The sequence below is a fragment of the Bacillus sp. MC1252 genome (assembly GCF_056838025.1).
The window spans coordinates 862,439-920,109 of the sequence record NZ_CM166369.1; the positions used below are offsets into that span (position 1 = coordinate 862,439).

General features: G+C 41.8%; 51 protein-coding genes, 17 tRNA genes, 3 rRNA genes and 3 pseudogenes (2 of these 74 running past the window's edge). 60 read left to right on the top strand and 14 right to left on the bottom strand.

The annotated features are described in order from the left end of the window. Nucleotides 1-344, top strand: partial view of an A/G-specific adenine glycosylase gene (gene mutY, locus ACYH0L_RS04210; RefSeq protein WP_099727598.1) — the end only. 757 nt of this gene lie to the left of the window's left edge; 344 of the gene's 1,101 nt are visible here — the last part of the coding sequence; its start codon lies off the left edge, out of view; the stop codon is at nt 342-344. Here mutY and ACYH0L_RS04215 read toward each other — a convergent pair. Then, entirely contained in the window at nt 331-555 is a 225-nt protein-coding gene (locus tag ACYH0L_RS04215; RefSeq protein WP_044139672.1) for a hypothetical protein, read from the bottom strand. The two genes, mutY and ACYH0L_RS04215, sit on opposite strands and share 14 nt — an antisense overlap. 81 nt (nt 556-636) lie before the next feature. On the opposite strand from ACYH0L_RS04215, the gene fabL reads away from it, so the two are divergent. The 10 genes and pseudogenes from fabL to ACYH0L_RS04265 all read left to right on the top strand — a co-directional run bounded on the left by fabL (nt 637) and on the right by ACYH0L_RS04265 (nt 10,180). Further along, complete coding sequence (gene fabL / locus ACYH0L_RS04220; RefSeq protein ID WP_024425211.1) at nt 637-1,389, top strand: enoyl-[acyl-carrier-protein] reductase FabL; 753 nt, start codon at nt 637-639, stop codon at nt 1,387-1,389. Nucleotides 1,390-1,464: 75 nt separating this feature from the next. Continuing rightward, nucleotides 1,465-1,611 (top strand): annotated as a pseudogene (locus ACYH0L_RS04225) (gamma-type small acid-soluble spore protein); the annotation flags it as partial. A 175-nt stretch (nt 1,612-1,786) separates the two neighbouring features. Further along, nucleotides 1,787-2,047, top strand: a complete 261-nt coding sequence (locus ACYH0L_RS04230; protein WP_099727596.1) for a YgaB family protein — start codon at nt 1,787-1,789, stop codon at nt 2,045-2,047. 147 nt (nt 2,048-2,194) lie between these two features. After that, entirely contained in the window at nt 2,195-2,725 is a 531-nt protein-coding gene (ntdP, locus tag ACYH0L_RS04235; RefSeq protein ID WP_012009337.1) for a nucleoside tri-diphosphate phosphatase, read from the top strand. Nucleotides 2,726-2,819: 94 nt separating this feature from the next. Then, nucleotides 2,820-4,562, top strand: a complete 1,743-nt coding sequence (locus ACYH0L_RS04240) for an ABC transporter ATP-binding protein (RefSeq protein WP_099727595.1) — start codon at nt 2,820-2,822, stop codon at nt 4,560-4,562. Nucleotides 4,563-4,674: 112 nt separating this feature from the next. Continuing rightward, nucleotides 4,675-5,697, top strand: coding sequence for an ABC transporter ATP-binding protein (locus tag ACYH0L_RS04245; RefSeq protein WP_482354393.1), 1,023 nt, complete (start codon nt 4,675-4,677; stop codon nt 5,695-5,697). Further along, the gene (locus ACYH0L_RS04250; RefSeq protein ID WP_482354394.1) at nt 5,666-6,640 is read left to right on the top strand and encodes an ABC transporter ATP-binding protein; all 975 of its coding nucleotides are present in this window, start codon (nt 5,666-5,668) and stop codon (nt 6,638-6,640) included. The genes ACYH0L_RS04245 and ACYH0L_RS04250 overlap by 32 nt, the downstream gene beginning before the upstream one ends. After that, nucleotides 6,615-8,201, top strand: coding sequence for an ABC transporter substrate-binding protein (locus tag ACYH0L_RS04255; protein WP_256499423.1), 1,587 nt, complete (start codon nt 6,615-6,617; stop codon nt 8,199-8,201). Before ACYH0L_RS04250 ends, ACYH0L_RS04255 begins: the two co-directional genes overlap by 26 nt. A gap of 62 nt (nt 8,202-8,263) precedes the next feature. Continuing rightward, on the top strand, nt 8,264-9,265 hold the full coding sequence (locus ACYH0L_RS04260) for an ABC transporter permease (RefSeq protein WP_482354395.1): 1,002 nt from the start codon (nt 8,264-8,266) through the stop codon (nt 9,263-9,265). A gap of 18 nt (nt 9,266-9,283) precedes the next feature. Continuing rightward, nucleotides 9,284-10,180: an ABC transporter permease gene (locus tag ACYH0L_RS04265; RefSeq protein WP_099727590.1), complete on the top strand. Its 897-nt coding sequence runs from the start codon at nt 9,284-9,286 to the stop codon at nt 10,178-10,180. 199 nt (nt 10,181-10,379) lie between these two features. Here ACYH0L_RS04265 and ACYH0L_RS04270 read toward each other — a convergent pair whose 3' ends face one another. Together ACYH0L_RS04270 and ACYH0L_RS04275 are read right to left on the bottom strand one after the other, a co-directional pair. Continuing rightward, nucleotides 10,380-11,453: an FUSC family protein gene (locus tag ACYH0L_RS04270; RefSeq protein ID WP_099727589.1), complete on the bottom strand. Its 1,074-nt coding sequence runs from the start codon at nt 11,451-11,453 to the stop codon at nt 10,380-10,382. A 247-nt stretch (nt 11,454-11,700) separates the two neighbouring features. Continuing rightward, entirely contained in the window at nt 11,701-12,996 is a 1,296-nt protein-coding gene (locus ACYH0L_RS04275; RefSeq protein WP_230031585.1) for a glutamate-1-semialdehyde 2,1-aminomutase, read from the bottom strand. Between the two features lie 129 nt (nt 12,997-13,125). Between ACYH0L_RS04275 and bcp the strand changes: the two genes are divergently transcribed. Further along, a complete protein-coding gene (bcp, locus tag ACYH0L_RS04280; protein WP_099727587.1) occupies nt 13,126-13,593 on the top strand; it encodes a thioredoxin-dependent thiol peroxidase in 468 nt (155 codons plus the stop codon). Between the two features lie 157 nt (nt 13,594-13,750). Then, nucleotides 13,751-14,188 carry a peroxide-responsive transcriptional repressor PerR gene (gene perR, locus ACYH0L_RS04285; protein WP_012009347.1) on the top strand — a complete coding sequence of 146 codons (438 nt, stop codon included), beginning with the start codon at nt 13,751-13,753 and terminating at the stop codon, nt 14,186-14,188. Nucleotides 14,189-14,223: 35 nt separating this feature from the next. On the opposite strand, the gene ACYH0L_RS04290 is transcribed toward perR, so the two are convergent. Next, on the bottom strand, nt 14,224-14,571 hold the full coding sequence (locus ACYH0L_RS04290) for a YgzB family protein (protein WP_034323008.1): 348 nt from the start codon (nt 14,569-14,571) through the stop codon (nt 14,224-14,226). 189 nt (nt 14,572-14,760) lie between these two features. Here ACYH0L_RS04290 and ACYH0L_RS04295 point away from each other — a divergent pair, with 189 nt between their 5' ends. The 21 genes and pseudogenes from ACYH0L_RS04295 to ACYH0L_RS04395 all read left to right on the top strand — a co-directional run bounded on the left by ACYH0L_RS04295 (nt 14,761) and on the right by ACYH0L_RS04395 (nt 23,202). Then, complete coding sequence (locus ACYH0L_RS04295) at nt 14,761-15,639, top strand: nucleotidyltransferase-like protein (RefSeq protein WP_099727586.1); 879 nt, start codon at nt 14,761-14,763, stop codon at nt 15,637-15,639. Between the two features lie 315 nt (nt 15,640-15,954). Beyond that, nucleotides 15,955-17,503 (top strand): 16S ribosomal RNA (locus tag ACYH0L_RS04300). Nucleotides 17,504-17,685: 182 nt separating this feature from the next. Next, a 23S ribosomal RNA gene (locus ACYH0L_RS04305) occupies nt 17,686-20,616 on the top strand. 109 nt (nt 20,617-20,725) lie between these two features. Continuing rightward, nucleotides 20,726-20,841, top strand: a 5S ribosomal RNA gene (rrf, locus tag ACYH0L_RS04310). The 16S, 23S and 5S rRNA genes sit together here with 16 tRNA genes alongside, the layout of an rRNA operon. Before the next feature lie 9 nt (nt 20,842-20,850). Then, nucleotides 20,851-20,925: transfer RNA gene (locus tag ACYH0L_RS04315), tRNA-Asn, on the top strand. A gap of 4 nt (nt 20,926-20,929) precedes the next feature. Then, a tRNA-Ser gene (locus tag ACYH0L_RS04320) sits at nt 20,930-21,020 on the top strand. A gap of 19 nt (nt 21,021-21,039) precedes the next feature. Further along, nucleotides 21,040-21,114, top strand: a tRNA-Glu gene (locus tag ACYH0L_RS04325). Nucleotides 21,115-21,145: 31 nt separating this feature from the next. Continuing rightward, nucleotides 21,146-21,221, top strand: a tRNA-Val gene (locus ACYH0L_RS04330). A 15-nt stretch (nt 21,222-21,236) separates the two neighbouring features. After that, a tRNA-Met gene (locus tag ACYH0L_RS04335) sits at nt 21,237-21,313 on the top strand. A gap of 48 nt (nt 21,314-21,361) precedes the next feature. Continuing rightward, nucleotides 21,362-21,438: transfer RNA gene (locus ACYH0L_RS04340), tRNA-Asp, on the top strand. Between the two features lie 19 nt (nt 21,439-21,457). Next, nucleotides 21,458-21,533 (top strand) — tRNA-Phe (locus ACYH0L_RS04345). 6 nt (nt 21,534-21,539) lie between these two features. After that, a tRNA-Thr gene (locus ACYH0L_RS04350) sits at nt 21,540-21,612 on the top strand. 27 nt (nt 21,613-21,639) lie between these two features. Further along, a tRNA-Tyr gene (locus ACYH0L_RS04355) sits at nt 21,640-21,724 on the top strand. Between the two features lie 13 nt (nt 21,725-21,737). Next, nucleotides 21,738-21,811 (top strand) — tRNA-Trp (locus tag ACYH0L_RS04360). Between the two features lie 29 nt (nt 21,812-21,840). Further along, nucleotides 21,841-21,916, top strand: a tRNA-His gene (locus ACYH0L_RS04365). Between the two features lie 9 nt (nt 21,917-21,925). Next, a tRNA-Gln gene (locus tag ACYH0L_RS04370) sits at nt 21,926-21,997 on the top strand. A 7-nt stretch (nt 21,998-22,004) separates the two neighbouring features. Further along, nucleotides 22,005-22,079 (top strand) — tRNA-Gly (locus ACYH0L_RS04375). 5 nt (nt 22,080-22,084) lie between these two features. Continuing rightward, a tRNA-Cys gene (locus ACYH0L_RS04380) sits at nt 22,085-22,155 on the top strand. Nucleotides 22,156-22,169: 14 nt separating this feature from the next. Continuing rightward, nucleotides 22,170-22,258: transfer RNA gene (locus ACYH0L_RS04385), tRNA-Leu, on the top strand. Nucleotides 22,259-22,295: 37 nt separating this feature from the next. Continuing rightward, nucleotides 22,296-22,377: transfer RNA gene (locus tag ACYH0L_RS04390), tRNA-Leu, on the top strand. Nucleotides 22,378-22,574: 197 nt separating this feature from the next. Then, nucleotides 22,575-23,202: pseudogene (locus ACYH0L_RS04395) on the top strand (hypothetical protein). Nucleotides 23,203-23,302: 100 nt separating this feature from the next. Here ACYH0L_RS04395 and ACYH0L_RS04400 read toward each other — a convergent pair. Together ACYH0L_RS04400 and ACYH0L_RS04405 are read right to left on the bottom strand one after the other, a co-directional pair. After that, entirely contained in the window at nt 23,303-23,851 is a 549-nt protein-coding gene (locus ACYH0L_RS04400; RefSeq protein WP_099728248.1) for a histidine phosphatase family protein, read from the bottom strand. Nucleotides 23,852-23,917: 66 nt separating this feature from the next. Continuing rightward, nucleotides 23,918-24,109: a hypothetical protein gene (locus ACYH0L_RS04405; protein WP_099728247.1), complete on the bottom strand. Its 192-nt coding sequence runs from the start codon at nt 24,107-24,109 to the stop codon at nt 23,918-23,920. A gap of 209 nt (nt 24,110-24,318) precedes the next feature. Between ACYH0L_RS04405 and ACYH0L_RS04410 the strand changes: the two genes are divergently transcribed. The 3 genes from ACYH0L_RS04410 to ACYH0L_RS04420 all read left to right on the top strand — a co-directional run bounded on the left by ACYH0L_RS04410 (nt 24,319) and on the right by ACYH0L_RS04420 (nt 27,137). After that, nucleotides 24,319-25,020: a response regulator transcription factor gene (locus ACYH0L_RS04410; protein ID WP_230031002.1), complete on the top strand. Its 702-nt coding sequence runs from the start codon at nt 24,319-24,321 to the stop codon at nt 25,018-25,020. Next, nucleotides 25,013-26,128, top strand: coding sequence for a sensor histidine kinase (locus tag ACYH0L_RS04415; RefSeq protein ID WP_482354396.1), 1,116 nt, complete (start codon nt 25,013-25,015; stop codon nt 26,126-26,128). Before ACYH0L_RS04410 ends, ACYH0L_RS04415 begins: the two co-directional genes overlap by 8 nt. A 103-nt stretch (nt 26,129-26,231) precedes the next feature. After that, nucleotides 26,232-27,137, top strand: coding sequence for a D-alanyl-D-alanine carboxypeptidase family protein (locus tag ACYH0L_RS04420; protein ID WP_099728245.1), 906 nt, complete (start codon nt 26,232-26,234; stop codon nt 27,135-27,137). A gap of 85 nt (nt 27,138-27,222) precedes the next feature. On the opposite strand, the gene ACYH0L_RS04425 is transcribed toward ACYH0L_RS04420, so the two are convergent. Continuing rightward, on the bottom strand, nt 27,223-27,492 hold the full coding sequence (locus ACYH0L_RS04425; protein WP_327925540.1) for a hypothetical protein: 270 nt from the start codon (nt 27,490-27,492) through the stop codon (nt 27,223-27,225). A gap of 74 nt (nt 27,493-27,566) precedes the next feature. Continuing rightward, a complete protein-coding gene (locus ACYH0L_RS04430; protein ID WP_482354397.1) occupies nt 27,567-28,370 on the bottom strand; it encodes a DUF2262 domain-containing protein in 804 nt (267 codons plus the stop codon). 546 nt (nt 28,371-28,916) lie between these two features. On the opposite strand from ACYH0L_RS04430, the gene ltaS reads away from it, so the two are divergent. Together ltaS and lepB are read left to right on the top strand one after the other, a co-directional pair. After that, complete coding sequence (gene ltaS, locus ACYH0L_RS04435; protein WP_230030998.1) at nt 28,917-30,857, top strand: lipoteichoic acid synthase; 1,941 nt, start codon at nt 28,917-28,919, stop codon at nt 30,855-30,857. A 156-nt stretch (nt 30,858-31,013) separates the two neighbouring features. After that, nucleotides 31,014-31,580 carry a signal peptidase I gene (gene lepB, locus ACYH0L_RS04440; RefSeq protein ID WP_099728244.1) on the top strand — a complete coding sequence of 189 codons (567 nt, stop codon included), beginning with the start codon at nt 31,014-31,016 and terminating at the stop codon, nt 31,578-31,580. A 246-nt stretch (nt 31,581-31,826) separates the two neighbouring features. Here lepB and ACYH0L_RS04445 read toward each other — a convergent pair whose 3' ends face one another. Then, nucleotides 31,827-33,119 carry a homocysteine synthase gene (locus tag ACYH0L_RS04445; RefSeq protein ID WP_367308154.1) on the bottom strand — a complete coding sequence of 431 codons (1,293 nt, stop codon included), beginning with the start codon at nt 33,117-33,119 and terminating at the stop codon, nt 31,827-31,829. 1,103 nt (nt 33,120-34,222) lie between these two features. Between ACYH0L_RS04445 and ACYH0L_RS04450 the strand changes: the two genes are divergently transcribed. From ACYH0L_RS04450 to ACYH0L_RS04480, 7 genes are all read left to right on the top strand, one after another. After that, a complete protein-coding gene (locus ACYH0L_RS04450; protein WP_003211695.1) occupies nt 34,223-34,435 on the top strand; it encodes a hypothetical protein in 213 nt (70 codons plus the stop codon). A 116-nt stretch (nt 34,436-34,551) separates the two neighbouring features. Continuing rightward, a complete protein-coding gene (locus ACYH0L_RS04455; RefSeq protein ID WP_482354398.1) occupies nt 34,552-35,298 on the top strand; it encodes an ABC transporter ATP-binding protein in 747 nt (248 codons plus the stop codon). Further along, nucleotides 35,276-36,742: a hypothetical protein gene (locus tag ACYH0L_RS04460; RefSeq protein ID WP_249705389.1), complete on the top strand. Its 1,467-nt coding sequence runs from the start codon at nt 35,276-35,278 to the stop codon at nt 36,740-36,742. Before ACYH0L_RS04455 ends, ACYH0L_RS04460 begins: the two co-directional genes overlap by 23 nt. After that, nucleotides 36,726-37,631, top strand: coding sequence for a PqqD family protein (locus ACYH0L_RS04465; protein ID WP_099728239.1), 906 nt, complete (start codon nt 36,726-36,728; stop codon nt 37,629-37,631). The genes ACYH0L_RS04460 and ACYH0L_RS04465 overlap by 17 nt, the downstream gene beginning before the upstream one ends. Next, nucleotides 37,628-37,909, top strand: a complete 282-nt coding sequence (locus tag ACYH0L_RS04470; protein WP_099728238.1) for a hypothetical protein — start codon at nt 37,628-37,630, stop codon at nt 37,907-37,909. Before ACYH0L_RS04465 ends, ACYH0L_RS04470 begins: the two co-directional genes overlap by 4 nt. A gap of 80 nt (nt 37,910-37,989) precedes the next feature. Continuing rightward, on the top strand, nt 37,990-38,646 hold the full coding sequence (locus ACYH0L_RS04475; RefSeq protein WP_482354399.1) for a hypothetical protein: 657 nt from the start codon (nt 37,990-37,992) through the stop codon (nt 38,644-38,646). A gap of 127 nt (nt 38,647-38,773) precedes the next feature. Next, a tRNA-Gly gene (locus ACYH0L_RS04480) sits at nt 38,774-38,847 on the top strand. Nucleotides 38,848-38,944: 97 nt separating this feature from the next. On the opposite strand, the gene ACYH0L_RS04485 is transcribed toward ACYH0L_RS04480, so the two are convergent. Further along, on the bottom strand, nt 38,945-39,541 hold the full coding sequence (locus ACYH0L_RS04485; protein ID WP_249705391.1) for a hypothetical protein: 597 nt from the start codon (nt 39,539-39,541) through the stop codon (nt 38,945-38,947). An 83-nt stretch (nt 39,542-39,624) separates the two neighbouring features. Between ACYH0L_RS04485 and queG the strand changes: the two genes are divergently transcribed. The 10 genes and pseudogenes from queG (at nt 39,625) to ACYH0L_RS04535 (ending at nt 50,256) form a co-directional block, all read left to right on the top strand. Then, nucleotides 39,625-40,773, top strand: coding sequence for a tRNA epoxyqueuosine(34) reductase QueG (queG, locus tag ACYH0L_RS04490; protein WP_099728253.1), 1,149 nt, complete (start codon nt 39,625-39,627; stop codon nt 40,771-40,773). A 62-nt stretch (nt 40,774-40,835) separates the two neighbouring features. Beyond that, nucleotides 40,836-41,738 carry an amidase domain-containing protein gene (locus ACYH0L_RS04495; RefSeq protein WP_099728236.1) on the top strand — a complete coding sequence of 301 codons (903 nt, stop codon included), beginning with the start codon at nt 40,836-40,838 and terminating at the stop codon, nt 41,736-41,738. Nucleotides 41,739-41,781: 43 nt separating this feature from the next. Beyond that, on the top strand, nt 41,782-42,255 hold the full coding sequence (trmL, locus tag ACYH0L_RS04500) for a tRNA (uridine(34)/cytosine(34)/5-carboxymethylaminomethyluridine(34)-2'-O)-methyltransferase TrmL (protein ID WP_003211950.1): 474 nt from the start codon (nt 41,782-41,784) through the stop codon (nt 42,253-42,255). Nucleotides 42,256-42,404: 149 nt separating this feature from the next. Further along, nucleotides 42,405-43,110 (top strand): annotated as a pseudogene (locus ACYH0L_RS04505) (YrpD family protein). Nucleotides 43,111-43,487: 377 nt separating this feature from the next. Further along, complete coding sequence (locus tag ACYH0L_RS04510) at nt 43,488-45,383, top strand: PrkA family serine protein kinase (RefSeq protein ID WP_099728235.1); 1,896 nt, start codon at nt 43,488-43,490, stop codon at nt 45,381-45,383. A gap of 140 nt (nt 45,384-45,523) precedes the next feature. Next, nucleotides 45,524-46,687 (top strand): sporulation protein YhbH, encoded by a 1,164-nt coding sequence (gene yhbH, locus ACYH0L_RS04515; protein ID WP_099728234.1) that lies wholly within the window; start codon nt 45,524-45,526, stop codon nt 46,685-46,687. Between the two features lie 362 nt (nt 46,688-47,049). Next, complete coding sequence (locus tag ACYH0L_RS04520) at nt 47,050-47,682, top strand: biotin/lipoyl-containing protein (protein WP_099728233.1); 633 nt, start codon at nt 47,050-47,052, stop codon at nt 47,680-47,682. Between the two features lie 39 nt (nt 47,683-47,721). After that, nucleotides 47,722-49,341 (top strand): DHA2 family efflux MFS transporter permease subunit, encoded by a 1,620-nt coding sequence (locus ACYH0L_RS04525; RefSeq protein ID WP_099728232.1) that lies wholly within the window; start codon nt 47,722-47,724, stop codon nt 49,339-49,341. 17 nt (nt 49,342-49,358) lie between these two features. Then, nucleotides 49,359-49,883, top strand: coding sequence for an NAD(P)H-dependent oxidoreductase (locus ACYH0L_RS04530; protein ID WP_230030995.1), 525 nt, complete (start codon nt 49,359-49,361; stop codon nt 49,881-49,883). A 13-nt stretch (nt 49,884-49,896) separates the two neighbouring features. Next, nucleotides 49,897-50,256, top strand: coding sequence for a hypothetical protein (locus ACYH0L_RS04535; RefSeq protein ID WP_482354400.1), 360 nt, complete (start codon nt 49,897-49,899; stop codon nt 50,254-50,256). A 111-nt stretch (nt 50,257-50,367) separates the two neighbouring features. On the opposite strand, the gene cspB is transcribed toward ACYH0L_RS04535, so the two are convergent. Together cspB and ACYH0L_RS04545 are read right to left on the bottom strand one after the other, a co-directional pair. Further along, nucleotides 50,368-50,568 (bottom strand): cold shock-like protein CspB, encoded by a 201-nt coding sequence (gene cspB / locus ACYH0L_RS04540; RefSeq protein ID WP_003212277.1) that lies wholly within the window; start codon nt 50,566-50,568, stop codon nt 50,368-50,370. A gap of 211 nt (nt 50,569-50,779) precedes the next feature. Then, nucleotides 50,780-51,871 carry a GGDEF domain-containing protein gene (locus tag ACYH0L_RS04545; RefSeq protein ID WP_099728229.1) on the bottom strand — a complete coding sequence of 364 codons (1,092 nt, stop codon included), beginning with the start codon at nt 51,869-51,871 and terminating at the stop codon, nt 50,780-50,782. Between the two features lie 119 nt (nt 51,872-51,990). Here ACYH0L_RS04545 and ACYH0L_RS04550 point away from each other — a divergent pair, with 119 nt between their 5' ends. Continuing rightward, entirely contained in the window at nt 51,991-52,128 is a 138-nt protein-coding gene (locus ACYH0L_RS04550; RefSeq protein ID WP_249705394.1) for a hypothetical protein, read from the top strand. A gap of 226 nt (nt 52,129-52,354) precedes the next feature. Here the strand turns inward: ACYH0L_RS04550 and ACYH0L_RS04555 are convergent, their stop codons facing one another. Then, entirely contained in the window at nt 52,355-52,753 is a 399-nt protein-coding gene (locus ACYH0L_RS04555) for a spore coat protein (RefSeq protein ID WP_099728228.1), read from the bottom strand. Between the two features lie 153 nt (nt 52,754-52,906). Between ACYH0L_RS04555 and ACYH0L_RS04560 the strand changes: the two genes are divergently transcribed. After that, entirely contained in the window at nt 52,907-53,413 is a 507-nt protein-coding gene (locus ACYH0L_RS04560; protein ID WP_099728227.1) for a YhcN/YlaJ family sporulation lipoprotein, read from the top strand. A 156-nt stretch (nt 53,414-53,569) separates the two neighbouring features. Beyond that, the gene (locus tag ACYH0L_RS04565; protein ID WP_099728226.1) at nt 53,570-54,445 is read left to right on the top strand and encodes a hypothetical protein; all 876 of its coding nucleotides are present in this window, start codon (nt 53,570-53,572) and stop codon (nt 54,443-54,445) included. Nucleotides 54,446-54,470: 25 nt separating this feature from the next. Here ACYH0L_RS04565 and ACYH0L_RS04570 read toward each other — a convergent pair whose 3' ends face one another. Further along, nucleotides 54,471-55,115 carry a spore coat protein gene (locus ACYH0L_RS04570; RefSeq protein ID WP_256499428.1) on the bottom strand — a complete coding sequence of 215 codons (645 nt, stop codon included), beginning with the start codon at nt 55,113-55,115 and terminating at the stop codon, nt 54,471-54,473. 144 nt (nt 55,116-55,259) lie between these two features. Here ACYH0L_RS04570 and ACYH0L_RS04575 point away from each other — a divergent pair, with 144 nt between their 5' ends. Further along, a protein-coding gene (locus tag ACYH0L_RS04575; RefSeq protein WP_482354401.1) for a CheR family methyltransferase crosses the window boundary here: on the top strand, nt 55,260-57,671 show its 5' portion. 972 nt of this gene lie beyond the right edge of the window; only the first 2,412 of its 3,384 coding nucleotides appear in the window; the start codon lies at nt 55,260-55,262; the stop codon falls past the right edge of the window.

The window sequence follows — 57,671 nt, forward strand, 5'->3', positions numbered from 1 at the left end:
ACCTATATATTCATAAGCGGCCAAGTACAGGCCTCCTTGCGAATTTATGGGAATTCCCTAACTTGGAAACCGTGAAGGGAAGAAAAACGGAAAAAGAGCAGCTGCTTGAATTTCTAAAAGAAGAGGCAGGTGTACAAGCGGAGCTTGGTGATTTAGAAGGCACCATTCAGCACGTATTTACCCACCTCATCTGGAATATTTCTGTTTTCTTTGGACGTGTGACCTCTGTATCTGATGACACTGAGCTTAAAAAAGTCACAACAGAAGAGTTTGAGGCGTATGCTTTGCCGGTCTCACATCAAAAAATATGGAAGATGGCACTCGAGCAGCCTAGTCGTATTTAACCGTTGTACCGTGGGTATAATCGGCTTCATTCCGGTGCAGACCCCCGCGGTTTTCGATTTCAGAAATGATTTCTCGATACTTAGATTGCCCTTCTTCGTTTAAATAAGGTAAAATTTGTTGGAAAGCATGATGAAAGTAAGCAAGCTCAGTATCTTTCCATTGATCCTTGGACATCATGCCAAGCTGGCTTAAATCGCGTCCGACATACATGAATGTAACCTCCTAATAGGAACTTTCCTATTAGTGTGAAGCGAATGGACGAAAACTATTCAAATCAGGAGATGAACCATAATGAGTCAACGTAAATGTGCATTAATTACAGGCAGCAGCAGAGGTGTCGGTAAAGAAGTTGCCCTTCGCCTAGCTGAAAAAGGATATGACATTGTCATTAACTATGCAAGAAGCAAAAAAGCTGCGCTTGAAACAGCGGAAGAAATTGAAGCGATGGGCGTGAAAACATTGGTCGTGAAAGCCAATGTAGGCCAGCCTGAGAAAATCAAAGACATGTTTCAGCAAATCGATGAAACATTTGGCCGTTTAGATGTATTTGTCAACAATGCGGCATCTGGCGTACAGCGCCCAATCATGGACCTTGAAGAAAACCATTGGGACTGGACAATGAATATCAATGCGAAAGCCTTGTTATTCTGCGGACAAGAAGCGGCGAAATTAATGGAGAAAAACGGCGGCGGACATATCGTCAGCATTAGCTCACTAGGCTCCATCCGCTACCTTGAAAATTACACAGTGGTCGGTGTATCAAAAGCAGCACTAGAAGCTTTAACGCGTTACCTTTCTGTTGAGCTGTCACAAAAAAATATTGTCGTGAATGCCGTATCTGGCGGCGCGATCGACACAGATGCACTCAAGCACTTCCCGAACCGAGAAGAGCTTTTAGAAGACGCGAAGAAAAACACCCCTGCTGGCCGGATGGTGGAAATTAAAGACATGGTCGACAGCGTGGAGTTCCTTGTATCAGGCAAGGCAGACATGATTAGAGGACAGACGATTATTGTGGATGGCGGACGTTCTTTGCTTGTTTAAAAAAATCATGAATAGGATGTACACCTTCTGCACAAATTAATGTGCGTGGAGGTGATAATGATGGATAAACAACAAAACAAAACAAACGCACAACAAGTGAAAAAACAAAACCAAGCTGCTGCTCAAGGTCAATATGGTACTGAATTTGCTAGCGAGACTGACGCACAGCAAGTAAAAAAATACAACCAAAAAGCTGAGCAAAACAAACAACAAAACAGCTAATCACTGAAACAGAGGGAAGCACTTCATCTACGAATGAAGTGCTTTTCTTTTTGCCTGTCACCACCATCCGACAAAACCTGTAAAACCTCTACATAAACAGTCAAAGGACTTCTTCAACCTTTCAAGAAATGGTATAGATACAAAAAATGGATTTGAGTGAAAAGGGAGGAGTTAGATGTCTGATTTCGATCAGCTTGTAAGAAAGCAAATGCAGCTCATGGATCAGCTGCTCGATGTACAAGGGGAACTCGACATGTGCTTAGAAACAGAAAAACGATTGCTGCAAGATGAAAAAAAAGAAGAGCGGCATAGGCTTCATGACCAAATCAAACAGAAACGAGAAGAACTGCAAAAAGTCCAAACTTTATTTACAAAACAGACAGAACAGGTCATCAATTCATATAAGCAAATGGAGAAGAGTTCAACCGTGATGTAAGAGAGTGTGCCGTTCAATTGGGTTGAATGGCTTTTTCATTTCATTTTTTAACTATGTAACGGTATAATATAATAGAGACATGTTTAGTTGGGAAATTAGGTCTTTGGACTGTTAGGTTTGTTTGTTATAGAAAGTAGGGGAGAAAATATGGGCTATCCCAAGGAAGGAGAAACCATCCAAATTCAAAGCTATAAACATAATGGCTTGATCCACAGGATTTGGAATGAAACCACCATTCTGAAAGCAACGGAATTGTGTATCATTGGTGCAAACGACCGTACAATGGTGACTGAATCCGATGGCCGTACATGGATGACGAGAGAACCGGCTATTTGCTATTTTCATGCAAAACAATGGTTTAATGTAATTGGGATGCTTAGAGATGATGGGGTATATTATTACTGCAACATTAGCTCTCCTTTTGCGACAGACGAAGAGGCAATTAAGTATATTGATTACGATTTAGATGTCAAAGTCTTTCCAGACATGACGTACAATATTTTGGATGAAGATGAATATGCAGACCATAAGAGGCAGATGAATTATCCAAAAGAAATCGATAGTATCTTAAGAGAGCATCTGAATACATTACTGCATTGGATTCACCAGCGGAAAGGTCCGTTTGCTCCTGAATTTGTGGATATGTGGTATGAACGTTTTTTACATTATACAAAATAAGCAAGATCAGCAAAAACCTGTTTGGCTTTATAGGCTAACAGGTTTTTGACTGCGTACGGATAAGAGGCACTGATAGATTGGGAAGGAGATTTACATGGGGGTCATTAAACGCTACATGGCTTTTGTAACACCGTATAAAAAACAGATTGCATTGACGATGGTCATCGGAATGATCAAGTTCTCGATACCCTTAACCTTGCCTTTGCTCTTAAAGTATGTCATTGATGATGTCATCCAAGGCTCGGGGTCGGCTGAGGAAAAGACATCATCTCTACTCATCATGATGGGAATCATGCTCGTATTATTTTTAGTGATGAGGCCGCCTGTCGAATACTACAGACAATATTATGCACAGTGGACAGGCAGTAAGGTATTGTTTGATATTCGGGAAAAGCTGTTCTCGCACATTCAAAAGCTAAGCCTTCGTTATTATGCCAACACGAGAACAGGCGAAATCATTTCAAGGGTGATCAACGATGTGGAGCAAACGAAGGAATTTGTCATTACAGGCCTGATGAACATTTGGCTGGATTTGATGACCGTCCTTATTGTCATTGCCATTATGTGTACACTGGATATCAAGCTCACCATCGTATCTGTCATTATTTTTCCACTTTATGCGATAGCTGTGAAGTATTTTTATGGACGGCTTCGCAAGCTGACAAAAGAGCGGTCACAGGCGCTGGCGGAGGTGCAGGGGCATCTCCATGAACGAGTACAAGGAATGCCTGTTATTCGCAGCTTTGCGATTGAAGAGTATGAACAAGAGAATTTTCACGGTGAAAACAAGAATTTCTTAAACAAAGCGATCAATCACACGAATTGGAATGCCAAAACATTTGCAGTCGTCAATACCATCACTGACATTGCACCGCTACTCATCATTGCATTTGCTGGCTACACCGTGATTAATGGATCGCTTTCGATTGGGACAATGATTGCCTTTGTCGGCTACATTGACCGGATGTACAACCCGATTCGCCGTCTCATTAACTCATCGACGACTTTAACCCAGTCGGTTGCGTCTATGGATCGTATTTTTGAGTTTATCGATGAGCCCTATGAGGTAACAGATCGGCCAAATGCAAAAGAAGCCAACGATTTAAAAGGAGAGGTAGAATTTAAAAATGTGTCGTTTCGCTATGAACATACACAGGAAGAGATTTTACATAATATCTCCTTAAAAGTAGAAAAAGGACAAACGATTGCGCTTGTAGGAATGAGCGGTGGAGGAAAGTCAACGCTCGTCAGCTTAATTCCAAGATTTTATGATGTCACAAACGGGTCACTTGAAATTGACGGCATCGATATTAAAGAGTACAAAGCAAGAAGCCTCCGAAATCAAGTCGGAATGGTGCTGCAAGATACGTTCTTATTCAGCGACACGATTAAAGAAAACATTGCTGTTGGTGACCCGGAAGCGTCCTTTGAGAACATCGTATCGGCTGCCAAAGCGGCAAATGCCCATGATTTTATTATGTCTCTTCCTGAAGGGTATGACACGAAGGTAGGAGAACGAGGCGTGAAGCTGTCAGGCGGACAAAAACAACGGATTTCGATTGCGAGGGTATTTCTCAAAAATCCGCCGCTCCTCATTTTAGACGAAGCGACGTCTGCACTTGATTTAGAAAGTGAGCATTATATTCAAGAAGCGATGCAAAAGCTAGCGAAGGACCGCACAACCTTTATTGTCGCGCATCGCTTATCGACCATTACCCATGCCGATCAAATTGTCGTCATGGAACAAGGTGAGATTGTGGAAAAAGGAACACACGAAGAATTAATGAACCGAGACAGCCACTATCGCCATCTATTTACCATTCAAACATTAAATTAGTAGAAGCCTATCCGAATCTAGCGGATAGGCTTTTTTATGCTTGTCAAAAACATGACATATTTCCCAGCTTGTCTCAATACAATTTTAAAAAGTATGACGGGGTGGTGAACATGTGAAAGAACAAGAGGTGTTGCTAGATGTCAAACAGCTATCCATTGCGTTTCAGCAAAAAAAGCAGAGAGTGCCGATCGTCCATCACATATCGTTCTCGATTCAAAAAGGAGAAACCTTAGGCATTGTTGGCGAATCTGGCTGCGGGAAAAGTATCACATCGATGTCATTAATGGGGCTGAATCAGCAAACAGAAACAACGGGTGAGATTCAATTCGAAGGTCAAAACCTGCTGTCACTTTCGGAGAAACAGTGGCGAGAGGTGAGGGGAAATGACATTTCGATGATTTTCCAGGAGCCAATGACCTCTCTGAATCCATTAATGACCATTGGCAAGCAAATGACAGAAGCTCTTTTCACACATCAAGAAATCGGCCAAAAAGAAGCAAAAGCGAAGGCTGTTGATTTGCTTCAGACAGTTGGATTGAAACAAGCAGAATCGTTACTTAAAAAATACCCACATGAATTATCGGGCGGCATGCGCCAGCGTGTGATGATTGCGATGGCCATGCTTTGTCACCCAAAACTCATGATTGCAGATGAACCGACGACTGCACTTGATGTCACCATCCAAGCACAAATTCTTCGTTTGCTCAAAAAGTTAAACGAAGAGATGAACACCGCTATTTTATTTATTACCCACGATCTAGGCGTCGTGCGGCAAATATGCCAGCGTGTCATGATTATGTATGCCGGTCGAATCGTAGAAGAAGGAACCGTTGACCGTATTTTTCAAAAACCTCTGCATCCCTACACAAAAGGCCTTTTCGCCTCTGTTCCATCATTTAAAGAGAAAAAAGAAAAACTCATCTCTATTGCAGGCCATGTACCAAAGCCCGGGGCCATCCAGTCCGGCTGTCAATTTGCACCACGCTGTCCATATCAAATGCCGCAATGTCTAGAAAACGACCCAGCCTTACAATCCATTGAACACAATCATCGCGTGGCATGTTTTCTAATGGAAGGAGGAGAAGACACTGAGTCACCCACTCTTGCAAGTGAATCAGCTGACAAAACGTTATGAGACATCAGCTTTTTTTTCTAAAAATAAACACACGACCTTGGCGTTAAATCAAGTGTCCTTTCATTTGAAGGAAGGGGAAACGCTTGGCATTGTTGGCGAATCAGGCTGCGGAAAATCAACGCTTGGCAAAAGCTTAATGAGATTGACTGAACCGACTTCAGGCTCTATTCAACTGAAAGGGCAAGAAGTGACAATTCTGAAAGAACGAGACATGCGTTCCTTAAGAAAAGACATTCAAATGATCTTTCAGGATCCATACGCTTCCTTAAATCCACGAATGAAAATCAAAGATATTTTAGAGGAACCGCTCATCGTTCATCAACACGGGAAGAAAGCAGAAAGGCAAAAGCGGGTAAAGGAGATGCTGCACATTGTTGGGTTTGATCCGTCCTATGGAGACCGCTATGCGCATCAATTCAGCGGCGGACAGAGGCAGCGTATTGGGATCGCTAGAGCACTCATCACCCATCCAAGCCTTGTGATTGCCGATGAACCCGTTTCGGCGTTAGATGTATCCGTTCAAGCACAAATTCTGAATTTGATGCTCGAATTGCAAAAGACGCTTTCTCTTACGTATCTGTTTATTTCTCATGATCTCGGCGTTGTCAAGTATATGAGCGACCGAATTGCTGTGATGTATGCTGGCCGCATTGTGGAGATGGGTCCTGCGGAAGACGTATTTCACAAGCCGCTCCATCCCTACACTTCGCTGCTTCTGAAATCCATTCCACATATGGACGTGCTAGAGACGCATGATGTGGAAGCAGAAGAGTCGACTTTGGCGGAAGAAGGCGGGTGTCCTTTCTACAAAAGGTGTCCGAAAAGGTGGGCGCACTGCCTGCAAGCTGTTCCTACTTTGTATGAGGAGGAAACTGGCCACGCAGCTGCCTGCTATTTATATCAAAAGGAGGAACACAATGAAGAAGACATGGTTATTCAGTAGTTTCATTTTTGTGCTGGCACTTGCGCTATTTTTAGGAGGCTGTTCGTCTGCACCAACATCAGAAGAAAAGGCAACAAAAGACACCCTCGTATTCGGCAGAGGAGGAGACTCCACTTCACTTGATCCGATTACAACGACAGAAGGTGAAACCTTCAAGGTCACAGAGAATTTGTTTGAAAAGCTTCTGAATTACGGCGAGAAAGACACGACCATCCATCCTGGCTTAGCTACAGAATGGGATGTTGCAAAGGACGGGAAATCCTACACGTTCTACTTACGAGAAGGTGTGAAATTTCACGATGGCACAGACTTTAACGCAGAAGCAGTCAAATTCAACTTTGACCGCTGGATGAATGGCGATGCAGAAAAATTTCCTTACTACGGCATGTTTGGCGGCTATAAAAAAGATAAGGGACATGTCATTAAGGACATCATCGTCAAAGGTGAGCATGAGGTTGAATTTCAACTAAAGCGCCCGCAGGCAACGTTTCTGAAAAACATTGCCATGTCTCCATTCGGGATCGCAAGTCCTGCGGCTGTCGAAAAAAGCGGCAATTCATTTCGTGAAAATCCAGTTGGTACAGGACCATTTAAGTTTAAAGAGTGGAAGCAAAACGACCGCATTGTCTTAGAAAAGAACGAAGATTACTGGCAGAAGGATAAACCAAAGCTGAATCAAATCATCTTCCGCTCCATTCCAGAAAACTCTGCTCGTTTAAATGCGCTGAAAACAGGCGAAATCGATTTAATGGATGGCGTGAATCCGTCTGATTTAGATGGCATTAAAAAGGACAAAGCCCTCCAGCTCATTGAAAGACCATCGATGAATGTAGGCTATATCGGACTGACAGTGACGAGAAAGCCGCTTGATAACAAGCTGGTTCGTCAGGCGCTCAATTATGCGGTCGATAAAGAATCCATCATTGAGTCATTTTATGGCGGACTTGCTGAACCAGCGAAAAATCCGCTTCCTCCCTCTTTAGAAGGCTACAATGACGACATAGAGCCATATCCATATGACCCAGAAAAAGCGAAAGAGCTATTGAAAGAGGCAGGCTTCCCTGACGGCTTTCGCATCAAGCTTTGGGCAATGCCTGTTCCGCGTCCGTATATGCCTGATGGGATGAAGGTAGCAGAGGTCATTCAGTCAAACTTTGAAAAGGTCGGCGTCAAAGCAGAAATTGTGACATATGACTGGGCGACCTATTTAGATAAGGCAAGTAAAGGGGAAGCAGATGTGTTTTTGTTAGGCTGGACAGGAGACAATGGCGATCCTGATAACTTCATTTATACACTACTGGATGAAGACAGCATTGGCGGCAACAACTATACATTCTTTCAAAATGATAAAATGCATGACATTTTAATTGAAGCGCAAACAGACACAGATCAAAAGAAACGAAATGAACTGTATAAAAAAGCTCAAGAGATCATTCATGACGAAGCGCCTTGGATTCCATTGGTGCATTCAATTCCAATGCTCGCAGCAACTAGTGATTTAAAAGGATACCAGCCGCACCCAACTGGTTCAGAAGCTTTGACTGACGTGTATTTCGAATAAGCAAATAAGGGGGAGAATTTTATCCCCCTTATTCAAACAAATCAAAAGGCGGTGAAAGCTGTTTGTTTGCTTATTGTATGAAACGAGCAGGAATGCTCATCCCAGTACTGATCGGAATGACATTGGTCGTGTTTTCGATTATTCGGTTTATACCGGGGAATCCAGCACAGGTCATCTTAGGGCAGCGGGCAACAAAAGAAGCAGTAGAGCAATTAACCATCCAGCTTGGTTTGAATCAGCCGTGGTACGTTCAATACGGCCATTACATGCTGGGCCTTTTAAAAGGTGATTTAGGGACTTCCATTCGAACAGGAGCAGCTATTGCCCAGGAAATGAAGCCTTACTTATTTGCGACGTTAGAACTAACATTTTTTGCGATGGTGCTGGCGATTTTTATGGGAGTGAATGCTGGAATCATTAGTGCTTGGTTTAAGCATTCTTTCTTTGATTATGTCGCGATGTTTATTGCTCTCATTGGTGTGTCCATGCCGATTTTCTGGTTAGGCTTAATGGGGCAGTGGTTATTCTCGATCGAATTAGGCATTTTGCCGACAACGGGCCGAGAAAATGTGAGGAATCCAGTGGAGTCAATCACTTATATTCATACACTGGACACGCTTTTGCAAGGCCGGTTTGATCAATTCACTGATAGCATCAAGCATTTGGTTTTACCAAGTACAGCACTCGCAACAATCCCTGCTGCGATTATTGCGAGGATTACGAGGGCAAGTATGCTGGAAGTGCTCCATTCAGATTATATTCGAACAGCAAAAGCAAAAGGGGTACGTTCGTTTTTCATTATTTATCAGCATGGGCTGAAAAATGCGCTCATTCCGATTTTGACGATTATCGGTCTTCAGACAGGTCTCTTGCTTGGCGGGGCCATTTTAACAGAAACGATTTTTGCTTGGCCAGGAATTGGGCGGTATATATACGATGCGATCAGCTATCGTGATTATCCAGTCATTCAAACAGGTATTCTCGTTGTTGCGCTCATATTTGTCCTGATCAATTTCATCGTGGACATATTGTATGCAGTTATTGATCCAAGGATTAAATATTAGAGAAGGGAGAGTGACAACATGGAAGCGCAAAAGGAGCTTCAAGCACCTAAGCCAAAAAAAGAACGCTCTCAATCACTGATTCTTGAATCGATGAAGCAGTTTTTTCAGCACAAGCTTGCGGTCATTGGCAGTGTGATTGTCTTTTTATTTCTCATCCTAGCGATCTTCGCACCGCTCATTGCTCCTTATGGAATCAATGAACAATCACTCGGTGAGCGGTTTAGTGCACCTTCAGCTGCGCACTGGTTTGGTACAGATGATTTCGGCAGAGATATATTTTCAAGAGTTGTACATGGAGCGCGGATTTCCTTATGGGTTGGTTTCTTCTCGGTTCTCGGGTCAGTCATTTTAGGCACATTGCTTGGATTGATGGCCGGTTATGGCGGAAGGGTGCTGGATGCTGTGATCTCGAGACTATTTGATATTTTACTCGCCTTTCCTAGCATTCTATTAGCGATTGCCATCGTCTCCATCTTAGGTCCTTCCTTACAAAATGCCCTTATTGCCATAGCGATTATTAACGTCCCGACCTTTGGAAGGCTGGTTCGATCAAAGGTGCTGAGTATTAAACAAGAAGAATATGTGCTAGCAGCAAAGGCAGTTGGGATGTCACACCGCCGCATCGTCCTGCGGCACATCCTGCCAAATAGTATGGTGCCGGTCATCGTACAGGCGACGCTTGCGATCGGAACGGCAATTATTGAAGCGGCAGCTTTAGGTTTTTTAGGACTGGGTGCACAGGCGCCAAGTCCGGAGTGGGGAAAAATGCTAGCCGATGCAAGGCCTTATCTCATTCAAGCCCCATGGACTTTATTCTTCCCAGGGATAGCTATCATGCTGACGGTTCTTGGCTTTAATCTGATGGGAGATGGATTAAGAGATACACTTGATCCTAAAATGAAGAAAATAAAATAAGACCGAATCTAAGAATCGGCCTCAGCTTGTAGGCAAACCCTCTTATTCTTTGTCAGGTCTGTGCTTCGGTGCTCGTCCTTCCTAGAATTCAAGGGTTTTCAGGCTACGCTGAAAAAAGAAGACAAAGGGTTAAAATAAAGGTCATTTTAGCCCTTTGTCAACCATCTAAGGCCGATTCTCGGGAATCGGTCTTTTCTGTTTATGCTTCTTTTTCTTCTGTCTCAATTTCACTATCTTTTGGGTGATACGTCTGGAAGCTTGTAATCAATGTATCTAAATGTTCCAATTCATCACGGTATTCGATGATGCTGGACATCACATTCAGCATATTGTAATCGAGCAAGTCGTTTTCTTGGTTTTGCTGATGCTGAATAAATGATTTCGTTAATGTTTCAAGACGAAGAGAGCATTCATTTTGAAAATCATCGTCCTGCGGCTTCATTTTTCCGACAAACTTCATCAAGGTGCGCTCATGCCAATACAGTAAATAATCAATCTCATCAGTTAAGCTTTCCCTAAAATGCTCTGGCATCAAATGAATTTCATTTTCTAATTTATGAAGCTTTTTCAGCAAGTACAGAGCTCGATTAGACGTCATAATTGCCTGTCTGAACAAAACCAGCTTTCTTGATTTGACATACGTGGTTTTCTTTAAATAGCTTCGTTCCTCTTTGTATAACAAGTAAATGTGATCTAATTTGATCATACGTTCTTTTATTTGATCGATGTCATCCTTTAAGGTGGAATGATCAGTAGACTGTCTGGAGCTCAGACGGATCCATTTTAAAATCTCCTCCGTATTTTCCATAATGTGATGAACCAGCTTTGTTTCATACTTTGGCGGCAGGAAGATTAAATTCACTAAAAATGAAGAAAGTACCCCTAACACCACAGTAGCTGTTCGAATTAAGGCAAAGGAAAGGAAATGATCCCCTGCACTTTCTAAAATCGCGATGACAGTTACAAGTGCAATCGGAATCGTGTGTTCAATCTTCAGCTTTAAATTAATGGCGATGACCATGACGGCGGTTAAGCCGATAATGACTGGTCCTGTGCCGAAAAGCAGACCGAACATAATGGCAAGTGCTGCTCCAATAATATTGGCTTGCACTTGATCAACGATCGTTAAAAATGATCGATAAATAGATGGCTGGATAGCAAATACAGCTGCAATTCCCGCGAAGACGGGCGTTGGCAACCCAAGCCATGTTGCCAGGTAAAGCGCGAGTACAATGGCGATACCAGTTTTTAAAATACGGGCTCCAAGTTTCATTGGTTTTGTCCCTGCATTCCTTTCTTTTTGATAATAGATGATCACTCGTCATTTATTATAAATATTTTGATGAAACAACTAAGTAATATACAGCGGTCTTCCGAAATATTCAAGTGATTTTTGAAAGTTCATGAAAACATCAAAAGAAGGTATTGAGAAAAAATGTAACAGATTCACTCGCTTTTGACAATCATGAGCTGATTAATAAAAAAACAGACGCATGGATTTACGTCTGTTTTTGTCTCCATTATGATATTTTCAGCTGTTCAAACGCATGATCTACCGCTTGTAACGTCTCAGAAATATCTTTTTCAGTATGTGCGATGGTTAAGAACCAAGCTTCATATTTAGAAGGAGCAAGGTTAATACCTTGCGTGAGCATCAATTTGAAGAAGCGTGCGAACATCTCGCCATCCGTATTTTCAGCCTGCTCGTAGTTCACAATCGTTTCTTTTGTAAAATAAATCGTGAGAGCACCTTTTAAGCGATTCACTGTAATATCTACTTGATGTTTTTTGGCATGGGCTAAAATTCCTTCTTCTAACATAGCGCCAAGCTGATCAAGACGCTCGTAGACTCCGTCTTCTTTTAACACTTCCAAGCATGCAATACCGGAAAGAATGGACGCAGGATTTCCTGCCATCGTGCCAGCTTGATAGGCTGGTCCAAGCGGGGCGACTTGCTCCATAATTTCTTTTTTTCCGCCGTAAGCGCCGATTGGAAGACCGCCGCCAATAATTTTACCTAATGCAGTGAGGTCAGGTTTTACTTGAAGCAAGTCCTGTGCACCGCCGTACATAAAGCGGAAAGCTGTAATCACTTCATCATAGATCACCAGTGCGCCTTTTTCATGAGTGAGGTCATTGACCTGCTGCAAGAAACCATCCTTAGGCTCCACAATTCCAAAGTTGCCGACAATCGGCTCAACAAGGACAGCCGCTACCTCATCGCCCCAGCGATCTAATGCTTCTTTGTAGCTGTCAATATCATTAAATGGAACGGTAATGACTTCGTTGGCGATGCTTTTTGGTACGCCCGCTGAATCAGGCGTTCCTAAAGTGGAAGGGCCAGAGCCAGCTGCCACTAGCACAAGATCAGAGTGACCGTGGTAGCACCCGGCAAATTTAATGATCTTTGTTCTGCCTGTATAAGCGCGAGCTACACGAATCGTAGTCATTACAGCTTCCGTACCTGAATTGACAAAACGAACTTTATCTAAAGCAGGCATCGCTTCCTTCAGCATCTTCGCAAACGTGACTTCATGCTTCGTCGGTGTTCCGTAAAGGACACCCGTTTCAGCCGCTTTCGTGATGGCTTTTGTAATATGAGGATGAGCATGTCCTGTAATAATTGGGCCGTATGCTGCTAGATAGTCAATATAGCGGTTTCCGTCAGCATCCCAAAAATAAGCGCCTTCTCCTCTTTCCATTGCAACGGGTGATCCGCCGCCTACTGCCTTATATGAACGAGACGGGCTGTTGACACCTCCAACAATATGCTCCAGCGCCTCTTGATGTAATTTTTCTGATTCTGTGAATTTCATAAATAGCCTCCTATCTCAACGTATCACGTCGTCTATCATTATTTTAACATGCCGATGCAAGCGTCCTTAGTTGAATATCCTATCAAAATTGGATAGGCTAATTAAAAAATAGGTTGGAGGGATTGTGTCATGACAATCGAAGTGGGGCAGCAAGTACCTGATATTGAATTAACCGGTGACAAAGGGGAGAAAGTAAAGCTTTCTGATTTTAAAGGAAAACATATTGTCCTTTATTTCTATCCAAAAGATATGACACCAGGCTGTACAACAGAAGCATGCGATTTCCGCGACCGTCATCAAAGCTTTGCAGAATTAGATGCCGTCATTATTGGCGTAAGCCCAGACAGTCAGGACAAGCATCAAAAGTTTAAAGAAAAACATGATTTACCGTTCCTGCTTCTTGTAGACGATGAACAAAAATTGTCTGAAGCCTTTGGGGTATGGAAGCTGAAAAAGAACTTTGGCAAAGAATACATGGGAATCGAACGATCAACGTTTCTTATTAATAAAGAAGGAACGCTTGTCAAAGAATGGCGAAAAGTAAAGGTGAAAGACCACGTAGAAGAAGCGCTTGAGGAATTGAAAGCTCACGCTTAATCAGATCACCGGATGAGATCGGCAGAGATGCCGGTCTTTTTTGTAAAGAAGAATAGGTAAAAAAGAGGATTGTAATTGACAAAGATTCGGCTCTGGGGGTACACTATTTATAAAGATTATAATATAAGAATATTTTTGAAGAGAGGTGCATGATGAAATGGCTGCTCACGAACTAAAAGACGCTTTAGATGCTTTAAAAGAAACCGGTGTTCGAATTACTCCGCAGCGCCATGCCATCTTGGAGTTTCTCGTAAATTCTATGACTCACCCAACCGCGGACGATATATATAAAGCACTTGAAGGAAAATTTCCAAACATGAGTGTCGCAACGGTTTACAACAATTTACGAGTCTTCCGGGAATCTGGATTAGTAAAGGAATTAACGTACGGTGATTCCTCAAGCCGATTTGATTTTGCGACATCTGACCATTACCATGCGATTTGTGAAAACTGCGGAAAAATAGTGGACTTTCATTATCCTGGCCTTGATGAAGTTGAACAGCTTGCATCCCATGTGACGGGCTTTAAAGTCAGTCATCATCGCTTGGAGATCTATGGAACTTGTCAAGAATGTGCGAAAAAAGAAAATCATTAATGAAAAAGCTGACCAGGTGAATGGTCAGCTTATTTTTATGACTTTTTTCGATTGTAGGATTCATCAAACTCTTTACCCTCTAATGCTGGATCGAGAGTAAGCGGCTCTCTGCAATGCATGCACATATCCACTCGTCCGAGCACCTTTGTTTCCTTTTCACAGCTTGGACAAACGACTCGTACCGCCTTCGTAGAAAGCATGCCAATCCAAAAGTAAACGGCTGTACTTAATCCGATCGATAAGACGCCAAGCAGCATAAAAAAAGTCGACAGCCAGATCGATTCCTTAAAGAACACACCGATATACATGATCAGAAAGCCGACAAAAACCAAACTAAGTGCAAATGTTCTGATTTTATTAATCTTACTGGAGTATTTCGCCATCCCTAGCCCCCCTTATCTCCAATATAGCACATTTTACCTTTCTGTTTGAATTAGTTATAGAGTTTTGTGAATAAATTGCTTATAATGATTCAATGATCTTTTTTCATGTATTGAAGGAATTTTGATTCTATGAGGAGAAATACATAGCATTAGAGAAGAACCTTACACCCAAGTATTGGAGGAATCACTATGGAAAATCTTCTCCGTCCTATTTATCAAGAGCGAGCGAGCCATCCAGACACATTAGCTGTGATTATAGTAGAAAGAAGACATAAAGTATCTTCTGAGACGGATAACTTTGATGCAGCACTTCTTGTCATTGTAAAAGAAGCGGAAGAGCCGTTATTTATCAAACACTATGAATCCGATCACCAAACAGCTTCCTTAAATGTTGTCACAGATGATCAGCTGAAGGAATGGATTACCCTCGGCACTAACCGCCGAATCATTGATTGGATTTTGAATGGAAAAGTCCTATTTGATCGTAATGAATATATTTTCAACTTGATTGATGAACTGAGTACATTCCCGTTTTCAAACCGTAAGCTCAAAATCGGTTTAGAATATGGAAAACTCATTCGCAGATATATAGAAGGAAAAGCATTTTTTGAGTCAAATCAATTCCTTGATGCATATAATTCCATTGTGCATGCCCTGCATCATCTGGCACGTATTGAAGTGATTGATAAAGGCTTCCACCCAGAAGTGACGGTTTGGAACCAAGTGCGTCATATGGAGCCGGAAGTATATAAACTTTATTCAGAACTGATTGAAAGCCACGAAAGCCTGCATAAGCGTTTGGAACTGTTATTTTTAGCGAATGATTTTTTGATCCATTCAAAAGCAGAAATTGGTGCCGCTCATTTGCGTCATGTCATGGAACAGCAGGATATTTGGCTTTTTGGCGAGCTTCTTGCGCATCCTGACCTCAAGCATTTCACGCCTGACCTTAGCGTCATGATTGATTTCTTTGTGGAAAAAGGAATTGTTCAAGTGGAGCCAATTGAGACAAAGGGACAAAAAATCTATCATCGAGGATATTTTATAAAAAAAGATATTGACGCATGAATATTATGATGGTATATTATTAAACGTCGCTAATGAGCAACTGAGTTGCTTTGAAAGAAAAGCTGACAAAAAGAAATCCTAAAAAACACTTGACGCACGCGGTGCTCAAATGTTATATTGAAAAAGTCGCCTCTGAGCGACAATGAACATGATCTTTGAAAACTAAACAAGACAAAACATACCTGTTAATTCGAGTTTTTATAAAAAAATCCTATGATACATCATAGGTAGTCAGTCAAGCTGACGAGGCAGGAAGGATCACATACTAAGTTCGCTACATCGTGTAGCAACGCATGTGTGATATGCATCCTGCATACCTCGGAGAGTTTGATCCTGGCTCAGGACGAACGCTGGCGGCGTGCCTAATACATGCAAGTCGAGCGGACAGAAGGGAGCTTGCTCCCGGATGTTAGCGGCGGACGGGTGAGTAACACGTGGGTAACCTGCCTGTAAGACTGGGATAACTCCGGGAAACCGGAGCTAATACCGGATAGTTCCTTGAACCGCATGGTTCAAGGATGAAAGACGGTTTCGGCTGTCACTTACAGATGGACCCGCGGCGCATTAGCTAGTTGGTGGGGTAATGGCTCACCAAGGCAACGATGCGTAGCCGACCTGAGAGGGTGATCGGCCACACTGGGACTGAGACACGGCCCAGACTCCTACGGGAGGCAGCAGTAGGGAATCTTCCGCAATGGACGAAAGTCTGACGGAGCAACGCCGCGTGAGTGATGAAGGTTTTCGGATCGTAAAGCTCTGTTGTTAGGGAAGAACAAGTGCGAGAGTAACTGCTCGCACCTTGACGGTACCTAACCAGAAAGCCACGGCTAACTACGTGCCAGCAGCCGCGGTAATACGTAGGTGGCAAGCGTTGTCCGGAATTATTGGGCGTAAAGGGCTCGCAGGCGGTTTCTTAAGTCTGATGTGAAAGCCCCCGGCTCAACCGGGGAGGGTCATTGGAAACTGGGAAACTTGAGTGCAGAAGAGGAGAGTGGAATTCCACGTGTAGCGGTGAAATGCGTAGAGATGTGGAGGAACACCAGTGGCGAAGGCGACTCTCTGGTCTGTAACTGACGCTGAGGAGCGAAAGCGTGGGGAGCGAACAGGATTAGATACCCTGGTAGTCCACGCCGTAAACGATGAGTGCTAAGTGTTAGGGGGTTTCCGCCCCTTAGTGCTGCAGCTAACGCATTAAGCACTCCGCCTGGGGAGTACGGTCGCAAGACTGAAACTCAAAGGAATTGACGGGGGCCCGCACAAGCGGTGGAGCATGTGGTTTAATTCGAAGCAACGCGAAGAACCTTACCAGGTCTTGACATCCTCTGACAACCCTAGAGATAGGGCTTTCCCTTCGGGGACAGAGTGACAGGTGGTGCATGGTTGTCGTCAGCTCGTGTCGTGAGATGTTGGGTTAAGTCCCGCAACGAGCGCAACCCTTGATCTTAGTTGCCAGCATTTAGTTGGGCACTCTAAGGTGACTGCCGGTGACAAACCGGAGGAAGGTGGGGATGACGTCAAATCATCATGCCCCTTATGACCTGGGCTACACACGTGCTACAATGGACAGAACAAAGGGCTGCGAGACCGCAAGGTTTAGCGAATCCCATAAATCTGTTCTCAGTTCGGATCGCAGTCTGCAACTCGACTGCGTGAAGCTGGAATCGCTAGTAATCGCGGATCAGCATGCCGCGGTGAATACGTTCCCGGGCCTTGTACACACCGCCCGTCACACCACGAGAGTTTGCAACACCCGAAGTCGGTGAGGTAACCTTTATGGAGCCAGCCGCCGAAGGTGGGGCAGATGATTGGGGTGAAGTCGTAACAAGGTAGCCGTATCGGAAGGTGCGGCTGGATCACCTCCTTTCTAAGGATATATGGAGCAGCGTGCGTTTTGGTCTTGTTTAGTTTTGAAGGATCATACCTTCAAAACATGTCTCTAGCGAGACAGGATTGTTCTTTGAAAACTAGATAACAATAAGTAATACATTCACATTGAATGCAATGCAAAGTTCATCACACATAGTGATTCTTTCTAAAGTAAGAAATGGTTAAGTTAGAAAGGGCGCACGGTGGATGCCTTGGCACTAGGAGCCGATGAAGGACGGGACGAACACCGATATGCTTCGGGGAGCTGTAAGCAAGCTTTGATCCGGAGATTTCCGAATGGGGAAACCCACTGCTCGTAATGGAGTAGTATCCATACTTGAATACATAGAGTATGAGAAGGCATACCCGGGGAACTGAAACATCTAAGTACCCGGAGGAAGAGAAAGCAAATGCGATTCCCTAAGTAGCGGCGAGCGAAACGGGAACAGCCCAAACCAAGAGGCTTGCCTCTTGGGGTTGTAGGACACTCTATACGGAGTTACAAAGGAATGATATAAGCGAAGAGGTCTGGAAAGGCCCGCCAGAGAAGGTAACAGCCCTGTAACTGAAATGTCATTCCCTCCAGAGTGGATCCTGAGTACGGCGGAACACGTGAAATTCCGTCGGAATCCGGGAGGACCATCTCCCAAGGCTAAATACTCCCTAGTGACCGATAGTGAACCAGTACCGTGAGGGAAAGGTGAAAAGCACCCCGGAAGGGGAGTGAAATAGATCCTGAAACCGTGTGCCTACAAGTAGTCAGAGCCCGTTAACGGGTGATGGCGTGCCTTTTGTAGAATGAACCGGCGAGTTACGATCCCGTGCAAGGTTAAGCAGAAGATGCGGAGCCGCAGCGAAAGCGAGTCTGAATAGGGCGCATGAGTACGTGGTCGTAGACCCGAAACCAGGTGATCTACCCATGTCCAGGGTGAAGTTCAGGTAACACTGAATGGAGGCCCGAACCCACGCACGTTGAAAAGTGCGGGGATGAGGTGTGGGTAGGGGTGAAATGCCAATCGAACCTGGAGATAGCTGGTTCTCTCCGAAATAGCTTTAGGGCTAGCCTCAAGGTAAGAGTCTCGGAGGTAGAGCACTGATTGGACTAGGGGCCCCTACCGGGTTACCGAATTCAGTCAAACTCCGAATGCCGATGACTTATCCTTGGGAGTCAGACTGCGAGTGATAAGATCCGTAGTCGAAAGGGAAACAGCCCAGACCGCCAGCTAAGGTCCCAAAGTATACGTTAAGTGGAAAAGGATGTGGAGTTGCTTAGACAACCAGGATGTTGGCTTAGAAGCAGCCACCATTTAAAGAGTGCGTAATAGCTCACTGGTCGAGTGACTCTGCGCCGAAAATGTACCGGGGCTAAACGTATCACCGAAGCTGCGGACTGTTCTTACGAACAGTGGTAGGAGAGCGTTCTAAGGGCTGTGAAGCCAGACCGGAAGGACTGGTGGAGCGCTTAGAAGTGAGAATGCCGGTATGAGTAGCGAAAGACGGGTGAGAATCCCGTCCACCGAATGCCTAAGGTTTCCTGAGGAAGGCTCGTCCGCTCAGGGTTAGTCGGGACCTAAGCCGAGGCCGAAAGGCGTAGGCGATGGACAACAGGTTGATATTCCTGTACCACCTCCTCACCATTTGAGCAATGGGGGGACGCAGGAGGATAGGGTAAGCGCGGTATTGGATATCCGCGTCCAAGCAGTTAGGCTGGGAAATAGGCAAATCCGTTTCCCGTAAAGGCTGAGCTGTGATGGCGAGCGAAATTTAGTAGCGAAGTTCCTGATTCCACACTGCCAAGAAAAGCCTCTAGCGAGGTGAGAGGTGCCCGTACCGCAAACCGACACAGGTAGGCGAGGAGAGAATCCTAAGGTGATCGAGAGAACTCTCGTTAAGGAACTCGGCAAAATGACCCCGTAACTTCGGGAGAAGGGGTGCTTCTTAGGGTGTTAAAGCCCCGAGAAGCCGCAGTGAATAGGCCCAGGCGACTGTTTAGCAAAAACACAGGTCTCTGCGAAGCCGTAAGGCGAAGTATAGGGGCTGACGCCTGCCCGGTGCTGGAAGGTTAAGAGGAGCGCTTAGCGTAAGCGAAGGTGCGAATTGAAGCCCCAGTAAACGGCGGCCGTAACTATAACGGTCCTAAGGTAGCGAAATTCCTTGTCGGGTAAGTTCCGACCCGCACGAAAGGCGCAACGATCTGGGCACTGTCTCAACGAGAGACTCGGTGAAATTATAGTACCTGTGAAGATGCAGGTTACCCGCGACAGGACGGAAAGACCCCGTGGAGCTTTACTGCAGCCTGATATTGAATGTTGGTACAGCTTGTACAGGATAGGTAGGAGCCTTGGAAACCGGAGCGCTAGCTTCGGTGGAGGCATCGGTGGGATACTACCCTGGCTGTATTGACCTTCTAACCCGCTGCCCTTATCGGGCAGGGAGACAGTGTCAGGTGGGCAGTTTGACTGGGGCGGTCGCCTCCTAAAATGTAACGGAGGCGCCCAAAGGTTCCCTCAGAATGGTTGGAAATCATTCGCAGAGTGTAAAGGCACAAGGGAGCTTGACTGCGAGACCTACAAGTCGAGCAGGGACGAAAGTCGGGCTTAGTGATCCGGTGGTTCCGCATGGAAGGGCCATCGCTCAACGGATAAAAGCTACCCCGGGGATAACAGGCTTATCTCCCCCAAGAGTCCACATCGACGGGGAGGTTTGGCACCTCGATGTCGGCTCATCGCATCCTGGGGCTGTAGTCGGTCCCAAGGGTTGGGCTGTTCGCCCATTAAAGCGGTACGCGAGCTGGGTTCAGAACGTCGTGAGACAGTTCGGTCCCTATCCGTCGCGGGCGCAGGAAATTTGAGAGGAGCTGTCCTTAGTACGAGAGGACCGGGATGGACGCACCGCTGGTGTACCAGTTGTTCTGCCAAGGGCATCGCTGGGTAGCTATGTGCGGACGGGATAAGTGCTGAAAGCATCTAAGCATGAAGCCCCCCTCAAGATGAGATTTCCCATTCCGCAAGGAAGTAAGATCCCTGAAAGATGATCAGGTTGATAGGTCTGAGGTGGAAGCGTGGTGACACGTGGAGCTGACAGATACTAATAGATCGAGGACTTAACCTATATTCTAATGTGAAGTTTGAACGTTGTTATCTAGTTTTGAGAGAACATTTTTAAAATATCTCTTGATTTATTTTCAATACATAGTATAATATCTTTTGTCACTAAATTGTCTGGTGATGATGGCGAAGAGGTCACACCCGTTCCCATACCGAACACGGAAGTTAAGCTCTTCAGCGCCGATGGTAGTTGGGGGTTTCCCCCTGTGAGAGTAGGACATCGCCAGGCTTTCTTCATTCCGCAGTAGCTCAGTGGTAGAGCTATCGGCTGTTAACCGATCGGTCGTAGGTTCGAATCCTACCTGCGGAGCCAATTTGGAGAGCTGTCCGAGTGGCCGAAGGAGCACGATTGGAAATCGTGTAGGCGGTAACCCCGTCTCAAGGGTTCGAATCCCTTGCTCTCCGCCACAAGATACATATAATAGAGGGCCCGTTGGTCAAGCGGTTAAGACACCGCCCTTTCACGGCGGTAACACGGGTTCGAATCCCGTACGGGTCACCATTTTATATAATACATACCAGCATTTTTATTCGGAGGATTAGCTCAGCTGGGAGAGCATCTGCCTTACAAGCAGAGGGTCGGCGGTTCGAGCCCGTCATCCTCCACCATATCTTTTATATCGTCGCGGGGTGGAGCAGTTCGGTAGCTCGTCGGGCTCATAACCCGAAGGTCGCAGGTTCAAATCCTGCCCCCGCAACCAAATTATTTTATATACCAATAGGGAGTACTCATTAAGTGCAACCAAAATGGTCCGGTAGTTCAGTTGGTTAGAATGCCTGCCTGTCACGCAGGAGGTCGCGGGTTCGAGTCCCGTCCGGACCGCCATTTTTCAAAAATAATACTTGGCTCGGTAGCTCAGTTGGTAGAGCAACGGACTGAAAATCCGTGTGTCGGCGGTTCGATTCCGTCCCGAGCCACCACTATTTGCCGGTGTAGCTCAATTGGTAGAGCAACTGACTTGTAATCAGTAGGTTGGGGGTTCAAGTCCTCTTGCCGGCACTGTTTTTCTTTATTATTTCCATATGTGGAGGGGTAGCGAAGTGGCTAAACGCGGCGGACTGTAAATCCGCTCCCTCCGGGTTCGGCGGTTCGAATCCGCCCCCCTCCACCATTTTTATTTTCATAGGGGCATAGTTTAAAGGTAGAACAGAGGTCTCCAAAACCTCCGGTGTGGGTTCGATTCCTACTGCCCCTGCCAATTATATGATATGATTCATAACATCTATGGCGGTTGTGGCGAAGTGGTTAACGCACCAGATTGTGGCTCTGGCACTCGTGGGTTCGATTCCCATCAATCGCCCCATTTTATTATTGGGCTATAGCCAAGCGGTAAGGCAACGGACTTTGACTCCGTCATGCGTTGGTTCGAATCCAGCTAGCCCAGTTGATATGCGGAAGTAGTTCAGTGGTAGAACACCACCTTGCCAAGGTGGGGGTCGCGGGTTCGAATCCCGTCTTCCGCTCCAATAATGGCGGCATAGCCAAGTGGTAAGGCAGAGGTCTGCAAAACCTTTATCCCCGGTTCAAATCCGGGTGTCGCCTTTTTTGAAAAGACTGCCGGGGTGGTGGAATTGGCAGACACACAGGACTTAAAATCCTGCGGTAGGTGACTACCGTGCCGGTTCAAGTCCGGCCCTCGGCACCATTGATTTTTATCATAAGTTGCGCTCTTTAATGATCATGCCGGTGTGGCGGAATTGGCAGACGCGCACGACTCAAAATCGTGTTCCTCACGGAGTGCCGGTTCGACCCCGGCCACCGGTATCTATTAAAATTTTCATAATCGGTAATTGAACTTAATATACCGTCAAACTAACGTTTCTCCATTGTGGTGAGGCGTTTTTTTGTTTTCCCATCACCTCTAATCGAAGTTGCGAGGGGGAGAAAGCTATCTCACAATGGAATGATACGTGTGAACTAGAACGCGAGTATATAGTGAGAGGGGATTTTTGTTCCGTACTATGACTTTGCTTCAGACGATCATTCAAGACGATAGGTCTCATTATTATCCGCTTTTTAGAGAGTACTGTGAACGAAAAGAACAGGGGCTGCGTAAAGATGCGCTGAAGGTTCTTCAGTCCTTTATAGAAGAGATGAAGCAGTTGGATTTTGAAACTCAGCGAGTATTTGTTGCGTGGCTGTTTGAGTGGATTGAACAGTTTGAGGATGGCCATCATTTGCTCGTTTTTCCGCTGACAAGGGGTATTATCATTCCGGTATTTTCAAGAGTGGATGAAGCTTGATCGTGTTGATGTGAGGCCATATCGCTGGCAAGGCTTGTTTGTGCATCAAGGAGAAGGGCTGCCTTATTTATTGAAGGCGGGCAGTGAGGAGCACCGTGTGATTGTTCATATTTGTGAAATCTATCTAGCGGCTTTATGGTATTCGTTTCATCATATACATGATGATCTTTATTTAAGTACCTTCGAGATGGATCAAGAGCGAATTCAGGGCATTCAAGATGTCATGATGCTGATACAAGATGAAAGAACACGTACTTATTTTCAAAAACAAGCAGACTACTATGCTCAGCTTTTATCTGCCTGGATTGAATTTCAGCAAACGGAGACAATCGGGTTTATGAAATGATGTGCGGAACTTGAAAAACCATATGAATGGGTGGAAGCCTTTTATTATCGCCAATAGGTGTATTGTGATGAGAAAACGACAGAATGGATTCTGCCGTTTTTTATATGTTATGCCATATTCGTTCTATTTCTAAATGATCTGAGTGAAAGTATTTCAATACATAGACATCTGGATTGCTGAGCTTCTCCCACTCATTGAAGCCAATGTTCGAATCGACGTGTTTGAGGAGCAGGCTCATGATATTACCGTGTGTGACGAAGAGGGTATGATCTTCTTCTAAATGTATTTGTTCGTATAGAACCTCTACGATCCTTTTCATGGCTTCCTGGCTTGATTCACCGCCTTCATATGTGATGTTTACATCCATAAAACTAAGCTTTAGCTTCTCATACCAATCGTCCATTGGTTTGCAGCTTAACACACGTTCAGAGAGACGTTCATCAATTTTCATCTTAAGTTGTTTTGCAAGAGCAAGAGGCTGGATGGTTTGGATCGCTCGTTTATAAGGACTTGAGATGATCTGATTGAGGTGTATGCTGGAAAAGAATTGGGCAAGTGTGTGTGATTGAGCGATGCCCTGCGGTGTTAAAGCCGCTTCTTTGGATTGTGCATCTGCTTGGCAGTGTCTGACGACATAATAGGTTTTCATGGAATTACACCTTTCATTGAGTATAAAAAAATCATCCAGGATTGGATGAGCATTCATGATCTAGGTTCATTTGTTCGTATCTGTTTCTTTATAGGGATCTGTAAGCTTGGAGGTCAGGTCTAAGTTGAACAAAAAATCATCTACGGTGTCTGTACCAAAGGGAAGTGTGGAAAAGTTGATTGGAATGCTGTCTTCTTGCGTTTCTGAAGCGATCGGCTGTTTGTGCTGCTTTTTTCGCCAGTTCTTAAACAAGCGCATGTGGGAGCCTCCTTTTCTAAGAAAAAGATGGATTTATACATAATATACGGGGAGAGTTGTCCAGGCGTCAAATGTTTTCTTTAAACATTTCTATTATTTGATTTTCGATCATTTGTTGCGATATCTTCAAGTAGCAAGTCACTTTGCTATAATGAAATGGAAAACATCTCACAGGACAAATGAAAACATTTATAGAGGAGCATATACAAATGAGAGAGATTTCAATATTAGTGGCTGATGATGATCGAGAAATTGCGGATTTAATTGCCATTCATTTGAAAAAGGAAGGATTTCATGTTATCACAGTATCAAATGGCCGGGAAACGCTACAGGTCGTGGAAGAACAATTGATTGATTTACTCATATTGGACATCATGATGCCTGAAATGGACGGCTATGAAGTGACACATCGTATACGTGAAAAGTATCATATGCCTATTATCTTTTTGAGTGCGAAAACATCTGATTTTGATAAAGTACAAGGACTTGTGATTGGGGCAGATGATTATATGACAAAACCATTCGTTCCAATTGAATTAGTAGCTCGTGTGAATGCGCAATTACGCCGTTCGATGAAGTTTAATCAGTCTCATGCTTTGAAAGAAGATCACACACGGTTAGAATATAGTGGGCTAGTGATTTCGCTTGATCAACGCTTGGTTACGTTATATGACAAAACCATTGAGCTTACGCCGAAAGAGTTTGATATTTTATATTTATTAGCTAGCCATCCTAAGAAAGTCTTTAGTACAGAGGCTATTTTTAACAAAGTGTGGGGAGAGGTTTATTTTGAAGGTGCAAACACGGTGATGGTTCATATTCGGACACTTCGGAAGAAATTAAAAGAGGACCGGCAGAAAGATAAATGGATTAAGACTGTTTGGGGCGTAGGGTATGCATTCAATGGTTAAATTCATGAGTTTTCGTATGAAAATGGTACTATTGTTTGGACTAAGTATGCTGCTTGCTGGAGCCGTCATTTCTTCTGTCTTTTTAGTTCTTCGTTTTTACTATCAAAACTATGTCCAAATGGGGGGCTTTTTCCATCAAGTGCGTCTAATAATTGCTGCATTTGGCGATTATAATCTGTTTTTGTGCTTGTTTATTCCTCTGTCCATTCTTTTTTTCTTTTTGCTCACAAAGCGATATGCGTTATATTTCCAAGAAATTTCACAAGGCATCCATCAACTTGCCGAGGGAAATTTTACACATCGTGTGCAGATTAAATCGAAGGATGAATTTCAAGCGATTGCTGAGGATATTCATTCTGCAGCAACCACTTTAAAAGAAGCTATTGAGCGAGGGGATTTTGCAGAAAGCAGTAAGGATCAGTTAGTGGTGAATTTAGCACATGATTTGCGAACACCGCTGACGTCTGTTCTCGGGTATTTGGATTTGATTTTGAAGGGTGAGTATGTAACCGAAGAGCAAATGAACCACTTTTTAACCATTGCGTTTACAAAATCACAGCGTTTAGAGAGACTGATTGATGAATTGTTTGAGATCACTCGGATGAACTATGGAATGCTTCCAATTAAAAAGAGTGAAATTCATTTAACAGACCTTCTTCATCAGTTGAAGGAAGAGTTGTATCCTTTAATAGAACAAAATCAATTGAGTGTCCGAATCCATTCTACGTCTGATCTGATGGTCATGGGTGATGGAGATCTTCTTGCTCGAGTATTTGAAAATCTAATGACTAATGCGATTCGGTATGGAAACGACGGTCAGTATATTGATATCAATGGTTTTACGGATGAGAATGTGAAAGAAATTGTGATTCAAGTTGTGAATTATGGACATGTGATCCATGAAGGTGATCTGCCCCATCTTTTTGATATGTTTTATATTGGAGATAAGTCGCGAACGTATAAAGAAAATAGCACTGGGCTCGGCTTGTTCATTGCTAAAAATATTGCAGAACAGCATGAAGGAACAATTACTGCGGATAGCAATAGAATTCAGACTACTTTTGAGGTTCGATTGCCAATGGAGAAAAAACTTTATGAAACGTCATGATGGTTTAAGAAAAATTTAAGAATTGCCCTACTTATTATTTAAATCATTTCGCCTATACTTTTCTCTAAGATAAGAGAATTTGTGAGGGAAGGGTAGATGATAGATGAGAAAGGTGTTAATAGGGGGCAAAATTTTTGTCATCATTGTGCTGTTGATAGTTGTTTGGGCAAAGGTAGAGGAACAAATACATGTAGATATGAAACAGTTCATTCCTTTTTCCGGTGCCAATGAATTTGTGAGTCCAAATATTTATATGATCGATCGAGAATCAGGGGATGTCGTTTACGAAAAAAAGGCGAAGTCTAAGGTGTATCCAGCATCATTGACAAAAATCATGACAGTGATTGTAGCACTTGAACATTTGGACGACCTAACTAAATCGGTTTCAATTGATCAAAATACATATCAAGACATGATCTCAAAGAATTCTTCAATGGCTGGTTTTTTGGGTGGTGAAACAGTCACGTATCGTGATCTTTTATATGGAACCATGTTACCTTCAGGTGGTGAAGCAGCAAACTCGTTGGCCATCCATACTGCAGGAAATGTGAAGGATTTTGTTCGCATGATGAATGAAAAGGCTGCTGAACTCGGATTACATGATACGCATTTTATGAACCCTGAAGGACTGCATGATGAAAACCAATATACAACCGCTTACGATGTTGCGAGCATGTTATCTTATGCGCTGAATGTTCCACATTTTAGAGAGGTATTTACAAAAGAAACCTTTCAAACCTCTCCAACGAAAGAGCATCCGACTGGTGTTTTGTTGAAATCAACTGTTCTTACGTTACTTCATCAGGAAGACAAACAGGGATTTGAGATTATTGGCGGTAAATCAGGGACGACTTCCGAAGCAGGTCAATGCTGGGCGTCTCTTGGGGTAGTCAATGATCGTGAATATATTACTGTTGTCATGGGTGCTCCGCTAGAAGATATACGTCATCCAGACAGGCAGCAAATAAAAGATACGATGAAGTTATATCAAAAAGTGACGTCTATTTAAGAAGTGGAATTTTGAATTTGCAAGAGTCACCAATTTCTGAGACATAAAAAAGCGCCCAGTCCCGAAGTGGGGCACTTTTTTATATTTACATGGCACGGCGTAATGCTTGCAGTAATTTACGTTCGCATCTTATGTTGTAACGCTTATGATGGAGTTTATCCGTTTTAAACCGACCAATGACACGGCGAACATCTTGGTTATAAATGATGAGCTCTCTGAAAGTTTGATCATTTAATAACGCTTGAAACCAGCTATATTTTTTCAGATGTGCTGCGTTCCTTGATATCTCTTCTTCATCTACCTGTAGAAAAAGGATGTACAGAGCAAGGGTAAAGATGTCTAAAATGAATCCCACATGACCTCCTCCTTTCATATGTTTCATTACGCTTAGAAAGAGGAAAGGTTTCATTCAATAGACAACTCCATCCTTTAGCCTGCAATGTGTGCATCTTTAAATGTGCCATTTATATTTCCAGTGACAAGGATGACATGTCCCAAAAATAAATCACCGTCATGATAGTAGGCTTCAAACTCTCCATTTGGATAAGCTTGCAGGCTTTCAAGTGAAATGCGGTTTATAAATTGGTCATGTGTGATCTCTTCTTGATTTTCATCTGAATCGTCTTGTTCCTGCCAGTCTTTTGCTAGCTCAATCAGCTTATTTGCCGCAAATGATTTAATAGAAGAATCCCATTTAGTCTGCTCTTGTACGAGTCGTCTAGCGGTTTGGAGAGAGTCGTTTATTTCTTCTTCTTCTCCGAGATTGAAGTAGAGAAGGCACTCGTGTTTCCCCCATTGGATCGTCGTTTCAAATAAGTCTAGTCCTTTCACTAATTCAAAGGTGCCCAGCTTGTCATCGTGATAAAAGACTGGTTTTTGAGCTTCTTCTAATATCTCTTGAAGCTCTCTATCCTTTGTATCTGTATCGATGAGTGACACCAGCATGAATTCATCTGTACCTTTTCGTACCTGAAGTGTAACGATTGATTCTTTATGTAATTGTGCCTGTTTTTCCCGTAACCCCTCTTCATCTGTTAACCAGCAGAGTCTCACTTTTTCGGTTGTGATGCGGCCTTTTTCCTTCCATGCAATCAGTGGAATTGAAGCGGTCCAAAGAGATTCTTTTCCTGCTTTTCCTGCGCCTACTCCAGAAGGTCCTGTGACAGCAATCATGTCTACTAGTTCTTCTGAAAACCTTTCTTCAAATGCGTTCATTTGTTTGTTTTTCTTCATGTGATGTCCCCAGCTACATAAGAATGATATGATCAAAATCTATATCTTTATCACACCGCACATTAGCAGGGGAAATCAAGCCTTTTTTGCTTAAAACTGTTTTTTGGACTTACAGAAGGAGTGAGAATACATGGATTGCTGGAGTTGAGTCACAATAAAAGAGCAAATTGAGGAGTTGGGTTCGAATTTTGTATAAATTTGGGTAAATGAGTCGAAAAGCCTAGGTGATTCTTCCTTTTCTTTATAATTACTTTGACACGATTAGATGAAAAAAGTAAAGTAATACTAAGTGATTTACAAAACCTTCATCATCCACTGAAGCATGAAGTGTTAGTGAATTTAATGTAAATGGATATTTCACCTTTTATTTACTCGTATTTTTTTGAAACTTATGATGCTTCTCATCCGTTATATTAAAGGAGCACATGTATCCGGCGGAGACAGAGCATCGGAATGCTGGGTGCAGAAGATTTACATTTGCAAAATGAATGTAAATTTTTTATGATTTCATTTATATCAGATCGAAAAAAAGAAAGAAGAGGTTTTATGAAAAAAATATTTGCGAACAAATATAGCTTTTTTGTTTTGGCTGTTCTTTTATTCTGGGCAAAATCTTACACAGCCTACAAAATGGACTTTAATTTAGGAGTGAAAGGTTCTTTTCAAGAGGGTCTTCTCTTATTAAATCCATTTAGTTCAGCCATCGTGTTTTTGGGACTTGCTCTCTTTTTGAAGGGGCGTAAATCTGCCATTGTTTTAATTGTCATTGACTTTATTATGACCGCACTTTTATATGCAAATGTAGCGTACTATCGTTTCTTTGATGATTTTTTGACTTTCTCAACAATGAAACAAGCAGGCAATCTTGGAGGAGGTATGACTGGCGGTGTGTTGTCGAGCATTAAGCCGCATGATCTTTTGTACTTCCTTGATATCATGATCTTGATTGCCATTGTGATTTGGAGACCGGAAGTGAAGAAATTCCAAATGAAAAAGACGTTTGCACTGCTTATTGTGGCTGCAGGTGTTGGGTTGTTCTTTGTCAATCTGCATTTAGCTGAAAAGGATCGTCCGGAATTATTAACGAGAACATTTGATCATAAGTATGTTGTCAAATATTTAGGTGTCTATAATTATACGATTTATGACGGGGTGCAATCAGCGCAAAACGCAACGCAGGTCGCAAATGCGAGCAGTGAAGATTTAACTGATGTCGTGAACTATACGGCTTCTCACTATGCGAAGCCAAATGCAGAATATTTTGGTAAAGCGAAAGGTAAAAACATCATTAAAATCCATTTAGAGAGTTTCCAGTCGTTCCTAATTGATTACAAACTAAATGGAGAAGAAGTAACGCCGTTTTTAAACAAACTGGCTCACGGAAAAGGTGATTTTACGTATTTCGATAACTTCTTCCATCAGACAGGTCAAGGAAAAACAGCAGATGCTGAGCTGATGATGGATAATAGTATGTTTGGCTTGCCAGAGGGTGCAGCGTTTGTGACAAAGGGTGAAAATACCTACCAATCACTTCCTGCGATCCTAGATCAAAAAGCAGGCTATACAAGTGCTGTGCTTCACGGGGACTACAAGTCTTTCTGGAACCGTGACACGATTTATAAGCATATGGGAATTGATCAATTCTTCGATGCTTCATATTACAACATGGATGAAGAAAACCTTGTAAATATGGGTCTGAAAGATAAGCCATTTTTTAAAGAATCAATCCCAATGTTAGAATCAATGAAAAAGCCATTTTATGCACATTTAATGACACTGACAAATCACTATCCATTTAATTTAGATGAAAAAGATGCGACGATTGCTAAGGCCACAACTGGCGATAAAACAGTGGATAATTACTTCCAAACAGCAAGATATTTGGATGAGTCATTAGAGCAATTCTTTAAGGACTTGAAGAAATCAGGTCTTTATAAAGACTCAGTTATTTTATTATATGGTGATCATAACGGTATTTCTGAGAACCATAACCGTGCAATGAGTGAAATTCAAGGAAAAGAAATTACACCTTATCAAAATGCACAAAACCAGCGTGTACCGCTCATGATTCGTATCCCTGGAAAACAGGGTGGCGTGAATCATACGTATGGTGGTGAAGTAGACGTAATGCCAACGCTTCTTCATTTACAAGGGATTGATTCAAACGAGTTCGTGAATTTCGGAACAGATCTATTTTCTAAAAAGCATGACCAAACCGTTGCATTCCGTAACGGAAACTATGTGACACCGACATATACCCTTGTAGATAATACAGTCTACGATACAAAAACGGGTAAAGTGGTGAAACAAAATAAAAAGACAGAGGCAATTAAAGCCCGTGTTGATAATCAGTTAAGCCTTTCAGATAAAGTGCTCTACAGGGATCTTCTTCGATTCCATAAGCTATCGGATTTCAAACCAGTGAATCCATCTGATTATTTCTATGGTAAAAACAAAGAGAACGAAGCAGATTCTTCTGCTAACTAACTGAGTTTTGGGCAAGCACAGAAAGGTGCTTGCCTTTTTCTCTCTTACAGCTTGATTTGTTGGCAAAATATGTTTATATTTAGGGGGAAACAAGCGTGACGTCAGCTGTAAGCTGACGAAAACTCATTTCGTCCTAGGGGATTTCAGGAGGAGCTTATGACAACAAATACAAAAACACAAAAAAAGAAATCAGAGTTATGGGGCTGGATCAAAGCCATCTTAATCGCATTCATTGCTGTTTTTATCATTCGTAACTTTTTATTCGCACCGTACATTGTCAAAGGGTCATCTATGTATCCGACATTGCATGATACAGAACGGGTTTTTGTGAATAAAACCGTCGATTATTTCGGTGATTATAAACGAGGACAGATCATTGTCCTTGATGGGGAAGACCGCAGCACTCACTACGTGAAACGATTGATTGGTTTACCTGGTGATAAAATCGAAATGAAAAACGACCAGCTGTATGTAAATGGCAAAAAAGTGGCAGAGCCTTATTTAGCGTCAAACAAAAAGCAAGCAGCCGCAGATGGCACTTTGCTGACACCTGATTTTGGCCCTCTTACAGTCCCAAAAGGAAAGTACTTTGTCATGGGTGACAATCGCCAGAATTCAATGGACAGCCGCAACGGCTTAGGTCTTTTTACAAAGAGTGATATTCAAGGGACAACATCATTTGTGTTTTATCCTTTCCAAGATATTCGATTACTCAACCAATAATAAACAATTTGAAAGCACACAGCCGTGTGCTTTCAGATTGTTGACAAAGGGCTAAAATGATCTTCATTTTAGCCCTTTGTCTTCTTTTCAGCTCAGCGTGATAGAAAACCATTGAAGTCTAGGAAGGACGAGTACCGGAGCGGAGCGAATTTGACATTCGTGAGCACCGTCACGCAGGACTGACACCGAATGCGAGGGTTTGTCTACACGCTGAAAGCACACAGGCGTGTGCTTTTTTCTGTTTCTTTAAGACTGGCTTTTTGCAATCGCCTGCTCAAGATCTGCAAGGATGTCTTCAATCGCTTCTGTTCCAACAGATAAACGAATGAGTTCTGGTGTGACGCCTGTCGCTTTTTGCTCTGCTTCACTTAATTGTTGATGTGTCGTGCTGGCAGGATGAATGATCAGTGATTTAGAGTCGCCCACGTTTGCAAGATGTGAGAAAAGCTGCACGGAATCAATGAGCTTTTTACCTGCTTCTCGTCCACCTTTAATACCGAATGTGAGGATCGCACCTTGTCCTTTTGGTAAATATGTTTGAGCCAGCTCATAGGATTCATGGCCTTCAAGACCAGGGTAGCTTACCCACTCTACAAGAGGGTGATCCTGTAAAAATTGCGCTGTTTTTAACGCATTTTCACTATGCCGCTCAAGACGTAAATGCAATGTTTCTAAGCCTTGAAGAAGCAAAAATGAGTTAAAAGGTGACAGTGCTGCGCCTAAATCACGTAAGAGCTGTACACGTGCTTTTGTGATATAGGCCGCTTCTCCAATCGCTTCAGTATACGTGAGACCATGATAACTTGGATCTGGTTCAGTCAGCCCTTTGAACTTATCACTGTCAGCCCAAGGAAACCCGCCGCTATCGACGATGACACCGCCAATTGATGTGCCATGTCCGCCAATGAATTTCGTCGCTGAGTGGACGACAATGTCTGCGCCAAACTCGATAGGTCTTAATAAATAGGGGCTGGCGAGCGTATTGTCCACAATAAGCGGAATATGGTGTTTGTGTGCAATGGCTGAGACGGCTTCAATATGTAAAATGTCGCCTTTTGGATTCCCGATGCTTTCTGCATACACTGCTTTTGTTTTATCCGTAATCGCTGCTTCAAGTTCTTCAAGATTGGATGAATCGACAAATTTCACTGTAATCCCGAGCTTTTTTAGGGTATGAGCAAACAGATTGTAGGTGCCTCCATAAAGACTGCTGGAGGATACAATTTCGTCCCCGGCTCCTGCAATGTTTAAAATAGAGTACGTAGTGGCTGCTTGTCCAGAAGAGACAGCAAGTGCACCAATTCCACCTTCAAGCTCAGCGATCCTTTTTTCAAATACGTCGTTTGTAGGGTTCATAATACGTGAATAAATATTTCCAGGTTCCTGCAGTCCGAATAAATTCGCCGCATGCTCACTATCCCTAAAACCGAAAGAGCTTGTTTGATAAATAGGCACGGCTCTTGAATAGGTTGCTGAATCAAGTTCCTGACCTGCATGAATGGCTTTTGTTTCTAAACGAAATTGAAGTTCTTCTGACATGTGTGTATCCTCCTTTTGTTAGATAAAACCAACTACTTTGATAAGAAATATTTAATAAGACTATAAATCTTGTTTCATGCTTGGTCAATCATTTTTTAGATAAATCTGAAAAAACAATAAATATAGTTGACAGGTCGGAATAATATGTATCAACATAAGCATACTGAAAACATCACCAAGAATGGCTGATCGGTCAACCGAAGGCTCTATCACTCAAGCATGAGTGAAGGGCCTTTTTTTATTTTAATCAGAAGGGAAGATGAACTTGGAAAAAAGAAAAAAATACAGAAAACATATGGATCTCACACTAGACATTTTGATTGAGCAGAACAAATATGAGATTTACAGCAATCAAGAAAGAACGAATAGAAGCGATTTACGATCGAATTGATGAAAAGCATATAAGGTCAAAATAACTTTTTTAGGTTAAGGGACTTACTGTGTATATGTCTGATGACAACAGGGATCGAGGTTTCATTGACAATTTCAATTATGATTGCTGGTGAAATCATTGGGAACAATAATTTTTCTGATAGAGCCTCTGCCGCAATTTTCTCAGAAATATAGAAAAAGTATAGTAGTCACTTCTAGACTGCTGTTCTTTTTTCATCGAAAGGAAGCGAGTCATATGTTGTGTCCTGCTGAAGCAGGTAAGGGCTTTTTTCCCAAGGCGCTTTCTTGTATATACATATTTTCGGTGACAAGAGAAGAAGGAAAATATGCCCACTCTTTTGTCGGAATTATCAGTAAATATTTCATAATTGGTGACATAACGACATGAAATCAGGACTTTTATATCTGATATATCGGGGGAATTCTTTCTATCTCACAAAAATGAAAGAACATATAGAAGAGATGATGAAAATGAACTATTTGAAAAAAAGTAGAAAAAAGATGGAATTATTGCCATTATATGGGTTTTGTAGGTATTGTGTTGTGGTAAAAACTAGTGAAAAAGAGAGGGTTCATCCAGTTGGGAGTGAATAATTGAATAAAAAGTCACGTTTTAATCGAAAATGCGTTCGGTCAAAAATGGGATCTTCTGTTGATGTTTGGAGTGTGACGCCTATGATACGATCATCATAAGCTGGGAGGTGAAAAGTATGACTTATGCAGCGCCGCAAGTTGACTATTCCACTATGGAACCTGCTATTATGGACCAAGCTTGGTTCTTAGTATTTGTTGCAGTCCTTCTTGGATTGGGAGCAACAGTTGTTCTAGGAGCAGCAGTTTGGTGTTTAGCAAACGGCAAGGGTAGCTTTACAGGAGCCGTTCAGTGGGAAAGTGGCTTAAAAGTCCAAATTGAATGTAAGTAGCTATACTTAGGATTCATCTTTTTACTTCTATGATATGACACCAGGGCTAAACCGTCTGTGGCGGGCGGTTTAGCCTGATCTGTTTTTTAAAGAATATGCAGACACTTGGAGGTTATATGTTTACGATCGAGAATTTAACCAAGACGTATAAAAATAATGTGACTGCTGTCAATGATTTTCATTTAAAGGTTGCCCCTCATCAAATCGTTGCTGTTGCTGGACCGAATGGATCTGGTAAAACAACGATGATTAATTGTATACTCGGCATCATTAAGCATACAAAAGGAACGATTCACTTGCAGGAGGTCACAAATGATGACCCATCCTTTAAAAAACAAGTAGCCTATATTCCAGATGACCTGCTGCTCCCTGAAGCATTGACTGGTGCTGAATATTTAGATTTTGTTTCTTCTATGTATGAATGTAAAACAATTCATAGAAGAAATCAACTAATTGAACTGTTTGATATGGACTCGGCTTTATCAAGACCGATCGAAACGTATTCACATGGTATGAAAAAAAAGACACAGCTCATTGCCGCCTTTATGCTTGATAGTCAATTGGTGATCATGGATGAGCCCTTTAGAGGACTTGATATTGAAGCGGTTATAAACACAAAGAAACTGATGAAGCGTTATGCCGAGAACCATGGTGCAATCTTGCTTTCAACGCATGATATGCTTTCAGCGGAAGAGCTGTGCCACAAAATCGCCATTATTTCTAAGGGAAATAAAATGGATGAAGGAACAGTCTCAGCCTTAAAGGAAAAGTATCAATCAAGCACACTGGAACAGGTGTTTCTGAAAGCTTCAATGTTAAGTGATAGGGGTGCACATTTTGATGAAATCATTAATCATTTCTAAAATGATGCTTAAAATGTGGCAGCAGGAGATGTATAAGCTCTTTGATACTCAAACGAAGCGAATCATTGTGGTCTTATTCTTTTTGTTTGCAGTCACAATGGGGGCCATCATTGGATATAGTTTTACTGGTGTCTTTATGAAGGCTTTCTTAAATGGAGATGAACGTTCACTTGGATTATTGGTTGTGTCGATGGCGATCAATGCATCTATTTTTACAAGCTTGTTATTTGTTCTGATCAAGGTCAGAACGCCTGAACAAGACCGGTTTTCTATGCAGCTCAGCTGGTTCCCGCTCTCTACCTTTCAGAAAAGTCTTGGATACTTCATTCCGATGGTGATAGTGGTGGCAGGGCTTGTTTTATTTTTTATCGGTATCCTGCTTTTACCTAACTTTATTGCCCAGGGAATCGGAATTTTCTTTATCTTTACTTTCTTTTTGATGGTGATTTTGCAATCGCTTTTTGTCTTCATGCTGCTGCAGCTCATTTATAACATTACCTATTTGCTCGTTCTAAAATTAAAATTACCGTTGCAAAAATTTGCAGCGATCTTTGTTTTATTGGCACTGGTTGTGGCGTATGGATTGACGCATTTTGATATCAGCCAAATTCAGCAATCATATATTCAGTTTGATTATCATTTAATGTATTTTACAGCACCGTTTTTCCTTGCAGCACAAGGGATGTCTCCAGAAGGGGTAAACTATGCAATTTTGATTCTGTTCATCCTTTTATCAGCGGGCGGCGCATTTCTTTCTCTTGCGATGATGCCGATTATGGCAGAGAAAAAAGCGTTAACCTTTTTAAACAAATTGCCGTTCTCTTCTTCAAAAAAATGGTCACTTATTGTAAAGGAAATCAAATCACAGGTGCGAAATGAAGAAAACATTTTAAACTTTCTCATTCTTCTCATTGTGATCTTATTCGTCCGTTATCAGTTTGGATTCCGGTTTGAAGAAGAAGCGTTTTTTGTTCTATGTGCTCTTGCTGGATTAACAGCCTTTAATTCATTTGGCAATGATAAACGTATGCTAGGGATGTATAAAACATTTGGCCTAATGTCGTGGGAAGTGGCTCTGTATAAGTTTATTGGACTTCTGCTCGTTGGTGTGATGCAGATTGCTTTATTCATGCTGACAACACTGACGCTTCCTGATCAGATTTGGAACGTATTGATTGGGGCCGCTGTGTTATGCAATGCTACTGCGCTCTTTTATGTGGTAGGTATTTTACTTCCTCTTGATCGGAACAATCCATACACAGGCATTTTTTCATTTGGAGCACTTATTTTACTTATGATTCCAATTGTTTTTATTGGAAACTATGTCATAGGGGAGTCGAGTCAAACGCTTCAGTGGCTGCTTGTGGCTGCTTTTGAGGGTCTGCTCATCTTTGCCATATACAAAGGTTTTTCATGGAGGTATTCACATGATTCAACTTCTTAACAGTAAGCTAAAGATTGAGCGGGTACCGGCTCTTGGGCCTTATGTGACCTTACAAAAGAGGCATCTCACTGATACGCAGTATGGAAGCACACTCCCGATTAATGAAAGTGCCTATCATATGTTAACGAAAGTGGACGGCAAGAGGACAGAAGCGAGTATTACAGCAGAGCTAGCCGATTTGTTTCAGGTCGATGAGTCTGTCATTGCTCGTGATTTTTATCAGCTGATGATGGGGCTGAATCAGCATCATTTGCTGTCTATTCATTATCAATCACCATATCGGATTGTCACAGCCTGCTGTCAATTTTTTAAGCAGTATCAAGTAAAGATGAAGGAACGATTTGATTGCACAGGCCACTCATTTCTTCAAATATTGGGGACGGCCTTGCTTATGGTGACGCGTAAAATCATCTTTTTCTGGGTGCTTTTCATGGTCATGGCAGGCATCGCCTTTTTATTCATCCCTGATCCATCGATTGCAGCCATTGCGATTTATTTTTCCATTATTTATTTCGGATTAATTACCGGGACGGCCTTGCATGAGGCAGCACATGGTTATGCACATCGGAAGTTTGCGGGACGGGATGGTCCTCAAGGTTTTTTTGCGAGTGATATGATGTCTGTGAAATTTGTGAGACCTGTATTAGATCCATTTCAGAAAAAGCAGGTATGGATTACGCTGCTTGGACCGCTTCTCCCTGGTGTGATTGGGGCAGCTGGAATCATTGTGACCGTATTATTTCTGAAAGAAAATCCAATTTCGACAGGTTTTTTTATTTTTTCAATTACGTATTTTATTCAATTACTCTATCTTCTTCCGTTTATGGGGGATGGTAAATCCATTATGAAGCAGCTATTGCTTCGTGGAATGGGAGGACAACGATCATGAACGTTCAGGCAATGAAACAAGGTGCTATAGTTGGTGGTTTCCTAGGATTCTTAGGCTTTCCGATGCTGACAATTGGTGTACTGTTCTATCATTTATTTCAATCAAAAACAAATGATGCATTATTATTTAACAGTCTCGCTTTTGAGATGGAAGGTTCGTCAGCGTTTACTTTTCAGATCAAGCCAAACTTTTTTATTTATATGATTGTGATTTTTGCAGCGAGTTTTCTCATTGTGGCATTGCTGTCGGCAATGAAACAGAAAAAAGCGAAAGATTAGGAGAATTTTCCTAATCTTTTTTTGTATGCTCAACCAAATTTTAGTATAATAAAGAATGAAAAATATTAAAGGGGATATCAATGATTAAAAAATGGAGCATACTTTTGTTCACTGTTTTTCTATTAGCAGGATGCGGTGAGAAGGCCGAAGAAACAACAACGACAGTGAAGACAGTATCTAAAAAAGAAACAGAACCCGTATCTAAGGATCAAGTAACAATTGAAAAAATGAAACTGACAAAGAAAGAAGAAAGCTTACTAGATGCCACAACCACTAATGAAATGGTGGCTCTTACCCTAAAGGGATTAACGAAGAAGAATAAGAGTATCACTTTTATTGGGAGTCATTACAAAAATGGTCGATTAGTTGATAAGGAAGCATCATCTGCCACCTTTGTTTTACATCAGGATGGAACCGATCAAACGATGAATGTGCTCTTACAACTGAATCATCAGAAAGATATATACGAATCACAATTTAGTATTTGGTCAGACAGAAAGAATGATGGAATGATAAAAGCGACTTCAAGCTTTCCATTCAAAGTAGGTGACTATGTTTTTTCTGCACAATCTGAATCTGTCAAAGTGGCTTCAGGAGAAAAAGCACTAATTGCGTATACAGCTGCAATGGGGAAAGATGGGAATTTACCAATGCTTGAGGCAATCGAAAAGAACCCAGAGAAAGCGTTGAAGAATATGTCACATGCATACTTGTTTTATGTCCAGCTAGATAAATAACTATCTTAATATATATGGAGAATATGAAGTTTTTTGACGAAAAATCTTCATATTCTCTTGACGAATTGTTAAGAAAGTTGTAACATAATAAAAGTCAACGCAATGACGTTGCTTTTAAAAGATTGATGCGGGTGTAGTTTAGTGGTAAAACCTCAGCCTTCCAAGCTGATGTCGTGAGTTCGATTCTCATCACCCGCTCCAATACATAATTTTGTTTATAACGCAGTATTTCGTTTCTTAGATAAACGAAGTGTTGCGTTTTTTATTATGTCAGTATAATGTGAAAAAGCACTGTCAGCTACAGTGCTTTTTCAATGAGTTCATATTTGCTTTCTCCACCATGTATTTGTATAAACATCTTCGTCAAGGATTGTATAAGAGCTTCACTCTTTTCCCGGGAAATAGATGGCGGGAAAAGGATGATTTGAAGAATGTTCTTTGTGTCTTGAGAAATTTGTGCTTTACTTGCTTGAGAAAATAACCCTTTAAGTCCCGTTTCGTCCTGCCATTCGATGTGACCAGCATCATTTTTTGCAAGTGAAAGTGGCTCTTTTAGGCGATCGGCATCTAATGTCAGGATGGGCAAGAAATATTTTAATGAGAAAAATATCGACAAATCCTGTACGGAATTGGTCGAGTCAATAAATTGTTCCTTTTGAATATCAGAAAGAAGTGGAAGGAAAGGAATGTCTTCTATAAGCTCAGTCCATTCTTTGATCGCAGGTACTTCTTTCAAGGCTTTATCTTCGTATTCAAAAAACAAAGACTCTTGAAACAGGCGTAATCGACCTTTTAACATTTGAGGTGATTTACCGACTTCAATATGTGAATATTCAATCTGTCCAACATGGATAGACGGGCTTTGAGGATAAGGAATTTCCATATGTATCTTCACAGTGACTCACTCCAATCGGTCATGATACACTCGTATTATACTGAAAACAACAGAAGAAACAAAGAAAGGAGGTTTGCAAGGTGATTCATGTTGGAGAATTAAAAGAAGAATTGATTCAATATGCGAAAGAAATTGGTGTCGATAAAATTCGATTTGCAAGTGCTGATACATTTGATTCATTAAAGGACCGCCTGATCTTACATGAATCGTTAGGGTATTTGTCCGGCTTTGAAGAGCCTGATATCGAAAAACGAACAAACCCTTCTTTGCTGCTTCCAAAGGCCAAATCAATTGTTGCAATAGCGCTCGCGTATCCTTCCAAAATGAAAGATGCCCCTCGAAGTACAAAGGATGCAAGAAGAGGAATCTTTTGCAGGGCTTCTTGGGGAACGGATTATCATGTTGTATTGAAAAAAAAGCTTGATATGCTCGAGGAATTCTTGCGGAGCAAGCATGTCGATATACGAACAAAATCAATGGTGGATACAGGGGAACTGTCTGATCGTGCTGTAGCAGAACGCGCTGGCATTGGTTTTAGTGCAAAGAACTGTATGATTATCACACCAGAGTTCGGCTCTTATGTGTACTTGGCTGAAATGATTACAAATGTTCCATTTGAACCGGATGAGAAAATTGAAGACCAGTGCGGGACGTGCAATAAATGTGTGGATTCGTGTCCAACAGGTGCGCTTGTGAATCCAGGACAGCTGAATTCTCAAAGGTGCATTTCGTTTTTAACTCAGACAAAAGGGTTTTTACCTGACGAGTTCCGTTCGAAAATAGGGAACCGCTTGTATGGGTGTGATACGTGCCAAATAGTTTGCCCGATCAATAAAGGAAAAGACTTTCATCTGCATCCTGAAATGGAGCCGGACCCTGAAATTGCAAAGCCGCTTTTAAAGCCGCTCCTTACGATCAGCAATCGTGAGTTTAAGGAAAAATACGGTCATGTATCAGGATCATGGCGGGGGAAAAAGCCCATTCAGCGGAATGCGATTTTGGCACTCGCTCACTTTAAAGACGCATCTGCCTTACCAGTTTTGATTGAATTGATGCACAAGGATCCAAGGCCGGTCATTCGAGGCACGGCCGCTTGGGCCATTGGCAAAATTGGCGACGTGCAGCAGCTTTCAGAGCTGGAAAAAGCTCTTGAGCGGGAAAGTGATGAAGAAGCGAAACAAGAGATGATCAAAGGGATTGAGCTATTACAGACACCTTTAAATACTAAATAACATCCCTATGAACATAGAATGTACCAAACAGAGGTTTTAAAAAAAGTTTTGGTGGTGTCTGTGTGAAACAATTATTAGCGCAAACGTTAGAAGACAGGCTGGCGTATTTATTAAATGACAGTGCGATCAAACAGCCGCAGCTCATGTCTGATGTGGAAGCAGTAGAACGAAAAAAGGAGCTTTTTGCTAGAAGACAGGTTGAGATTGTGAAGGCAAAGGCAAAAACAAAGCTTCTAGATTCAACAATTCAGGATGATGGGGCTCAGCATGTGCAATATCTTGCTCATCTCACTTATGTCTGTAAGGATGTAGACGATTCTTTTTATTTGGAGGAACAGGTTGAAAAAAGAGAAGCGTTTCTTTATAACGACATGCTTGTCAAAGATCGCATGATGCAGGAGGAACGGCAAAAGGAGGAGCGGGTGGATGAGCGCTTCCAGAACGAGGAACAATTCGGGAGAGCCTTTCACTATGATCGGCGGGCAGCCGTGCAATATGCGGAGACGTACTGGAATAAACGGAATCCAGCCTACAAGAATTTTGAAGATAACTGTACAAATTTTATTTCACAATGCTTGAAAGCAGGGAATGCGCCAACGAGAGGGTATCCGAATCGCGGGTCTGGCTGGTGGGTGCGTCCACATACGTGGAGCTACAGCTGGACGGTGGCTCATTCGATGAAAAACTATTTAGCGAATTCTAAAGCAGGCTTAAGGGCAAAGAAGCTAAAAGAAGCGCAGGAGCTTCAAATTGGTGATGTCATTTGCTACGATTTCGAGGGTGATGGAAGGTATAATCATACAACCATTGTTGTTGATCATGATAAAGGCGGAATGCCTCTTGTGAATGCACAGACGTATGACAGCCGCATGCGGTTTTGGTCATATGAGGATTCAACTGCCTATACACCAGCTATTCGTTATACGTTTTTTCACATTTTGGACGATGCCGCAAAGGATAGTTAATGGTATAATGTTGAGCGGAAAAGAAAATTAGAGGTGAACTTTTTTGGGACTTCATGTCGTTTTATATCAACCAGAGATTCCAGCTAATACTGGAAATATTGCGCGTACATGTGCAGCAACAAATACAACACTTCATCTGATTCGTCCGCTTGGTTTTTCGACAGATGACAAAATGCTGAAGCGTGCTGGACTCGATTATTGGAAGTATGCCAATGTGGTCTATCATGATTCACTCGATGAATTGTTTGAGGCCCATCCGAAGGGGCAATTCTTCTATATCACAAAGTTTGGCCAAAAGCCGCATACAACGTTTGATTACTCTCAGTTAGATGAAGACTATTTCTTCGTCTTTGGCAGAGAGACAAGTGGGTTGCCGAAAGATTTGATTGAACGAAATATGGACCGCTGTCTTCGTTTACCGATGACAGAGCATGTTCGTTCGCTTAATCTATCGAATACAGCAGCGATCCTTGTTTATGAGGCACTTCGCCAGCAGCAATATCGAGATCTCATATAAGATCATGATGAAAGCCGAGATACCCATCTCGGCTTTTTTATGTGGTGATGAAAAATATGACTTATTTATACTTTTTGTACATGTTGAAAATAGATATGATGATAGATTGCATTTTCAAAAATGATGAATCCATTAGGAGGAATAATGAGATGAAAAAACTACTGATTACTAGTGCCGTTATCTCAGCTATTTTAATGGGGATCGTTCCAGTCAGTATCCCAGGTCTTTCTCAGACGCAGGAAATAGGAGCAGCGCAATGATCTAAAGGAATTGGCGGGCGTACCTATATCAATAGTAATGGATCTATATTGGTCACAAAAATTCAACTTCCTTCCACGATGAGTGTGTCTAAAGGGGCAGCTTATATTTATTCTGGATTCACAGGATCAAAAGAAGCGGATATTGGTCTTCAATACAGTCCAACCTATAATGTATGGAAACCTACGATGAAGGTAGGAACAAATAATCAAGAAACATATATCGAAGAACATAGTAATTTTACGTATACAAAAGGATTTAAGCCTGGAAGTACTGTTCAAATGACCATTTATAAAAATTTGAATGGACATACAAGAGCGACTTTCTGGGGGACAAACAATGTTGGTTATACAGGGCGCATTATCACAGAAATTCAAAACTCAAACATTATCTCTGTGACCAAATGGAAATTACTTTCGACGGTTGCAGTGACTGACGATATTTATCGGAAAGATATTCGGGCAAACTTCTCTACTCGTTTTACTGATATCACATTAGATAATTGAGCAGTCACACTGGTGATAGATACGCAACTTTACTTCGATTCAGGTGTCAGGTAATACAGTGAATATGCAAGTGCTGAAAACAATGAACTAAATGAAAAAAGGATGTTCCGCTAATGGAACATCCTTTTTTTCATTTACCAGGCTTGCCTTCGTAGCCAGCTGTGAAAATGGATACTAAAAACGTAATGATGACGCCCATCATAATGACCGTTCTCATATAAGCTCCCCCTTATCCCTTTGTTCCTGTCCGCTGCCTGTTTCATATGATGTGAAGTTCGCCTTGAAAAGCAGGAGAAGAAGATCATTTTTCTCCTGTTTTTCCTTTATTATGAAGGGTCTTGCGGATGGTTGTCAATTCAGTTTGCCAATTCGTCATTTTGAAGAACGAAAGCATGTAATAGGACGCCTGCGCATAGATTGTAAAACAGTATCTGATTACTAGCTTCAATCTTGAAAGAGGAGGTTCATATGGATATTTTAAAGAAAATTGAACAGCACAGAGAAGAAGAGCAGCGTCTCAAATGGGAAGGCACATTCAGCGATTATTTAGACATTATTAAGGAAAATCCACTTGTCGCTCAATCTGCTCATTCTCGCGTTTATCATATGATTAAAGACAGCGGGATTGAAGAGGAGAATGGGGTCAGAACCTACAAATTTTTTGATCAGGAGCTTTTTGGATTAGAGGAATCACTGGAAAGGCTAGTGGAGGAATATTTTCATCCTGCTGCAAAGCGATTAGATGTGCGGAAGCGTATTTTATTATTGATGGGACCGGTAAGCGGCGGGAAATCGACGCTTGTAACAAGGCTGAAAAGAGGACTCGAAGCCTATTCCTTGACAGACAATGGCGCAGTCTATGCGATCAAAGGCTGTCCCATGCATGAAGACCCGCTTCATCTCATTCCGCAAAATCTGCGGGAGGATTTCTATAGAGAATATGGTATTCGTGTGCAGGGGAATTTGTCGCCTCTGAATATGATGAGACTGGAAGAGGAATATGGCGGCAGAATTGAGGATGTAAGGGTTGAGCGGATTTTTTTCTCAGAGGATAAACGGACCGGCATTGGTACCTTCAGCCCGTCTGATCCGAAATCTCAGGACATTGCCGATTTAACAGGCAGCATCGATTTTTCAACCATTGCTGAATTTGGATCAGAGTCAGACCCTCGTGCATACCGGTTTGATGGAGAACTCAATAAAGCAAACCGCGGGATGATGGAGTTTCAGGAGATGTTAAAGTGTGATGAGAAATTTCTGTGGCACCTTCTTTCATTAACGCAGGAAGGAAATTTTAAGGCAGGCCGATTTGCCTTGATTAGTGCGGATGAATTGATTGTCGCTCATACGAATGAAACCGAGTACCGGTCGTTTATTTCAAATAAGAAGAACGAGGCCCTTCATTCAAGAATTATTGTGATGCCGATTCCTTATAATTTAAAGGTGACAGAGGAAGAACGGATTTATCATAAAATGATTTCAGAAAGTGATGTTTCAGACGTTCATATTGCACCGCATACGCTGAAGGTGGCAGCGATGTTCTCTATTTTGACGAGACTCAAAGAGCCAAAGCGTTCTGATATTGATTTGGTGAAAAAAATGCGTCTGTATGATGGGGAAAGTGTCGAAGGCTTTCAATCTGCTGACATAGATGAGATGAAAAAGGAATTTCATGACGAAGGGATGAGCGGAATTGACCCGCGTTATGTGATCAACCGAATTTCATCCACCATTATTCGAAAGAATATGGAATCGATCAATGCACTGGATGTGCTTCGTTCCTTAAAAGAAGGGCTTGATCAGCATCCATCCATTTCAAGTGAAGATCGGGAGCGTTATTTGAATTTTATTTCTGTCGCGCGAAAAGAGTATGACGATATTGCGAAGAAAGAAGTTCAAAAGGCATTTGTGTATTCGTATGAGGAGTCTGCGAAAACACTAATGGATAATTACTTAGATAATGTCGAAGCTTACTGCAATAAAAACAAGCTGCGTGATCCGTTAACTGGTGAAGAAATGAATCCTGATGAAAAGCTTATGCGCTCAATTGAGGAACAGATCGGTATTTCTGAAAATGCCAAAAAGGCATTCCGAGAAGAAATTCTCATTCGTATTTCGGCTTATGCGAGAAAGGGCAAGCGTTTTGATTATAATTCTCATGAGAGATTACGAGAGGCGATTCAGAAGAAGTTATTTGCCGATCTAAAAGATGTGGTCAAAATTACGACATCGACGAAGACACCAGATGAACAGCAGCTGAAAAAGGTAAATGAGGTAGTGGCTAGATTGATTGATGAGCATGGCTATAATTCAACAAGTGCAAATGAACTCTTAAAATATGTAGGCAGTCTTCTGAATCGTTAATAAATGAAGGAGGCATTATTGGCGCACATCCGCACCGGTAATGTCTTTTTTAGAAATGATCGTCATCTTGGATGACGGCAGCATACGATAAAGGAATCGATAGTTAGAAGAATTGCGTAAACAGGTGAGGAGGGGGATGGATGTCCCGGCAAGAAAAAAGTCAGTTTATTGTTTCTCAGGAAGACTGGTCCCTCCATCGAAAAGGCTTTGACGACCAGCAGCGTCATCAGAAAAAAGTCAAAGAGGCGATTAAAAACAATTTGCCGGATCTTGTCACAGAGGAAAGCATCATCATGTCTAATGGAAAAGATGTTGTCAAAATTCCGATTCGTTCATTAGATGAATATAAAATTCGGTACAACTACGACAAGAATAAGCATGTGGGTCAAGGGGATGGAGACAGCCAGGTTGGTGATGTTGTCGCGCGTGATGGATCAGACAGTAAGCAAGGGCAAGGGAAGAGGCAAGGTGCTGGAGATCAAGCAGGTGAGGATTATTACGAAGCAGAAGTTTCATTAATGGATCTGGAGGAAGCGCTGTTTCGTGAACTAGAACTGCCAAACCTGAAACAAAAGGAGCTTGACGACATCATTGTCGAGCAAATTGAATTCAACGATATTCGCAAAACGGGCTTAACAGGAAATATCCATAAAAAACGAACGATGCTGTCCGCATTTAAACGAAATGCGATGACGGGAAGTCCTTCCTTTTATCCAATCTACCCAGAGGATATTAAATATAAAACGTGGAATGAAGTGACCAAACCAGAGTCGAAAGCCGTCGTTTTGGCGATGATGGATACGAGCGGAAGTATGGGACTTTGGGAAAAATATATGGCGAGGAGTTTTTTCTTTTGGATGACACGTTTCTTACGGACAAAGTATGAGACGGTTGATATTGAATTTATTGCCCACCATACGGAGGCGAAGGTTGTAGAAGAGGAACACTTCTTCTCACGGGGTGAGAGCGGGGGGACCATTTGCTCGTCTGTCTATCGAAAGGCACTAGAGCTCATAGACGAACGATATCCGCCGTCACGATATAATATTTATCCTTTCCATTTTTCTGATGGTGACAATCTGACCTCAGACAATGCGCGGTGTGTGAAGCTTGTTCAAGAGATTATGAAAAAAGCCAACTTATTCTGTTATGGTGAAGTGAATCAATACAACCGGCACTCTACGTTAATGTCAGCATATAAGCATATTCAGGATGAGAAATTTAAGCATTATATTTTAAAGCAAAAATCAGACGTTTTTCTCGCATTAAAAAAATTTTTTCAGCAGGAAGAAGTTCTTTCTTAAATAGCACATTTGAAAAAACCTTTCAGCATAAGGGCTGAAAGGTTTTTTTTGTGGAAAAGGAAGGGATCACCAGAAAAAAAGTAAAACTTTCTCTTTGACATTTCAATTTACATTTATTAATATTTAATCTTGTTAAATATAAGTTTTTCAAAAAAGATGCCGATCGTCTTTTCTTCTTTTTCTGCTCTTTGCTCATGAGTGAACAATAAGTATAAATGGGCTGCACACCATTTTTCAGCGGAGTAGATGAAGGGGAAATGTCAGCTTTATGAGCTTGTTTCATATTCTGTCAGATGATGGGCATTCTAAGCTTGCTAAAGCAGATGACACTATATTTTTATACATGAAAGGAGAAACAAAACATGAACAGAGGGCGTTTATTACTAACGAATATTATTGGCCTTATTGTGATTCTTGCTATTATTGCCGGAGGTGCTTATTACTACTACGAAAGCACAAACTTTGTAAAAACAGACGAGGCAAAAGTGACAGGTGATATGTATCAAATTACAGCACCAGCAGCTGGACAAATCAAAGGCTGGGATATCAATGAAGGTGACGAAGTGCAAAAAGACAGCACAGTTGCAAAAGTTGAAGGGGAAGCAAAAACAAACATTAAAGCAGTAGCTGATGGCACATTAGTCAAAAAAGAAGTACAAAACAATCAGCAAGTGCAGCCAGGTACAGTTCTTGGTGAAACAATTGACCTAAGCAAGCTTTATATCACAGCAAATATCAAAGAAACAGACATTAAGAACATTGAAAAAGGTGACAAAGTCGACATCGTGGTAGATGGTGATTCTGATACAACATTTGAAGGAACTGTTGAACAAATTGGTTATGCGACAAACTCAACATTCAACATGCTGCCAGCAACAAATTCAAGTGGTAACTATACAAAAGTGACACAAAAAGTAGCAGTCAAAATTTCAATTAAAAACCCATCTGACAAAGTACTTCCAGGTATGAATGCTTCTGTCAAAATTTCATCTTAATGATGATTGATATTAAAAAATGAAAGGAGGTTGTCTGAGATGGCAAATCAACCTGCAGCGACAAAACAGGGAACAGGCTCCTTGTCTTTACTGATCATTTTAATGGCCGGTTTGTTCGTAGCGATTTTAAACCAAACGCTTCTGAACGTAGCCATGCCCCATTTAATGACTGAATTTAATGTCAGTGCGACGACCATTCAGTGGCTTACAACAGGTTACATGCTTGTCAACGGTGTGCTGATTCCGCTATCCGCGTTTTTAATCACACGTTTTGGACAGCGCAGCTTATTCCTAGTAGCCATGATCTCGTTTACACTTGGTACCTTTATTTGCGGTATTGCACCGAACTTTTCTACGATGCTCATTGGCCGCTTGATTCAGGCAATCGGTGGCGGTATCTTGCAGCCGCTCGTCATGACAACAATCCTTTTTATTTTCCCTCCGGAAAACAGGGGGAAAGGAATGGGGATTTTTGGTCTTGCGATGATGTTTGCACCAGCTGTAGGACCAACATTATCTGGTTACATTATTGAACATTATTCTTGGCGTATTATGTTTTATGGCCTTGTACCAATCGGTTTGATTGTCATTATCGCGGCTTTCTTTATGTTTAAAAATATTGTAGAGCCCAAAAAAATCAAGCTGGACACCCTGGGTGCGATTCTTTCAATCGTTGGTTTTGCTTCGCTTCTATACGGAGTGAGTGAAGCGGGGAGTGATGGTTGGACAGATCCGATCGTCTTATCGACGATTATGATTGGTGCGATTGCGATCATTCTCTTTATATTCCAACAGCTAAAAGCTGATAATCCGATGCTTGATTTCCGCGTGTTTAAATACAGCATTTTCTCATTATCAAGTGTCATTAATATCATTATTACCGTTGCCTTATACACTGGAATGTTCTTACTTCCGATTTATCTGCAAAACCTCGTTGGGTTTACTGCATTGCAATCGGGTCTGTTAATGCTTCCAGGGGCACTTGCGATGCTGATTATGTCCCCGATTTCAGGGATCTTGTTTGATAAATTTGGACCTCGTCCGCTTGCGATTGTGGGGATGGTGATTACTGTTGTCACCACATACGAGTTTACAAGGCTGACCATTGATACATCCTATAGTCACATTGTGCTCATGTATGCAGTACGTGCATTTGGTATGTCACTGCTGATGATGCCTGTTATGACAGCTGGGATGAACCAATTACCACAGCATTTAAACAGTCATGGTACAGCGATGTCTAATACATTAAGACAAATTAGCGGCTCGATCGGTACGAGTTTGATCACGACGATTTATACGAATCGGACAACATTCCATTATTCGAATATGGCAGATCAAACGAATACAGCTGACCCATTCTTTATGAATTCATTCCAGACGGCTGTGTCGAATGTGATGCATCATATGGGGATGACAGCTGAAGCTGCCCAAAAATATGTATCCACCCAGCTCTTTACGAAAGCACAGGTCGATTCAAACGTGATGGGCATCAATGATGCTTACATGTGGGTCACATTATTCTGTGCGGCCGGTGTCATTCTCAGCTTGTTCCTGAGAGATGTACGTAAGGATAAAAAACGAAAAGATCAGCAGCATAAGAAACAAGAAATGACGCTGCTTCCAGCACCTAAGGAAGCAAACCAAGATGCAAGATAAGTGTGGAGGGACCGTACATGAAAATTTATGTCGTATACGATAGTGAAGGTGACCATACAAAAGCACTTGCAGAAGCGATTGCAGCGGGCGCAGGTGAAACAGAGCAAGCTGAAGTATTCATTGATCATGTGAAAGATGCGGATATTCGCACGCTTGATCAAATGGATGCGATCATTTGGGGCTGCCCTGGTCACTTTGGTACCATTAGTTCTGGATTAAAGACATGGATTGACCGTCTTGGTTACTTATGGGCAGAAGGAAAACTCATTGATAAAGTCGGTGCTGTTTTCTGTACAACTGCTACAGCGCACGGCGGTTTAGAAATGACGATGCACAATTTGATTACGCCAATGTTCCATCAAGGGATGCTTGTGGTAGGCCTTCCTGGAAATGTTCCAGAGAATGCTTTATACGGCTCTTATTATGGAGCAGGTGTGACATGTCCAATTGATTCTGATGAATTGATTTCTACGGAAGGCATTGAACTCGGGAAAGCATTAGGAAGACGTGTAGCATCAGTCACTGCGTCATTTAAGCGATAAGGAGAGGGTTCTTTTGGCGACGATTATTGTAGCGTTAGTAGCTGCTCTTCTAGTCATTATCGGATTAGTAGCGTTCAATGTCAGACACGCTTCGGTCGAGAAGGAAGAGATCAAAGAAGATGTGTCTAATCAGCCTGACGTGCCGCGCAGTGAGCCAGAAGTTGCGGCGAGACCTGTAGAGCCTGAAGAAGAAGAAAAAGCGTCAGAGCCTTCTCAAACGGACGAACACGTGTCTGGCGACGATTTCTATAGACAGGCGCTTCAAAAGTTTAAGCAGCCAGAACCACCTGTCAAAAAAGAAGAACCAGAGACAAAAATGAATGATAATATGTATCGTTCTGCTTTGCAGAAGCTAAAGCAGAAGGACAAATAAAAAGAGAACCTCTCGTCAGGTTCTCTTTTTGATTGCATAAAAAAACCGCCGGCAGAAGCCGAGCGGTTTTCCTTCACTCTATAAAGTGCTAAAAGAGCAGATGCTCTTAAATTACGCTTTGTTAACGTTAGCAGCTTGTGGTCCACGGTTACCTTCAACGATTTCGAAAGAAACTGCTTGACCTTCTTCTAATGTTTTGAAGCCTTCGCCTTGGATAGCAGAGAAGTGAACGAATACATCGTCTTGACCTTCTACTTCGATGAATCCGAAACCTTTTTCAGAGTTGAACCATTTTACTTTACCTTCTAACATGAAATTTCCTCCTAAAGCGATCTTAACGCTTAAATTCACTATTCTTGCTCTTACACAAACTTCAAAGACGAAAACTCTTTCAAAACTTTCTTCTTAAAGATGATACGAACAAAAATAATTACCTTTACTTTACCAGTGTTTGCGGGAAAAAACAACTGTTATACGAAAACTTTTTTAAAAATAATTAGCGCTAACAAATTGAGGAAAAAGCCTATGTTAATTGGCCTCTTTTTCTCTCTGAGAAGCTCACTTGATTTCGGCCAGACTGCTTCGCTTTATAGAGCTCCTGATCAGCCATAATCGGTAATTGTTTGATGTCTGCACTTGTTCCGTGGTAATAAGCACACCCAAGTGATACTGTGATATGAATGGACATTCCATTTTGTAAATAAATCGGCTGATCCGCAATTTTTCTCCGCAATCGTTCTGCAATTTGCCATGTTTTTTCAACTGAACAATTCGGTAGAAGCACAGCAAATTCTTCACCGCCGATCCGTCCGATATAATCAGAGCTTCTTGTGTTTTTGATCAGCCTTGTCCCGATTTCTTTTAAAACGATATCTCCCTCATGATGTCCATATTGATCATTGATGGATTTGAAATAATCGATGTCTATGTAAATAAGGGACATTTGATGGATAGGCTGCTTTAATTTTAGAGAAAAAGCATCATTTAATACCTCATCAAATTTCCGTTTATTTAAAACACCTGTTAAAAAGTCATAATGAGCTTGGAATTTATACAAATTTAACAGCTGATAGGCTTTTGTTTGATGCTCAATGACATAAAAATTAAATAATCCGGCAATATACGAGAAAATCCAATAAGCGAAATGCATTTCAATTGATATTTCATGTGCGATGGTGATAAACAAAATGGTTGCGATCACGTTGCTGATCGTAATAGATAACAGCATTTTCAAGACATGATTGATATGACGTTCAGCAATCAAAAAAGAGGCTGTGGCGATAAATATCATGGAAAAAATATTGATGAAAGAACCGACGTTGGTTTCGATTAATAATCGACCAATAATGACAACACATGCCGCAATGAACGTTTGCGCGATGCCTCCATAAAATGCTGTTAAAATAAGAGGTATATGTCTTAAATCGATGATCGCTGGTCCTGCTTTAATAGAAAAAAACATGATGAGGACACCGAGTAGCCCAGAAAGCATGCCTTTACATAGTTGTCTGAGCAAGGTATCTTCTTTCTTTAAAAACTTCTCTCTAAACACAAGCATAAATAAATAATGGAAAGTGACAAGAATTGTTATATTAATAAAGAGGTCTCTTAGCAAAATAAAATCACCTTTTTAAAATTACTAAAATTTGTTGCAAAAGAAAAGAGAAAAAGGATAATTACTAAAAATTTCATTGATGAGGGGGTTTAAACAGATGCGAGGAAAACGCTACCCAGATGAAACGGATTGGCTTTCTTTTTTTGAAACAGCCAGTTGGCATGCTTGAAAAACAGATGCCGATTGAATATCAAGAGGAGCGATTTGTCGTAACCATGTCGCTCGCGATGCAGGAGTTTTCCTTAGAGGTCGTTTGAAAAATGAACGCAGACGTTTTAGGGATAAATGATGTTAAAACTGTGCAAGATGTAGAGATAAAAAAAGATCGGAAGGGTGAGAAAGAGCTTTTGCTCATATTAGATACTCGTAACCGCTTCATCACAACGAGTGAAATCACTTTTTTGCCTTCCTTTTGTCTCATGGACAAAGAACATTTTTCAGGAGAATAAACAGGAGCCTTTTTCATGAAGGCTCCTGTTTCATTTATTTGTGCTCGATGTCATTGATCACTTGCTGGATAGATTCATCATCCATCACATTCATGACACTTTCATCAATGTGAAGAGATTGTGCATAAGACTCTCTTGGCTGATGGGTTCTTGATGGTGATTGGTGCTGGTTCGTGTGATCTGGCTGGACAGCGGTAAATGCTTGCTTGATCATTTGCCCAACTTCAGCCGTTCCTTTTGATTCTTTATGGGAGTGTGACTCATGGCGAGACGAGTCATGGTGCTGATGATCATTGCCTTTCATCATTGAAGACATATTCATTTGCGTCATGCTTTTCAGCCTTCTTCGTAATACTGGTGAAAATAATGCAATGATGGCTGTTGAACCTGCGATCATTGCGCCAGTGCTCATGCCTTTTCTTTTCTTAAACAAACGAATCCCTCCATTTGATCGTGATGATACTTCTTCATCATGTTTAGGATGACCAAAGTAGGCTGAATTATGAATTCATTTTGATGAAATAGAAATGTGTGCATAAAAAGTCGATTGGATGAAAAACCTATGAACAAAAGGAGGGAATAATTGATGAATAGGAAATGGATGCTTTCTTTACTACTTGTTCCAACATTGATCACTGCTGGGTGTGGAATGAACAATCAAGGCGATGAGCGAAGAGGAACAATGAATCGACAGTATGAAAATGTCACATATAAGAACGACAACATGAGACAGGATCAGCCAAATGTTCAAACACCTCAGAAAGTCAAAGTGGCAGACAAGGCGTCAGAGCTTGTAGCCAACATGTCTGAAGTGAAAACAGCAAACGTGCTTGTCACAGGAAAAAATGCATTTGTTGCCGTTATGCTTGAAGGTAATAAAAACGGCGATGTGACAGATGATTTGAAAAAGAAAATTTCTGACAAAGTAAAATCAACGGATCAACAAATCGATAATGTGTATGTATCCGCTAATCCAGACTTTGTTGATCGTATGCAAGGATATGGAAAACGTATTAGTAGCGGAGAGCCAATTTCAGGATTTTTCGATGAATTTACTGAAACTGTTCGACGTGTCTTCCCTGAATCAAAATAGCTACGACAAAAGCCGTATGTCATATGCGGCTTTTTTGTTTGGAACCGCACCTTGCGCACCTGACTGCATAAAGTAAAAAATATATCACCTCTTGTTGATCTTTGTTTTTTCATAGAAAGAGAAAGAGGTTGCAGGATGAATTCAGGTGGGGAGTAAATGAAAGCAAAATCGTCATTGATTCATAAAAAACTTGTAAGCGGAATGATTGCAGCAGGTTTGATTTTTTATGCGTTCACCGCGTACTTGATTTATGTTGCGTTTCAGCTGACAGGACATTATTTAGAGCAGCAGTCTTCTCCTAAAACGGTCTTAACAGAAGGACTCAATAAGCAAGTCTATGAACATATCAGAATTTACTATGCAGAGGAAGAGGACGTGTTTGTGGATCTGACAATAGAGGCCCTGGATCAGGCAAAGAAGAGGACAGCGTCAGTGTTTCAGTTTGAACCTGACAAACCTTTAGACATTATTTATTTTGATGATAAAGACACGATCGAACAATTTGCCGGCATCAAGCATATTACGGGCTTTTACTCTGATTATGATCAAATGATTGGGTTATACCCAGATAAACGGGAAGAATTGTTGAAGAAAGAGACACTGCCTTTATACTTTTTCAACACGTTATTCATTCATGAGTATGCTCATTTTGTTTTCTATGAAAAGGTGCATGCATACAAGGTATCTCCAGTGATCTTCCCTCTTTGGTTCCATGAAGGAACAGCAGAATGGACGGCCTATGACGTGTTAAATGCCACGTCTGAACGGTTCGACGTCGTTCCTTTTCAATCTCTTCATTCTGATCAAGACTGGCAAGACTCTCGGATGACGTATGAGACAGATGTTTATTTACAAAGCTACTATATGATCTATGAGCTGGTCCAGCTTTACGGACGAGACATCATACATGAGATCATGGAGGAAACGGCGAAAACGGGCCGATTTGATAGAGGCTTTGAACAGGCGACAGGGCAGCGGCTAACTGACTTTGAAGAACAGTTTAAAGTGATGTATCAAAGAAAAAACGGCTGACCAGAGAAAGGGGTCAGCCGTTTTTTTAATGAAGCGGCTTTTGCTGATTGGCTTTGCTTGGAGGCATTTGAACTTGGCCCTGCATTGGGGCGAATGTAGACGTCATGGCTTGCATGTCTTGCGTAGAAAGCTGCGGGACTTGATAGTAGCCATGTTTGTTTTGATATAAGAAAATTTCATATGCCATTTCAATAAAGTTCGGAATTTGCGCGGCAAGCACACGTCTAACCACAGGATTTGTTACCTCTAACGCGGTCATTGAAAGTAATCCTGCATGTGATTTAACGAGGCCGAGCATATGCCCTGTAATCCCTGCGTCTTTTACGTCCTGCAATGACTGATTCGGCTTCTTTGGCTGAGATGGTTTAATTCCGTATGACACCTGTGTTTGTTCTTTCATCATATAAGTAGTTGTTTCTTCACTAGGCTTTTGTCCAGTAGAAAAACAATCTACCGTGACATTGTACTGCGACAAAACGAATTGATATTGTCGATCTAAGATGTCGGATAATGCAGGATCTTGGATAAATTGCCGAAAGATCATGTATTGATCCAAAATATTAATCGTGCCTGCTAAAATTTCATGTAAATCGAATAACTCATGCCCACCATGGTTGAATTCAGGTTGCTGAGCATTTCCTTGAACGAAAGACTGCTGATCGTTTTGCATAGAGATTCCTCCTTCTATTTATATGTTCTGTTTTAATGTGAGGATGTTTTCCTTATTTCATGCAAAAAACATTATTTACAATTAGAGGGTTTTCTTCCTTTTTGTCGAAAAAAAGTATCAGACGAATGAACATGGGGGTACCAGATGCAGGACAAAATCATTAATCGTTTGACAGAAGACGAACATGTGCAGGCACCAGTGATTGGCATCGGTGTTTCGCCGTTTGAACAGCATCATCTTGAGGCTTTTTTTCAATCGTTTCCACATGAATTAAATGCCTCTTTTATTGTTGTACAAAATCATGTGACGGGCGATTGTATCACTGATTTGGAATCACTTGTTTTACCGATTGGCTACCGGGCAAAAACGATTAAGCATGGTGAGAAAGTCATGAAAAATATGATTTATTTTTGTCCGCAGCATGCGTTTGTCATGTTAACAGAAGACAAGCGGCTGCACGTATCAGAGCAGCTTCCAACGAACAAGGCCTGCTCTGTCGACTCGCTTTTTCAGTCACTTGCCAGTGTGCAAAAGGAAGAGGCCTTTGCGATCTTTTTTCAAAAAGGCCATTGTGTGGGGAGCGGACTGCTTCAATTGGTGGAGCAAGGCGGTACAGCCTTATCATGCAGTGAGATAGAAAGTGGTTTTGACAGCATGTATCATCAAACATTCAAAGATCCTTCAATTCTTGCGGCATATATCGCCAATATCATCAATGTCCCGCATGTCGATGATGCAGATCCCGTCTTGCTCAGAATAATTGAACGTCTTGAAATGTATAAAGGAATTGCCTTTTCAACCTATAAAAAGAAAAGGATGCTCACTGTCATTCAAAAACGCATGCGGAGTGCAAAACAACCGATTTCATTATTATCAGAGTACGATCGTTTATTAGAAAGGGAACCAGATGAGCTTGACCGTTTACATGTACAGCTTCTAAGCGGCACGACTTCTTTTTTTAGGGATATGGAGGCCTTTCGAGTATGTGAACATAAGATCATTCCGTCGATCATTGAAAATACGATGAAAAACGGGAAATCTCCATGCCGCATTTGGATTGCGGGATGTTCCACAGGGGAAGAAGCCTATTCCTTTACGATTTTATTTTTAGAAGAAATGAAGCGAAGACAAGTGTCCATTGAACTTCAAGTGTTTGCAACAGACATCAACCGGAAAGCCATTCAAATGGCTAGTAAAGGTCTTTACTCGGTAGAGTCTATGGCAAGAATGCCGGAAAAATGGCGGGTGCGATATTTCGAAAAAAAAGGTGACGCTTTTATTGTGAAGCAGTCGCTTAGAAAACATATTGTCTTTGCTCCTCACAATTTATTGATCGATTCACCTTTTATCCACCTCGATTTTATCAGTTGCCGAAATGTTCTGATGTACTTCCAGCCAGAAATACAAAAACGAGTGTTGTCCCGATTCCAATATGCTTTAAATGATCAAGGGATGTTGATATTAGGGCCAAATGAAACTGTACCCAATATCCCTCATTTGTTTCATTTATTCAATGAAAAGTGGAACATTTACACCCATTCAAACGTTGCTAAATACAATGTACCTTGGACACATGATGCTCGTTATGTGGAGGAGTTAAAAGAGCGAGCTGCACAATATATGCAAGAAGTGAGGAAGGATTATGACGCATGCATGGTGATCAATGATTGTGACAAAATCCTGGCGATATCGAAGGGTGCCTATTCTTTCCTAGAGCATACAGAAGTGCCAGATCAATCATGTGAATATGTGATACCTGATTATATGAAAGAGATGTTGAGCCAAACCTTTCAAAAGGTGTGGACAGATGAGACAGAGGTTGTGTTTCAGCACGTCCTCATTTCGGAAAAAGGCAGAAAGCAGTATGCAGATTTTACCGTGAAAAGTTTTGACCGCCGTTTTAAGGGAGTATACGTCATTCTTATTCGGATGAATGAGAGAGGAAAAAATCAAAAGAACGGCAGGGACAAAGGGATGCTAGATCAGAATTCAGTCTATCAACAGCGTATTGTCGATTTAGAAAATGAACTCAATGAAGTCAAACAAAAAGAGCAAGAGGCAAGGGCTCAATTAAAAGCGAAAAACACGCAAATAGAGGAGCTTGAGAAAAAACACGAACATTTTATTAATATCATAAACAACTTAAAGGTGACAAGAGAAGAACTGTACCGCCCCTCTGTGAAGCCAGAGCTTGCGACGTTGTTTGTGGACCGGGACATGAATATTCGCTATTACACTCCTACAGCTGCCTCTTTATTTACTTCAGCTCAAATAAGGCACCAGCAATCCTTTCAGTCGATGGCTAAGAAACTAACGCAGGAAACGCTTTATCATGATATTCAATCCGTCATATCGGACAGGCGCGTGATCGAACGTGAAATTGAAACGAACGAAGGAGAACAATTCACTGTTCACATTACACCTATCTATGATCAGGATCATGAGGGGGCGGTGATGACATGGATCAAAATGACGGAAATGACGAAAATGAAACAGTCACTTCATCTTGCGGTGACAGCGCTTGATAACAGCCATATTCATATTGTTGTCGCAACA

What these genes read in the sequence shown, in the direction of transcription:
- ACYH0L_RS04230 (WP_099727596.1), top strand. Translation starts at nt 1,787, where the DNA reads ATGTCTGATTTCGATCAGCTTGTAAGAAAGCAAATGCAGCTCATGGAT.
- yhbH (WP_099728234.1), top strand. Translation starts at nt 45,524, where the DNA reads ATGTCCCGGCAAGAAAAAAGTCAGTTTATTGTTTCTCAGGAAGACTGG.
- perR (WP_012009347.1), top strand. Translation starts at nt 13,751, where the DNA reads ATGGCTGCTCACGAACTAAAAGACGCTTTAGATGCTTTAAAAGAAACC.
- ACYH0L_RS04550 (WP_249705394.1), top strand. Translation starts at nt 51,991, where the DNA reads ATGAAACGGATTGGCTTTCTTTTTTTGAAACAGCCAGTTGGCATGCTT.
- ACYH0L_RS04400 (WP_099728248.1), bottom strand. Translation starts at nt 23,851, where the DNA reads ATGAAAACCTATTATGTCGTCAGACACTGCCAAGCAGATGCACAATCC.
- ACYH0L_RS04460 (WP_249705389.1), top strand. Translation starts at nt 35,276, where the DNA reads ATGAAATCATTAATCATTTCTAAAATGATGCTTAAAATGTGGCAGCAG.
- ACYH0L_RS04520 (WP_099728233.1), top strand. Translation starts at nt 47,050, where the DNA reads ATGAACAGAGGGCGTTTATTACTAACGAATATTATTGGCCTTATTGTG.
- bcp (WP_099727587.1), top strand. Translation starts at nt 13,126, where the DNA reads ATGACAATCGAAGTGGGGCAGCAAGTACCTGATATTGAATTAACCGGT.
- ACYH0L_RS04570 (WP_256499428.1), bottom strand. Translation starts at nt 55,115, where the DNA reads ATGCAAAACGATCAGCAGTCTTTCGTTCAAGGAAATGCTCAGCAACCT.
- ACYH0L_RS04475 (WP_482354399.1), top strand. Translation starts at nt 37,990, where the DNA reads ATGATTAAAAAATGGAGCATACTTTTGTTCACTGTTTTTCTATTAGCA.
- ACYH0L_RS04430 (WP_482354397.1), bottom strand. Translation starts at nt 28,370, where the DNA reads ATGAAGAAAAACAAACAAATGAACGCATTTGAAGAAAGGTTTTCAGAA.
- ACYH0L_RS04290 (WP_034323008.1), bottom strand. Translation starts at nt 14,571, where the DNA reads ATGGCGAAATACTCCAGTAAGATTAATAAAATCAGAACATTTGCACTT.
- ACYH0L_RS04415 (WP_482354396.1), top strand. Translation starts at nt 25,013, where the DNA reads ATGGTTAAATTCATGAGTTTTCGTATGAAAATGGTACTATTGTTTGGA.
- ACYH0L_RS04560 (WP_099728227.1), top strand. Translation starts at nt 52,907, where the DNA reads ATGAATAGGAAATGGATGCTTTCTTTACTACTTGTTCCAACATTGATC.
- ACYH0L_RS04240 (WP_099727595.1), top strand. Translation starts at nt 2,820, where the DNA reads ATGGGGGTCATTAAACGCTACATGGCTTTTGTAACACCGTATAAAAAA.
- ACYH0L_RS04565 (WP_099728226.1), top strand. Translation starts at nt 53,570, where the DNA reads ATGAAAGCAAAATCGTCATTGATTCATAAAAAACTTGTAAGCGGAATG.
- ACYH0L_RS04420 (WP_099728245.1), top strand. Translation starts at nt 26,232, where the DNA reads ATGAGAAAGGTGTTAATAGGGGGCAAAATTTTTGTCATCATTGTGCTG.
- ACYH0L_RS04265 (WP_099727590.1), top strand. Translation starts at nt 9,284, where the DNA reads ATGGAAGCGCAAAAGGAGCTTCAAGCACCTAAGCCAAAAAAAGAACGC.
- ACYH0L_RS04215 (WP_044139672.1), bottom strand. Translation starts at nt 555, where the DNA reads ATGTATGTCGGACGCGATTTAAGCCAGCTTGGCATGATGTCCAAGGAT.
- ACYH0L_RS04465 (WP_099728239.1), top strand. Translation starts at nt 36,726, where the DNA reads ATGATTCAACTTCTTAACAGTAAGCTAAAGATTGAGCGGGTACCGGCT.
- ACYH0L_RS04255 (WP_256499423.1), top strand. Translation starts at nt 6,615, where the DNA reads ATGAAGAAGACATGGTTATTCAGTAGTTTCATTTTTGTGCTGGCACTT.
- ACYH0L_RS04510 (WP_099728235.1), top strand. Translation starts at nt 43,488, where the DNA reads ATGGATATTTTAAAGAAAATTGAACAGCACAGAGAAGAAGAGCAGCGT.
- ltaS (WP_230030998.1), top strand. Translation starts at nt 28,917, where the DNA reads ATGAAAAAAATATTTGCGAACAAATATAGCTTTTTTGTTTTGGCTGTT.
- lepB (WP_099728244.1), top strand. Translation starts at nt 31,014, where the DNA reads ATGACAACAAATACAAAAACACAAAAAAAGAAATCAGAGTTATGGGGC.
- ACYH0L_RS04530 (WP_230030995.1), top strand. Translation starts at nt 49,359, where the DNA reads ATGAAAATTTATGTCGTATACGATAGTGAAGGTGACCATACAAAAGCA.
- ACYH0L_RS04295 (WP_099727586.1), top strand. Translation starts at nt 14,761, where the DNA reads ATGGAAAATCTTCTCCGTCCTATTTATCAAGAGCGAGCGAGCCATCCA.
- cspB (WP_003212277.1), bottom strand. Translation starts at nt 50,568, where the DNA reads ATGTTAGAAGGTAAAGTAAAATGGTTCAACTCTGAAAAAGGTTTCGGA.
- ACYH0L_RS04405 (WP_099728247.1), bottom strand. Translation starts at nt 24,109, where the DNA reads ATGCGCTTGTTTAAGAACTGGCGAAAAAAGCAGCACAAACAGCCGATC.
- ACYH0L_RS04270 (WP_099727589.1), bottom strand. Translation starts at nt 11,453, where the DNA reads ATGAAACTTGGAGCCCGTATTTTAAAAACTGGTATCGCCATTGTACTC.
- ACYH0L_RS04455 (WP_482354398.1), top strand. Translation starts at nt 34,552, where the DNA reads ATGTTTACGATCGAGAATTTAACCAAGACGTATAAAAATAATGTGACT.
- ntdP (WP_012009337.1), top strand. Translation starts at nt 2,195, where the DNA reads ATGGGCTATCCCAAGGAAGGAGAAACCATCCAAATTCAAAGCTATAAA.
- ACYH0L_RS04445 (WP_367308154.1), bottom strand. Translation starts at nt 33,119, where the DNA reads ATGTCAGAAGAACTTCAATTTCGTTTAGAAACAAAAGCCATTCATGCA.
- ACYH0L_RS04450 (WP_003211695.1), top strand. Translation starts at nt 34,223, where the DNA reads ATGACTTATGCAGCGCCGCAAGTTGACTATTCCACTATGGAACCTGCT.
- ACYH0L_RS04275 (WP_230031585.1), bottom strand. Translation starts at nt 12,996, where the DNA reads ATGAAATTCACAGAATCAGAAAAATTACATCAAGAGGCGCTGGAGCAT.
- fabL (WP_024425211.1), top strand. Translation starts at nt 637, where the DNA reads ATGAGTCAACGTAAATGTGCATTAATTACAGGCAGCAGCAGAGGTGTC.
- ACYH0L_RS04410 (WP_230031002.1), top strand. Translation starts at nt 24,319, where the DNA reads ATGAGAGAGATTTCAATATTAGTGGCTGATGATGATCGAGAAATTGCG.
- ACYH0L_RS04470 (WP_099728238.1), top strand. Translation starts at nt 37,628, where the DNA reads ATGAACGTTCAGGCAATGAAACAAGGTGCTATAGTTGGTGGTTTCCTA.
- ACYH0L_RS04525 (WP_099728232.1), top strand. Translation starts at nt 47,722, where the DNA reads ATGGCAAATCAACCTGCAGCGACAAAACAGGGAACAGGCTCCTTGTCT.